At 67.9% G+C, this 55168-nt stretch carries 59 protein-coding genes and 6 pseudogenes (2 of these 65 only partly in view); 36 read left to right on the top strand and 29 right to left on the bottom strand.

Annotation, left to right across the window (positions count from 1 at the left end; genetic code table 11):
• The 5 genes from O5O46_RS21075 to O5O46_RS21055 form a co-directional block, all read right to left on the bottom strand.
• On the bottom strand, positions 1-165 hold the 5' portion of the coding sequence (locus tag O5O46_RS21075; protein ID WP_269857063.1) for a coactosin family protein. The gene continues 231 nt to the left of window position 1, outside the view; only the first 165 of its 396 coding nucleotides appear in the window; its start codon is at positions 163-165; the stop codon falls past the left edge of the window.
• Positions 166-584: 419 nt separating this feature from the next.
• Positions 585-1277, bottom strand: coding sequence for a hypothetical protein (locus O5O46_RS35365; RefSeq protein ID WP_333482415.1), 693 nt, complete (start codon positions 1275-1277; stop codon positions 585-587).
• Entirely contained in the window at positions 1187-1789 is a 603-nt protein-coding gene (locus O5O46_RS21065) for a WbqC family protein (RefSeq protein WP_333482412.1), read from the bottom strand. The genes O5O46_RS35365 and O5O46_RS21065 overlap by 91 nt, the downstream gene beginning before the upstream one ends.
• Entirely contained in the window at positions 1731-2399 is a 669-nt protein-coding gene (locus O5O46_RS21060) for a YdcF family protein (protein WP_269857062.1), read from the bottom strand. The genes O5O46_RS21065 and O5O46_RS21060 overlap by 59 nt, the downstream gene beginning before the upstream one ends.
• Before the next feature lie 14 nt (positions 2400-2413).
• Positions 2414-3508, bottom strand: coding sequence for a helix-turn-helix domain-containing protein (locus O5O46_RS21055; RefSeq protein ID WP_269857061.1), 1095 nt, complete (start codon positions 3506-3508; stop codon positions 2414-2416).
• A gap of 156 nt (positions 3509-3664) precedes the next feature.
• Between O5O46_RS21055 and O5O46_RS21050 the strand changes: the two genes are divergently transcribed.
• The 5 genes from O5O46_RS21050 to O5O46_RS21030 all read left to right on the top strand — a co-directional run bounded on the left by O5O46_RS21050 (position 3665) and on the right by O5O46_RS21030 (position 6465).
• A complete protein-coding gene (locus O5O46_RS21050) occupies positions 3665-4084 on the top strand; it encodes a hypothetical protein (protein WP_269857060.1) in 420 nt (139 codons plus the stop codon).
• Positions 4085-4092: 8 nt separating this feature from the next.
• Complete coding sequence (locus O5O46_RS21045) at positions 4093-4509, top strand: ATP-binding protein (protein ID WP_269857059.1); 417 nt, start codon at positions 4093-4095, stop codon at positions 4507-4509.
• Positions 4503-4979 (top strand): hypothetical protein, encoded by a 477-nt coding sequence (locus O5O46_RS21040; protein WP_269857058.1) that lies wholly within the window; start codon positions 4503-4505, stop codon positions 4977-4979. Before O5O46_RS21045 ends, O5O46_RS21040 begins: the two co-directional genes overlap by 7 nt.
• A gap of 13 nt (positions 4980-4992) precedes the next feature.
• Positions 4993-5553 (top strand): hypothetical protein, encoded by a 561-nt coding sequence (locus O5O46_RS21035; RefSeq protein ID WP_443072586.1) that lies wholly within the window; start codon positions 4993-4995, stop codon positions 5551-5553.
• Between the two features lie 375 nt (positions 5554-5928).
• Complete coding sequence (locus O5O46_RS21030) at positions 5929-6465, top strand: hypothetical protein (protein ID WP_269857057.1); 537 nt, start codon at positions 5929-5931, stop codon at positions 6463-6465.
• A gap of 347 nt (positions 6466-6812) precedes the next feature.
• Here the strand turns inward: O5O46_RS21030 and O5O46_RS21025 are convergent, their stop codons facing one another.
• Positions 6813-7229 (bottom strand): transposase, encoded by a 417-nt coding sequence (locus O5O46_RS21025; protein WP_269857056.1) that lies wholly within the window; start codon positions 7227-7229, stop codon positions 6813-6815.
• Between the two features lie 41 nt (positions 7230-7270).
• Between O5O46_RS21025 and O5O46_RS21020 the strand changes: the two genes are divergently transcribed.
• The 4 genes and pseudogenes from O5O46_RS21020 to O5O46_RS21005 all read left to right on the top strand — a co-directional run.
• Entirely contained in the window at positions 7271-7972 is a 702-nt protein-coding gene (locus O5O46_RS21020) for an SDR family oxidoreductase (RefSeq protein ID WP_269857055.1), read from the top strand.
• Between the two features lie 152 nt (positions 7973-8124).
• Positions 8125-9018, top strand: a pseudogene (locus O5O46_RS21015) (NAD(P)-dependent oxidoreductase).
• Positions 9019-9126: 108 nt separating this feature from the next.
• Positions 9127-9420 (top strand): annotated as a pseudogene (locus O5O46_RS35360) (transposase family protein); the annotation flags it as partial.
• Between the two features lie 305 nt (positions 9421-9725).
• Positions 9726-10265, top strand: a pseudogene (locus O5O46_RS21005) (ISAs1 family transposase); the annotation flags it as partial.
• Between the two features lie 358 nt (positions 10266-10623).
• Here the strand turns inward: O5O46_RS21005 and O5O46_RS21000 are convergent.
• Positions 10624-11160: a phenolic acid decarboxylase gene (locus tag O5O46_RS21000; RefSeq protein ID WP_269857053.1), complete on the bottom strand. Its 537-nt coding sequence runs from the start codon at positions 11158-11160 to the stop codon at positions 10624-10626.
• A gap of 107 nt (positions 11161-11267) precedes the next feature.
• On the opposite strand from O5O46_RS21000, the gene O5O46_RS20995 reads away from it, so the two are divergent.
• Positions 11268-11714 (top strand): MarR family winged helix-turn-helix transcriptional regulator, encoded by a 447-nt coding sequence (locus O5O46_RS20995; protein WP_269857052.1) that lies wholly within the window; start codon positions 11268-11270, stop codon positions 11712-11714.
• Positions 11715-11839: 125 nt separating this feature from the next.
• Here O5O46_RS20995 and O5O46_RS20990 read toward each other — a convergent pair whose 3' ends face one another.
• Positions 11840-12784, bottom strand: coding sequence for a phosphotransferase family protein (locus O5O46_RS20990; protein ID WP_269857120.1), 945 nt, complete (start codon positions 12782-12784; stop codon positions 11840-11842).
• Between the two features lie 80 nt (positions 12785-12864).
• Complete coding sequence (locus O5O46_RS20985; protein WP_269857051.1) at positions 12865-13434, bottom strand: hypothetical protein; 570 nt, start codon at positions 13432-13434, stop codon at positions 12865-12867.
• Between the two features lie 354 nt (positions 13435-13788).
• Between O5O46_RS20985 and O5O46_RS20980 the strand changes: the two genes are divergently transcribed.
• The 4 genes from O5O46_RS20980 (at position 13789) to O5O46_RS20965 (ending at position 18552) form a co-directional block, all read left to right on the top strand.
• Complete coding sequence (locus tag O5O46_RS20980; protein ID WP_269857050.1) at positions 13789-14346, top strand: DUF3291 domain-containing protein; 558 nt, start codon at positions 13789-13791, stop codon at positions 14344-14346.
• A 560-nt stretch (positions 14347-14906) separates the two neighbouring features.
• Entirely contained in the window at positions 14907-16379 is a 1473-nt protein-coding gene (locus O5O46_RS20975) for an FAD-dependent monooxygenase (RefSeq protein WP_269857049.1), read from the top strand.
• Positions 16380-16573: 194 nt separating this feature from the next.
• Positions 16574-17131, top strand: coding sequence for a cysteine hydrolase family protein (locus O5O46_RS20970; protein ID WP_269857048.1), 558 nt, complete (start codon positions 16574-16576; stop codon positions 17129-17131).
• A gap of 503 nt (positions 17132-17634) precedes the next feature.
• Positions 17635-18552 carry a DUF6891 domain-containing protein gene (locus O5O46_RS20965; RefSeq protein ID WP_269857047.1) on the top strand — a complete coding sequence of 306 codons (918 nt, stop codon included), beginning with the start codon at positions 17635-17637 and terminating at the stop codon, positions 18550-18552.
• Between the two features lie 722 nt (positions 18553-19274).
• Here the strand turns inward: O5O46_RS20965 and O5O46_RS20960 are convergent.
• Positions 19275-19442, bottom strand: a complete 168-nt coding sequence (locus O5O46_RS20960) for a hydrophobic protein (protein WP_109448303.1) — start codon at positions 19440-19442, stop codon at positions 19275-19277.
• A gap of 136 nt (positions 19443-19578) precedes the next feature.
• On the opposite strand from O5O46_RS20960, the gene O5O46_RS20955 reads away from it, so the two are divergent.
• Both O5O46_RS20955 and O5O46_RS20950 read left to right on the top strand, forming a co-directional pair.
• Positions 19579-19752, top strand: coding sequence for a CsbD family protein (locus O5O46_RS20955; RefSeq protein ID WP_269857046.1), 174 nt, complete (start codon positions 19579-19581; stop codon positions 19750-19752).
• 443 nt (positions 19753-20195) lie between these two features.
• On the top strand, positions 20196-20528 hold the full coding sequence (locus O5O46_RS20950; RefSeq protein ID WP_269857045.1) for a hypothetical protein: 333 nt from the start codon (positions 20196-20198) through the stop codon (positions 20526-20528).
• 240 nt (positions 20529-20768) lie between these two features.
• Here O5O46_RS20950 and O5O46_RS20945 read toward each other — a convergent pair.
• The 4 genes and pseudogenes from O5O46_RS20945 to O5O46_RS20930 form a co-directional block, all read right to left on the bottom strand.
• Positions 20769-21434, bottom strand: a pseudogene (locus O5O46_RS20945) (DNA polymerase III subunit alpha); the annotation flags it as partial.
• A gap of 160 nt (positions 21435-21594) precedes the next feature.
• Positions 21595-22080: a hypothetical protein gene (locus tag O5O46_RS20940; RefSeq protein WP_269857044.1), complete on the bottom strand. Its 486-nt coding sequence runs from the start codon at positions 22078-22080 to the stop codon at positions 21595-21597.
• A gap of 414 nt (positions 22081-22494) precedes the next feature.
• Positions 22495-23346 carry a class I SAM-dependent methyltransferase gene (locus tag O5O46_RS20935; protein ID WP_333482411.1) on the bottom strand — a complete coding sequence of 284 codons (852 nt, stop codon included), beginning with the start codon at positions 23344-23346 and terminating at the stop codon, positions 22495-22497.
• A 258-nt stretch (positions 23347-23604) separates the two neighbouring features.
• Entirely contained in the window at positions 23605-24687 is a 1083-nt protein-coding gene (locus tag O5O46_RS20930; RefSeq protein ID WP_269857118.1) for a C45 family autoproteolytic acyltransferase/hydolase, read from the bottom strand.
• A 976-nt stretch (positions 24688-25663) separates the two neighbouring features.
• Here O5O46_RS20930 and O5O46_RS20925 point away from each other — a divergent pair.
• Positions 25664-25936, top strand: a complete 273-nt coding sequence (locus O5O46_RS20925; RefSeq protein WP_269857043.1) for a hypothetical protein — start codon at positions 25664-25666, stop codon at positions 25934-25936.
• A 761-nt stretch (positions 25937-26697) separates the two neighbouring features.
• Entirely contained in the window at positions 26698-27381 is a 684-nt protein-coding gene (locus tag O5O46_RS20920) for a DUF1707 SHOCT-like domain-containing protein (protein WP_269857042.1), read from the top strand.
• Between the two features lie 797 nt (positions 27382-28178).
• Here O5O46_RS20920 and O5O46_RS20915 read toward each other — a convergent pair.
• Together O5O46_RS20915 and O5O46_RS20910 are read right to left on the bottom strand one after the other, a co-directional pair.
• On the bottom strand, positions 28179-28880 hold the full coding sequence (locus O5O46_RS20915; RefSeq protein WP_269857041.1) for a class I SAM-dependent methyltransferase: 702 nt from the start codon (positions 28878-28880) through the stop codon (positions 28179-28181).
• A gap of 356 nt (positions 28881-29236) precedes the next feature.
• The gene (locus tag O5O46_RS20910) at positions 29237-29512 is read right to left on the bottom strand and encodes a hypothetical protein (protein ID WP_269857040.1); all 276 of its coding nucleotides are present in this window, start codon (positions 29510-29512) and stop codon (positions 29237-29239) included.
• A 452-nt stretch (positions 29513-29964) separates the two neighbouring features.
• On the opposite strand from O5O46_RS20910, the gene O5O46_RS20905 reads away from it, so the two are divergent.
• Entirely contained in the window at positions 29965-30189 is a 225-nt protein-coding gene (locus tag O5O46_RS20905) for a hypothetical protein (protein ID WP_269857039.1), read from the top strand.
• Between the two features lie 128 nt (positions 30190-30317).
• Here the strand turns inward: O5O46_RS20905 and O5O46_RS20900 are convergent, their stop codons facing one another.
• Together O5O46_RS20900 and O5O46_RS20895 are read right to left on the bottom strand one after the other, a co-directional pair.
• Positions 30318-30713: a hypothetical protein gene (locus tag O5O46_RS20900; RefSeq protein ID WP_269857038.1), complete on the bottom strand. Its 396-nt coding sequence runs from the start codon at positions 30711-30713 to the stop codon at positions 30318-30320.
• A gap of 35 nt (positions 30714-30748) precedes the next feature.
• The gene (locus O5O46_RS20895) at positions 30749-31108 is read right to left on the bottom strand and encodes a hypothetical protein (RefSeq protein ID WP_269857037.1); all 360 of its coding nucleotides are present in this window, start codon (positions 31106-31108) and stop codon (positions 30749-30751) included.
• 411 nt (positions 31109-31519) lie between these two features.
• Here O5O46_RS20895 and O5O46_RS20890 point away from each other — a divergent pair, with 411 nt between their 5' ends.
• Positions 31520-31669: a hypothetical protein gene (locus tag O5O46_RS20890; protein ID WP_269857036.1), complete on the top strand. Its 150-nt coding sequence runs from the start codon at positions 31520-31522 to the stop codon at positions 31667-31669.
• Positions 31670-31845: 176 nt separating this feature from the next.
• Positions 31846-32328 (top strand): hypothetical protein, encoded by a 483-nt coding sequence (locus O5O46_RS20885; RefSeq protein ID WP_269857035.1) that lies wholly within the window; start codon positions 31846-31848, stop codon positions 32326-32328.
• A 133-nt stretch (positions 32329-32461) separates the two neighbouring features.
• On the opposite strand, the gene O5O46_RS20880 is transcribed toward O5O46_RS20885, so the two are convergent.
• The gene (locus tag O5O46_RS20880) at positions 32462-32602 is read right to left on the bottom strand and encodes a hypothetical protein (protein ID WP_269857034.1); all 141 of its coding nucleotides are present in this window, start codon (positions 32600-32602) and stop codon (positions 32462-32464) included.
• A gap of 790 nt (positions 32603-33392) precedes the next feature.
• Here O5O46_RS20880 and O5O46_RS20875 point away from each other — a divergent pair.
• The 3 genes from O5O46_RS20875 (at position 33393) to O5O46_RS20865 (ending at position 36939) form a co-directional block, all read left to right on the top strand.
• A complete protein-coding gene (locus tag O5O46_RS20875; RefSeq protein WP_269857033.1) occupies positions 33393-35093 on the top strand; it encodes a xylosidase in 1701 nt (566 codons plus the stop codon).
• 325 nt (positions 35094-35418) lie between these two features.
• Positions 35419-35892: a carboxymuconolactone decarboxylase family protein gene (locus O5O46_RS20870; RefSeq protein ID WP_269857032.1), complete on the top strand. Its 474-nt coding sequence runs from the start codon at positions 35419-35421 to the stop codon at positions 35890-35892.
• 123 nt (positions 35893-36015) lie between these two features.
• On the top strand, positions 36016-36939 hold the full coding sequence (locus tag O5O46_RS20865) for an RNA polymerase sigma-70 factor (RefSeq protein WP_269857117.1): 924 nt from the start codon (positions 36016-36018) through the stop codon (positions 36937-36939).
• A gap of 550 nt (positions 36940-37489) precedes the next feature.
• Here O5O46_RS20865 and O5O46_RS20860 read toward each other — a convergent pair.
• The 3 genes from O5O46_RS20860 to ku all read right to left on the bottom strand — a co-directional run bounded on the left by O5O46_RS20860 (position 37490) and on the right by ku (position 40013).
• Entirely contained in the window at positions 37490-38341 is an 852-nt protein-coding gene (locus O5O46_RS20860; RefSeq protein WP_269857031.1) for an MBL fold metallo-hydrolase, read from the bottom strand.
• A gap of 305 nt (positions 38342-38646) precedes the next feature.
• Positions 38647-38772: a hypothetical protein gene (locus tag O5O46_RS20855; protein ID WP_269857030.1), complete on the bottom strand. Its 126-nt coding sequence runs from the start codon at positions 38770-38772 to the stop codon at positions 38647-38649.
• 206 nt (positions 38773-38978) lie between these two features.
• A complete protein-coding gene (gene ku, locus O5O46_RS20850) occupies positions 38979-40013 on the bottom strand; it encodes a non-homologous end joining protein Ku (protein ID WP_269857029.1) in 1035 nt (344 codons plus the stop codon).
• A 354-nt stretch (positions 40014-40367) separates the two neighbouring features.
• Between ku and O5O46_RS20845 the strand changes: the two genes are divergently transcribed.
• The 9 genes and pseudogenes from O5O46_RS20845 (at position 40368) to O5O46_RS35355 (ending at position 47611) form a co-directional block, all read left to right on the top strand.
• Positions 40368-40544, top strand: coding sequence for a hypothetical protein (locus tag O5O46_RS20845; protein ID WP_269857028.1), 177 nt, complete (start codon positions 40368-40370; stop codon positions 40542-40544).
• Positions 40545-40616: 72 nt separating this feature from the next.
• Complete coding sequence (locus O5O46_RS20840; RefSeq protein ID WP_269857027.1) at positions 40617-41267, top strand: hypothetical protein; 651 nt, start codon at positions 40617-40619, stop codon at positions 41265-41267.
• Positions 41264-42202: a DUF6895 family protein gene (locus O5O46_RS20835; protein ID WP_269857026.1), complete on the top strand. Its 939-nt coding sequence runs from the start codon at positions 41264-41266 to the stop codon at positions 42200-42202. Before O5O46_RS20840 ends, O5O46_RS20835 begins: the two co-directional genes overlap by 4 nt.
• Positions 42199-43125 carry a DUF6895 family protein gene (locus tag O5O46_RS20830; protein ID WP_269857025.1) on the top strand — a complete coding sequence of 309 codons (927 nt, stop codon included), beginning with the start codon at positions 42199-42201 and terminating at the stop codon, positions 43123-43125. Before O5O46_RS20835 ends, O5O46_RS20830 begins: the two co-directional genes overlap by 4 nt.
• Positions 43122-44222 (top strand): serine hydrolase domain-containing protein, encoded by a 1101-nt coding sequence (locus O5O46_RS20825; RefSeq protein ID WP_269857024.1) that lies wholly within the window; start codon positions 43122-43124, stop codon positions 44220-44222. The genes O5O46_RS20830 and O5O46_RS20825 overlap by 4 nt, the downstream gene beginning before the upstream one ends.
• Before the next feature lie 509 nt (positions 44223-44731).
• On the top strand, positions 44732-45745 hold the full coding sequence (locus O5O46_RS20820) for a hypothetical protein (RefSeq protein WP_269857023.1): 1014 nt from the start codon (positions 44732-44734) through the stop codon (positions 45743-45745).
• Between the two features lie 154 nt (positions 45746-45899).
• A complete protein-coding gene (locus O5O46_RS20815; RefSeq protein WP_269857022.1) occupies positions 45900-46301 on the top strand; it encodes a hypothetical protein in 402 nt (133 codons plus the stop codon).
• Between the two features lie 240 nt (positions 46302-46541).
• Positions 46542-47188: pseudogene (locus tag O5O46_RS20810) on the top strand (SDR family oxidoreductase); the annotation flags it as partial.
• A gap of 141 nt (positions 47189-47329) precedes the next feature.
• Positions 47330-47611, top strand: a complete 282-nt coding sequence (locus O5O46_RS35355) for a GNAT family N-acetyltransferase (RefSeq protein ID WP_333482410.1) — start codon at positions 47330-47332, stop codon at positions 47609-47611.
• A gap of 364 nt (positions 47612-47975) precedes the next feature.
• Here O5O46_RS35355 and O5O46_RS20800 read toward each other — a convergent pair whose 3' ends face one another.
• Together O5O46_RS20800 and O5O46_RS20795 are read right to left on the bottom strand one after the other, a co-directional pair.
• Positions 47976-48182, bottom strand: a complete 207-nt coding sequence (locus O5O46_RS20800; protein WP_269857127.1) for a hypothetical protein — start codon at positions 48180-48182, stop codon at positions 47976-47978.
• A gap of 367 nt (positions 48183-48549) precedes the next feature.
• Positions 48550-48981, bottom strand: coding sequence for a nuclear transport factor 2 family protein (locus O5O46_RS20795; RefSeq protein ID WP_269857021.1), 432 nt, complete (start codon positions 48979-48981; stop codon positions 48550-48552).
• 92 nt (positions 48982-49073) lie between these two features.
• On the opposite strand from O5O46_RS20795, the gene O5O46_RS20790 reads away from it, so the two are divergent.
• Both O5O46_RS20790 and O5O46_RS20785 read left to right on the top strand, forming a co-directional pair.
• Positions 49074-49643, top strand: coding sequence for a PadR family transcriptional regulator (locus O5O46_RS20790; RefSeq protein WP_269857020.1), 570 nt, complete (start codon positions 49074-49076; stop codon positions 49641-49643).
• Positions 49630-50451, top strand: coding sequence for an SGNH/GDSL hydrolase family protein (locus O5O46_RS20785; RefSeq protein ID WP_269857019.1), 822 nt, complete (start codon positions 49630-49632; stop codon positions 50449-50451). The genes O5O46_RS20790 and O5O46_RS20785 overlap by 14 nt, the downstream gene beginning before the upstream one ends.
• Before the next feature lie 68 nt (positions 50452-50519).
• On the opposite strand, the gene O5O46_RS20780 is transcribed toward O5O46_RS20785, so the two are convergent.
• From O5O46_RS20780 to O5O46_RS20770, 3 genes are all read right to left on the bottom strand, one after another.
• Positions 50520-50873 carry a hypothetical protein gene (locus O5O46_RS20780; RefSeq protein WP_269857018.1) on the bottom strand — a complete coding sequence of 118 codons (354 nt, stop codon included), beginning with the start codon at positions 50871-50873 and terminating at the stop codon, positions 50520-50522.
• 314 nt (positions 50874-51187) lie between these two features.
• Complete coding sequence (locus O5O46_RS20775) at positions 51188-51646, bottom strand: NUDIX hydrolase (RefSeq protein WP_269857116.1); 459 nt, start codon at positions 51644-51646, stop codon at positions 51188-51190.
• A gap of 274 nt (positions 51647-51920) precedes the next feature.
• Complete coding sequence (locus O5O46_RS20770) at positions 51921-52985, bottom strand: aldo/keto reductase (protein WP_269857017.1); 1065 nt, start codon at positions 52983-52985, stop codon at positions 51921-51923.
• 117 nt (positions 52986-53102) lie between these two features.
• On the opposite strand from O5O46_RS20770, the gene O5O46_RS20765 reads away from it, so the two are divergent.
• On the top strand, positions 53103-53939 hold the full coding sequence (locus tag O5O46_RS20765) for a helix-turn-helix domain-containing protein (protein WP_269857016.1): 837 nt from the start codon (positions 53103-53105) through the stop codon (positions 53937-53939).
• Between the two features lie 516 nt (positions 53940-54455).
• Here O5O46_RS20765 and O5O46_RS20760 read toward each other — a convergent pair.
• A pseudogene (locus O5O46_RS20760) lies at positions 54456-54793 on the bottom strand (helix-turn-helix domain-containing protein); the annotation flags it as partial.
• A 161-nt stretch (positions 54794-54954) separates the two neighbouring features.
• Positions 54955-55168, bottom strand: partial view of a zinc-binding alcohol dehydrogenase family protein gene (locus O5O46_RS20755; RefSeq protein WP_269857015.1) — the end only. Its footprint extends 821 nt past the window's final position; 214 of the gene's 1035 nt are visible here — the last part of the coding sequence; the start codon falls outside the window, past its right edge; it ends in the stop codon at positions 54955-54957.

Here is a 55168-nt window from a genome sequence, read left to right as displayed (position 1 = left end):
CAGCGGCGCATCGTCAGGGAGCATGTCTAGGAAAGCGCCGTGGTCGGTGCCGGATGTATCGACGACCACCTTGGAGTCGTCGTACTTGAAGGTGACCCACTTGAGATCGGACTGGGGGAGCCTGATCTTCTCGTACGCTTCCTTGACTTCCGGAGCGATTTCCACGGGCTAACTCCTGTTCCGCTGACCTGATGTCCCTGTCGAGTACTGCCTGCCGGCCATCACGACCATCGGCAGCCAGCAAGTGCTACCCCCAGGCGGCCCTCTGCACGCCACTCGAAGGCGTGATGGCCGGAACGTGTGCCGTACGCCAGTGGTCCAAGAGCCACCAGACCTGAGTGAGCGTTTACATGAGTCTTCGCTCGAGTTCTCTACGGGATGCGGTGTGGTGGCGGCTACGTGCAGGATCCCGGTAGGTGTCCTGCTTCCATTGCTGGAGGTCGGAGGTGGGATCGCAAGCAAAACCGGGAACTTCTACCCGTAGGCGCGGGATGCCGCGCTGTACCTGCGCCAGGCAGCCGGGCTGGTACCCCGGCTGTCGCTGCTGCTGGTCCTGGCCGGTGCCGCGATGGAGCTGCTGTACCTCAAGAGCCCCAACGCCGTCCGGTACACCTTGTTGACCGGCGGCTGTCCCTTGGTCGCTGGCGACCTCGGCCGTGGGCTGGCCATCGAGCATGGCCGCACGGCCAACACGTGGGCAAAGTGTCTCTTGGTGCCGCGGGCGACCGGGTCGCCCGCATCGAGGAACTGACCCGCCAGAACCAAGAACTTGCCGCCGAGCGCGACGCGCTCAAGCGGGAGAACGCCGAGTTGGCAGCGAAGCTGGAGGAGACCGAAGAGGACCTGGCCGCCGCCCGCATCAGCCTGCGGGAGATGATCCGCCGGGAAAACACCTGACCGACAGTCATCGTACGCCGAGTCGTACGCGACTGGGTACGTTGACGCGTACTCCCCCCTCCTCGATCGAGGAGGGGGGAGTGTTCGGTGCCGCGCAGACATGCGGGCTGCAACCCGCCCTGGCTGGTGGCAACGGTCCGCAATTGTTCGGCCAGGGCCTTGGGCCCGAGGCACATCAGGGAGTGGACCGCGCTGATCGTGCGCCCGCTCTGCCACAGCCCGTTGGCTGGGGTCCGGAACGGGATCACGGCGATGTCCCGGGCGGTGAACAGGTCGCTCTCCAGGTATTTCATGCCGCCCGTCCCGCATAGGTAGCCCCGGGCGCCGGTGGCATCGGCGAGGTCGGCGAGTCGCCTCGATCGGCCGGGCCGAGCAGGCAGGTGGCTGCTGCGGAGGATCCGGCCAGTCCAGCCGAGAAGTCCAGCGACAGGCGGGTGGACGTCTCGGCGACCTCGGCAGTCTTGTCCGTGGTGGTGAACAGGTCGAGGACCGGCGCGAGTGCGCGACCAATGGCCAGCCAGTGCAGACTGGCCCGGTAGTAGTGCGGCAGCATCTGAGCCAGACGCCGTCGCCACCCGGCTGGGGCGGCGATCACGGCCTCGCAGACGGGCGTCTGGCGGCCTCGGGGCAGGTGGGTGGGGATAGTGAGCCACTGGCGCCGTTGCGGGTCCTCCAAGGCCGCCAGGCGGGTGCGGTGCTGGTAGTCGCGGCGGGCGAACTGGACGTCGTCGAGGACGATCCAGTAGTCCGCTGCGAACAGCTTGGCCAGTGTCGTCAGCCGCGGGAACAGGTTGGGCTGGTGGATCGCACACAGCCCGCCCGGAGGCGGCAGGTCAGGAGCTGATAAGGCGGCTGGTGAAGCCTTCGCGGATGAGAGATTCGTACGCGGCATGCACGTCCTCCGGGACGTCTTGCTCGATGGCGAACCCGAGCTTCGGATACTCGATCACCCGTTGCAGGTCGCCGACGAGTTGGTCGGTGACGAGCTTTTCGTCGCCGATGCTCTTGAGGTAGTCGTCGAACTCCAGCGGCTCCGAGGCACAGATCACCTCGACTTCGGGCCACAGCTTGCAGGCGGTGGCGAAGGAGCGTCGCTCCATATACGGCATGGAGACCAGCAGCACCGAGGCCGGGCTGATTCCGGCTGTTGCCAGCACCTCCCGGGAGAAGGTGATGTTCTGGCCCGTGTTGCGAGCCTTGGGCTCCAGCAGGATCGCCTCATCCGGCACACCGAGCTCCAGCGCGTGCTCGCGGAAGTGCACGGCCTCGCCGCGCGGGAACCGTTCAGGGGCGGTGGGGTTGGGGCCACCAGTGAATACCAGGGTCGGGAAGAGACCGGCGCGATACAGCTGGGCACAGAAGGCGGGCACCCCAAGGTCGTGGCTGCCCAGGCCGATCGCGGCGTCGACCGGCCTCGCGTCGTGGTGCATCTGGTGGTAGTCCCAGATCAGCTTGGCCTGCTGCCGCTGGTCATCGGTGATGGCCCGCTGGTTGTCCGCCACTCGCTTCTCCCTGGTCACCGTCGCCGGGGGCGGGCTGCCCCCTCGGTCATCCTGCGGATGCTCTCGATGCTGCGGAGCTGGTGGCTCAGGCCGACCTTGGCGGCCAGCGTCGCGGCGTCGTTGAGCACCCGCAGCCCATCATCCCGTGTGGCCGGGTCGGACAGCAGGATGTGGCCGTGGGCGGTGTCCAACCGCACGCGCTGCATGGGCGAGTCCATCACGCCGGTGCTGCGGGCGATGTCGATGAAGTGCAGGGCTTGGTCCAACTGGCCGGTCCCGCGGTGGGCCAGGGCGAGTTTTTGGTGGGCGACTGACCAGTCGTCTACTTCACCCAGGTCCTCGAAGTCGCGGGTGGCGGCCAGCATGACGCGGGCGGCATAGTCGTGGTTGCCGTCCTTGCTCAGCGCGGTGCCTACCCACAACCTGGCCCGTGCTCGGTCGCGGCGGGAGAGCCGGTCGTCGACGGCGAGGGTTTCGTAGTGGCGGGCTGCGGTCTCCAACTTGTCGGACATCTCGGCGACCACCGCCAGGGACAGGTCGAGTTGGGCGACGCGGCGGGGGTTGTCGAGCTGGGTGAAGATCGAGTGGGCACCGGCATAGGAGTGCTGGGCCGACATCGGTCCGATCACGGCGCCTTCGTCGCGTCGCAGGTCGCCGAGCAGGACGGTGGAGCGGGCGAACAGATACAGGCCCTTGTCATCCAGTTGCATTGGCTTGAAGCGGGCCAGCCAGCGGTTCAGCAGGTTGTCGGCGAAGGTGAAGTTCTGCCGGGACAGGGCGACGACGACGCGTTCCAGGTCGTCGGTCCACGACTCGTACTCCCAAGCCCTGGGGCCGGTGACCGTTACTCGTCGGCCAGGTGTGGGGCGTCCGGCTTCGGACAGGTTTGTCTCGAACCGCAGATGCACTGCGGCGTCCGCGCGAGCTAGCGCGGTGTCCAAGATGGCTTGGGTGTCGGGCCTCGGCTCGGTGGCGGTGAGGAGCTTTTCCCACTTGGAGACGGTGCGAATGCCGACGCCGAGGTGTTCGGCGAACGCGCGGACGCTCATCCGCAGGGCCAGACGCAGTGCTCGGGCCTCAAGGCCGGTCCAATGGTGCACGGTCGCCACGCGTCGCTCCCTTCTGCGTCGCCATGGAAGCACGGGAACTCAAGCGGGGAGACGGAAGTGCTACGGAAGTGCAACAGCGGTTCACTCTGGGCACGCTGACCAGACGTCAGGCTCGGGTTGTCACTCTTCCCGAGTCTTGTTTGGACGGTTGTACGCATGGAACCGCTCACTGAGCATCGCCAGGTCGCAGGTCCGGTCGTCTATGGCTACCTGCGGCTGGCGCGGGCCTCGGCGACCCGCCAAGCGGCCTTGGCCGCGTCGCTGGCCGAGTACTGCCGCCAGCACGAGCTCCTGCTGTCCGGGGTGTTCACCGAACGCTCCACCTCGCAGGAGGTGGCGTTCATCGGGCTGCTGGATGTCCTGGCACTACCCGACACCTACGGCGTCGTGCTGCCGTCCGCCTCCCACCTCGGCCCCAAGGCGATAGCCGCCGCCCGGGAGAAACAGATCGAGGCGGCTGGAGCACGGCTGCTGCTGATCCGCAGCAGCCGCCAGCACCGATCAGTCGGCCATCGCTTCTCCAGCCCGTCCAGCGCGGCCCGGCCTCGCCGCCGGGCCTTGGACGCGGAGACGTGAGGCCCGGCATGCCCGAGGTGATGCAGAAGTACTTCGAGTCAAAGCGCGAATCCGTAAGCCTAGCCAGGAAGTTCACCACCGCAACCTTGATGGCCTGGGGACTGGACGGGGCCGCAGACGACATCCAGCTGTGTGTCTCCGAGTTGGCCACCAACGCGCTCATTCACGGCACCGAGCCCGGCATCGGCTTCCTGGTCAGGCTGACCGTCGAAGACGACGACTTCGTACTCCTGGAAGTACACGACAGCCGCCGCGACGGCCACCGGCCACAGGTCCGCCACCCGAAGCCGTCGGACGCCTCCGGACGAGGGCTGCTGATCGTCCAGGAACTCGCGGATGGGTGGGGCATCTGCGACCGGCAGCCGTCCGGGAAGATTGTCTGGTTGCGGTTCAAGGCCGTCGCCGTCCGGGAGGCGGCATGCTGACCCGCACTCCGTCGTCGCTCACCGGCCCGAGGCCGGGGCTGCTGGCCTCCCTCGGGGCATGGACCTGGCCCGGGATGGCGCTGGACGGTCAGCATGTCGGGCACGTCCTGCTCGCCCAACCGCCCGGCCGCACCGACCACGATGCCCCCGAGGCGATCGAGGCCCGGATGCGGGTGATCGCCGACTGTCTCGGCGGCCTGGCCAATGCCCGAGACCCCATGCCCGTCCTGCCGGGGCGGCTTCAGGTCGTCGGCGACCGGGTGCTGATGCGCTTCCACGGCAGCCGCTACGGCCTGCGGCTCCCCACCCACCCTCGCTGGACCGCACTGGTCGCCCGATCCGGCGAGGCCGTCGTGATGGTCGGCCTGGACGCACTGCCCCCGTCCGCTGACGCCGCCCGCGTCGACGCCTACCTGGACGCCGAACTTGCCGCGGATCGGCTGCTGTTCGGTCTCGCCCGCACCATCTGAACCCAGCCTTTCCATGCACGAATCCGCACTGACGGATGAGAGGGAACTGCCATGGAATCCTTCGAACGCGCCCGGCTGGACGCCTACTTCGCCAAGCTCACACGGCGGAATCCCGATCCGCAGCCGGGTTGGCCACTCCTTCATGAAGGCCCTGATGGCCGAACATGACGCCGTCCTCGGCGGCGAGCACTCCGGCCACTACTACTTCCGCGACGTCTGGCGAGCCGACACCGGCATGCTCACCGCCCTCCACGTCCTGGCCGCCCTCGGCGAACAGGACCGGCCGCTGTCCGAACTGGTCGCGGGCTACTCCCGCTATGCCGCCTCGGGCGAGATCAACTCCGAAGTCGCCGACGTACCCGCAAAGCTCGACGAAGTCGAGGCCGCGTACGGGCAGTTCGACGGCGTGACCACCGACCGGCTCGACGGACTGACGGTCACCCTCGGCGACGGCCGCTGGTTCAAACTCCGCCCCTCCAACACCGAACCCCTGCTCCGCCTCAATGTCGAGGACCCCACCCAGGAGGCCGTCGACCCCCTACGTGACGAGGTCCTCGCCCTCGTTTGTTCCTGAATCCACCGGTAGCGAGCAGCAAACGCACCCCAGGACGCCGGGCATCTACCCGGCGTCCTGGCCCTCCGGAACCTGATCTCCCCTTCGAGCGGTCTTCTCCGGCGGGGTACTCCGTCACGTACAGGCCAGCGGCGTAGGCGTGGTGACGCCACACGCGTCAGCCGTATTTCGGTTAGCCTGCTGCACCACCTAGCGCCGTGCCCGCCGTCAGCAAACCGTGATCCAGCTACGGTCCGACGGCCAGCGCCTTGGAAGCGCAGAAACCGCTGCGGCCAGACAGCGAGCGCTTCACCGGGATTCGTGAAACCGTCGTCTCATCGGCGGGATACCGTACGGACACGCCGCGTTGCCCACGGTCATCCGAGGAGGAATCCTGTGTCATCGCCCTGCGATCCCCAATACGCTCCCGCCGGCGATGTGGGTGCAGCGCTCATGGTGATTGACTCTCGGCTCAAAACCATCTACGACGGCAGGGCCGAGACCGACCCCGAACAGCAGCAATTGGCAGACCAATTCACCGCGTCATTGAGCCCCAAGCAAGCCAATGACCTGGTGGACGGCGCATGCACGCTCATCTACATGTTCATGCAGTGGCTGCGGATGGCCTACGAGGACCATGACAGGGACGTCATCGAGTACGTGGTGCCCAGCTTCGTGGCCTCGATGCGGATGATGCCCAAGAGCGTCCGTCCCGAGACCATCCCCACCATGGCCGGCCTGGTCGTCGCGGCCGGCACCGGCCTAAGCCCCAACCTGTGGCGCAAGCAGTACGGAGACTGGACTGGGGAGGAGATGAACTCCCTGGAAGCCACGGCCTTGCTACTCGCGGAACACATCAACCGGCTCACTGACGACCGCGACTTCGCCTCCCGCCTGGTCACCGAAGCTCTGTCCAGCTCGAACCAGGACTGACGCGCAGCACCAAAAGTCCGCCTGATCAGGCAGGGATGGCTTCGTTGATTTCTAAGAGCAGCGTTTGTCGACGGTTTCCGGGAGGCAGTTGGTGATCGATCGGCTCGTGAATGTCGAGGAGAGATGACGGCACTGCCGTGGCCGTGAACGCGGGACGCCCAGCCGCCCGTCACAGCGTGTTCGAAAGCCCCGGGGGTGGCCCCGTTCTTTGTTGTCACCGCCCTCTGCACCGGCGAGACATGGCCAACGAAAATCGCGTTCGGTATGGCTGCGGCAGCACCAGGACTGCGTGTGGCAGGTGGGGGGACCCAGGGCTTCGGCGTAGTCGGCGAGCGTCCGATTTGTGATCACGCGAGGCCGAGGAGTTCGAGGGAGCGGCGGGCGTCGCGAGCGTTGCGGCGGAGTCCGGCTGCGATGTTCTTTATGCCGTTCAGCCGGAGGGCGCCAACGGCGAGGTTGCGCCAGGTCGCCATCGCGCGGGGAGCGTTGCCGGTCCGCAGTTGGGAGGCATCCTCGGCGAAGGTGGTGTCGCGGACGTGGTACAGCGCCTCGATCTTCCAGTGGTCTCGGATCAGCTGTGCGAGCTGGGCGGGGTTGGCTTGGTCGGTGGTCAGGCTCGTGACCGCGTAGACGGTCGTGATCGTGGTCCTGCCGGTCTTACGGTCGGTGCGGCGGCGCTTGACCTGGACGGCCTGGCAGGCGCCTGGGAACAGCCGCGATGCCGGGGTCCGCCGAGCCCGGATCGACGACGTGTCGATAGGCATGTTGAACGATGAAGACGCAACGTGAGGTCCAAAATGCCCCCATGGAGATCGAGAGCTCGACGTGCCTCGTCACCGGGGCCAACCGCGGGGTAGGGCGAGTGTACGTACGTTCCCTTTTGGAGCGGAAAGCCCGAAAGGTCTACGCGGCGGCTCGTCGCCCTGAGACGGTCGACATCGCCGGCGCGGTCCCCATTCAATTGGACATCACCTCACCTGATGACGTTACGCGTGTGGCTGCGGAGTGCGATGACGTCACGGTGGTCATCAACAACGCGGGTTTCGTCCGGTCGGCTCAGCCACTTGACCACAACGGCATGGAGGCGGCCAGGGCGGAGATGGAGACCAACTACTTCGGCACGATGTCGATGTGCCGCGCTTTCGCCCCCGTGCTGGCGGTGAACGGTGGCGGAGCACTGGTCAACATGCTTTCCGTCACCAGTTGGTTCGCGTCCCCGATCAATGGGACATACAGCGCCTCCAAGGCCGCTGGGTGGCTGCTCACCCACGCCGTTCGCCGTCAGTTGCGCTCGCAGGGAACGCTTGTGGTCAGCGTCCATTCCACGTGGATCGACACCGACATGTCAGCGAACGTCCCGGCAGGCGAGTACAAGATCAGCCCCGAAGCCGTCGTCGATCAGGTCCTGGAGGCCATCGAGGATGGTACGGAGGAAGTGCTGACGGACGAACCCACCCGCCGGGTCAAGGCGAGCCTCCCGGAGGACATGCGGCTTTACGTCCAGTGACGCTTCCGGTGCCGATCAGGAAGGGTGACGAAGACGGGCATACCCCAACGGGGTGGTCTCTGCGAGAGCACACACCACCGAGCAATGTCACCGCCAGAGACACTCCGCGAGCCTCGACTGGATTTTCCCACCGTTCACCATAGCGTGCACGCATGACTTCCACCACGGCAGACAAGAGCCTGACGGTCGCCGTCCTCGGCACCGGCATCATGGGCTCGGGCATGGCCCGCAACATCGCCGCCGCGGGCCACGAGGTGCGAGTCTGGAACCGTACGATCTCGCGCGCCCAACCCCTGGCGGGTGATGGGATCAGAGTGGAAGCGGACGCCGCCGACGCGGTGCGGGATGCTGACGCAGTGGTCACCATGGTGCTCGACGGCGCCGCCGTCCTGGACGTCATGGGGACCGTGGCCCCCGCTATGCGCGAGGGCGCCGTCTGGGTACAGAGCACCACTGTCGGCCCTGCCGCACAAAGCCAACTGGCCGCGCTGGCACGCGAGCAAGGCCTGATCTTCTTCGATGCGCCCATCTGGGGTACCCGGACGCCCGCCGAGACCGGGCAGCTCACCGTTCTGGCCGCGGGGCCCGCGGCTGCCCGCCCGGTTGCCCAGGCCGTTTTCGACGCCGTGGGCCGCATTACCCTCTGAGCCGGTGAGGACGCCAGCGACGGTCCGGCCAGCAGCCTCAAACTCGTTCTCAACAGCTGGGCAGTGGCGGTCACCAACACTGGTGCGGAGGTCATGGCGCTGGCCAAGGGGCTGAAAGTCGACCTGAACCAATTCTTCGCGGCGATCGATGGCGAACCGTTGGACCTGCCCTACCTGCGGATCCAGGCGGCATCGATCCTCCACGGTGACGCCACCTTGAACTTCAGCGTCGACGTCGCCTTGAAGGACGCCCGCCTCATCGTGGAGGCTGGCGAGCAGGCTGGCGTCCGCATGGACGTCGCCGCCGCCTGCGTCGAGCGCTTCCGCCGCGCGTCCTCGCAGGGGCACGGCGGGGAGGACTACATGACGGCGACGTACTTCGCCAGCTTCGACGCGTAAAGGTCCAACCGCTCAGCCAGATCCCGCACGGACCAGCCAACGAGTCCGGAGCCCAAAAGAAACCGACACCGTCCTACCTTCTTGGTCGGGTTGCAGGGCTTCGGCGTAGTGGGCCGCCGTCTGGTTCGTGATGCTTCGTTGGGCGTCAGGGGTGGAAGCAGAACAGGCACGGACTTCCAAGATCATGGAGTTCTCGACGCCCCGGGACCTGCCTGGAAGACCGTGCCTGTCGACGCATCATCTCCGATTCCGCCTGCCCTTGACCAACTCCGCGAACAGGCCGACGTCGGGCCCGGCGAGGTGCCCGGCCTGCTGGAGCGGCTGGCTCAGGTCACGGACCCGCGTGACCCACGCGGCGTGCGGCACGCGCTGGCCGTCGTGCTCGCCCTGACCGCGTGCGCGGTGCTGGCCGGAGCGACGTCGCTGCTCGTGGTCGGTGAGTGGATCGCGGACGCGCCACCCGAACGTGCTGGAGCGTCTCGGTGTGCGACCCGACCCGGTGCTGCCCAGGCGGTTGGTCCCGGCCGAGGCGACGGTCCGCCGGCTGCTGGGCCGTATCGACGGCGACGCCTTGGACCAGGCCGTTGGCCACTGGCTCGCCGACCGCCGCCCCGCCAGTGGCGGGCTGAGCGGCCTGTCCGTGGACGGCAAGTCCCTACGGCGGTGCAGCGAAGGCCCGGGGGCAGAAGATTCACCTGCTCGCCGCGGTGGAGCACACTACCGGGCTGGTCCTGGCCCAGCTCGACGTCGGCAAGAAGACCGGAGAGACCACCTGCTTCCAGTCGCTGCTGGACACCGTCGCCGACCCCGCCGGGATGGTCGTCACGAGCGACGCGGTGCATACCCAGCGCGAGCACGCCGGATACCTCCTCGGCCGACGGGCCCACTACATCGCGATCGTCAAAGGCAACCAGAAGAAGCTGCGCAAACAGCTCACGTCCCTGCCCTGGAAGGACATTCCGCTCCAGGGCCGGACCCGGGGCACCGGTCACGGCCGCTCCGAGATCCGCCGGGTCAAGGTCGCCACTGTGAACAACCTGCTCTTCCCCGGCGCCTGCCAGGCCGTCCAGGTCAAGCGCCGCCGCACCGACCGTAAGACCGGCAGGACCACGATCACGACCGTCTACGCGGTCACGAGCCTGACCACCGACCAAGCCAACCCCGCCCAGCTCGCACAGCTGATCCGAGACCACTGGAAGACCGAGGCGCTGCACCACGTCCGCGACACCACCTTCGCCGAGGACGCCTCCCAACTGCGGACCGGCAACGCTCCCCGCGCGATGGCGACCTGGCGCAACCTCGCCGTCGGCGCCCTCCGGCTGAACGGCATAAAGAACATCGCAGCCGGACTCCGCCGCAACGCTCGCGACGCCCGCCGCTCCCTCGAACTCCTCGGCCTCGCGTGATCACAAACCGGACGCTCGCCGACTACGCCGAAGCCCTGGGGGGACCAGGTATGGAATTTCACCTCGTGGGGTGGCTGGCCTCTCGCCGGATCTGCCGACGGACGTCGTCAGCACCGCATCGCATCACCATCGCCTACCCAGTTGCTCCAGCACGGTGCGGACATGTGTGACGACGGTATTCCCGCACGGTTCCGGGGCCTCAGTTGGTCCGGTCGGCCCAGCCTTCGGGGAGGTCGCCGGGTGCGATGGCGACGGCGTCCTCGTTGTTCTCTCCGACGAACTCGTCAAGGGTGATCTTCGCGAACTCGGGGACGACGTAGATCGGGTACGTGGGCCCGGCGTCGCGGTAGGCGCGCATCTGGTCGAGGTGGTCGTTCTGGAAGAGCACGGTGCGCTGCGGGTGCTCCTCGACCCAGTGCGGGAAGAAGATCGTGCCGTGCAGCACGCGTTCGCCGGGGAGCACGTTCACCGCGACCGAGGTACCGGTGGGCTCGGTCCAGGAGACCTTGTAGACGCCCGGAGTGAGCATGACCAGGTCGACGTCCTGGTCCCTGACCCACCGGCCGCCGACCATGCCGGTGTGGATGCGGTAGTCGATGGTCTTCGCGTTCTTCACGTACATCTCGTACTGCCAGCCGTTGGCGTAGGTGTAGATGAAGCGGTGGCCGACCATGGCGGAGAGGTCCTGCGGCGGGACTGGGCTGGCGACAGTGGTCTGGTATGCGGGGGTGTTCATGGAGATTGTCCTTGTCTTGCGGTGCGGCCGCGCCGTCTGGCTGGGCGAGAAGTTCATTTTGGCACAAAACTGTTTTGCGGCAAAATGATAGGTGGCAGAATGTCGGCATGGACACCGCTTCCGAGCTCAGCCGACTACTGGGACCCCTGCGCCGAGCCGTGGTCCGCGCGACACGCAGCGCCGAAGGGCTCCCCGACCTGCCCGAAGCCCAGATCGAGCTCCTGCGTGCGCTCGCCAGCGAGGGCCCCCTCAGCCCGCGCGCCACCGCTCAGCGACTGGGCATCGCGCCCTCCACCGTCAGCAACCTGGTCAAGACGATGTCCGCAGCAGGCCTGGTGACCCGCGAGCCCGCCCCTGGCGATCTGCGCGCAGTGGTTCTCGCGCCTTCCATAACCGCTCTCGACCTGCTCGACCGCTACGACCGCACCAGCTCGGCAGCACTCGCCCAGGCCATCGACCAACTGCCCACGGACGACCGCGAGACGCTGACGGCCTCACTTCCGGTACTGGCCCGCCTCATCACCGCCCTGGAGCCGAGCCGACAACAACCCTGACCCCGCAGCACAAAGCCCCTCTACCATCGGGGGCGCCCAGGTACGGGTGTGCGATCGGCTCCGCTCCCGTACGTGGCAGCCGGGCCCGGCGCTCGCCACCGTGCCCGCGCCCCAGGCTGCTCGGTTCAGCCCGGCGCGTCCATCAGGGCAGTGACATAGGCATCCAGCCGCTCCTCCACAACTCGCGTCGTCAGCTCTGTCCTCCCCGCCTCTCGCCATGACTGCGCCACCAACTGCACTTCTTCTGAGCACGCCAGCCCGTCCCGCACTCGCCAGTACAGCCGCTCGCTCGCGGCCGCGGCCAGCATCCCGCCGGCCTCCTCATACGCCTCAGGGAGCCGTAGACCCCACTCCGGGCCGTGCAGCAGCGCGAGATTGGTGGAGCAGTGCGCCACATCGAGATCCGCCGGGCCCCAGGATGTCGCTGCCCAGTCGACGACCCCCGTGATCCGGGCACCTGCCGGCCTTGAGGGCGGCAGGTCGAACAGCACGTTGCCGGGTTGGAAGTCCCGGTGCAGGAATCGCCCTTCATAGGGCGGCGCAGGCTTGCGGATCACGTCGATCGCCGCGGCCCATGCCGCCGCGTCGGCGCCCTTCGGAGTGACGACAGTGTCGGCGGTCGTCAACGTCACATACTCCCGGGGCCGCTGGGCGGGTCGCAATGCGTGGATCGCAACGAGTTGACGAGCCATCAGGGGAACGCGCGTCTCCAGTCCCTCGTCGTCGAGGACCGTCCGGCCCGCCAGATGTGTCATCAGGAGCGACGGATACTCGCAATGTGCGGCGGTCGGATCAACTGCGACCAGTCCAGGAGCCGGCACGCCGGTCCCCGCGAGCAGCGTCAGGGCGCCAGCCTCCCTGCTAAGCCAGTCTTCGGCGTGCTCCACATAGAACGGGTCGACGAAGGTCCGCAGCACCAGGTCACGGGTGCTTCCATCCCGCGTGGCGATGGTCAGCCTCCGCATTTCTGCAGTGATGCCGCCGTGCAACGTGTCGGCTCTGACGATCCGTTCGCCGACCTCCAGGTGCCGGCTCACCCAAGCCAGTGTCAACGGTCGGACAGCCGCCATCTCATCGAGGTGGGTCACCGCGCCCCCTCAAAATCCGGACGGCGGCATGCGCAAAAGCTTTCCTGGGAGCGTACGCGGTCTCACACAGAGCTGAGCCCCCGCAATCGAACACGGCGGTGTCGCCCCGCGACCGCTCCCCAACATCTGCGCCAGAGCCCACTACTGCTCGACAAAACCAACCGGCACTGGCGTGGTGACGGTGAGAGCCATGCCGCAGAGCGCGCGTTGTCAGTGGGGGTGCGGCCGAACGCCATTGCGGCGTGGACGTCGTAGGCGGCGAGGTAGGCCAGGGCACCGCCGCGTCCGTAGTGTGATTGACGCGCGTCGCCCTGGCCTTGCCGGCAGGCGAGGGTGGGGTGGCAGCGGCACAGGGCCTGGATGGAGGTCTTCTCGTCCGCGCTGATCACGAACTCGTCATCGCCCAGCTGTTCGCCCTGCCAGGTGCGGATGTAAGCGTTGACGGTCTTTGAGCCCGGCAGGCCCGCGTGGAAGAACCGGCCAGGCCTGCGGCGCACGGTGTCCAAATGCAGCCCCTTCTCCCGGGCGATGAATCCGTTGGAGCGTCCATGCGCGGCGTGCAGCACCGCTTGTACACGCACCCGCAGCCGATGCTCGGTCTTGTGGCCGTAGGCCATCTTCTTCAACCGCACGCGTTCGGCGGCACTCGGGGCTATCGGACAGTGGGCGCGGACGGGCATGGCGGGCGAACCGATCGGCCGAAGGGGATCACTGGTACCCCGCGGCCTGCCCCGCCCGTCACCGCCCCAGCCCCCGTAATGACCGTTGCAAGAGGCCACTTGGACAGGGAAAACGCAACTTCGACATGGCCCGCAAAGGCAGCTACCTTCACCTGGTCTTCGGCGATCGCCCACGGTCGCACAGGAGTTCCTTCAGGGTGAGCTACCCGCGACGGGATGAGTTGGTCATGCCCCACAAATCCTCGCCCCCATGCGTAAGCCACCGAACCGGGTCCACAGCAGGCACCCCCAACCAGGGAGAGACGTATGCCCCATCTTGCTCTGTACACATTCGGCGTCCTGAAGTCGTCTCTCGCCGATTCCGCGCCTCTCACGCGCGAATTCCACGACAGCGGCGAGGCCATCTACCGGAAGATCAGCCAGCACCCCGGATACCTCGCACATGCTGAAGCGGCAGACGGCGACCGGGGCACCCACTTCGACTTGGACTGGGGTGCATGGGGAGAGTTCGCCGTACCGACCTGGTACGGCAAGGGTCGTACGGTGGAGACCACCGCCCTGGCCGCGACCCTCTCACTCTGGGCCGACCTGCGCCCCGCCTTCGACGCCGTCTACACCGGTCTGCACCGCGAGGCGCTGAACAGGCGGTACGACTGGTTCGAGAGGGCAGGACACCCGAGTTACGTGTTCTGGTGGGTCTCCGACGGCGTGATACCCACCTGGCAGGACGGCGTTTCCAGGCTGGAACACCTCCACGACCACGGCGCCACGCCGCACGCCTTCACCTTCCACCACTCGTTCGCCCCGGACGGAACTCCGACCAGGACCAAAGACATCGGGCCGAAGAGCGACCAGGCTCGCTGACAAGGGAGCCTGAACGACTGGGGTCGCTGTCAAACACCCGACTGAATGACGGCGAACAGACGCGTCCGCGCTACGGCGGATCCGCCAGTACCTGGGGCTCCGCCTCTACCTCGCGGCTTCGCCGGCACCCCCGAACACCCTCGACTCGGCTGCTGCCTCTACCTCACCGACCCCAGCATCTGACCCCGCATCACACACAACACAGGCTCCACAGCCAACCCCCGAAGGATTACAGGGCCGACCACTAAGCGGCTTTGATGAAGTTCGCTGCTGATCCTTGGGCGCCTTTAACGAGGGGCGAACGAAGAAACTTGTAGCTGAGCGTGGTGTTCGCCGGGTCGATTTCATCGAGGGTTCTCAGGCCTCGGGCGTGCGATGGAGACATGGGCTGGGCGCACGGCGGGCTACATCGCTGCTGGCCATACGGGTGGTTCTCCTGTTGCGCCCAGCCAGGGTGAGCGATCAGCCCAGGGCGTTTCACCCAAGACTGTCACGGAGGGGACCGGGCGCCTGTCGAGTGGCTCGGCGAACTGCCAGACCAACGAAGGACGCCGAACGTCATGGCCTCTTCTTCCACGGCCGCACTGGCCACGCAGACCGATGTCCTGATCGTTGGTGCCGGGCCCGCCGGGCTCACACTCGCCGCCAGCCTTACCCAGCTCGGCGTGGACCACGTACTCATCGAACGTACCGATGCGGTCCAGCCCGGCGCCAAGGCCGCCTTCGTTCAACCCCGCGCTCTGGAGTACCTCGACCGCGTTGGCATTGCCGATCGTCTGGTCGCCGCAGGAGTTCGAGGCCGTCACTTCAGTGTCAACGACGGCCCGCGCACTCTGCTTCGCGCGTCCTACGACAACCTGGACTCCCCGTTCCCGATGATGCTGCTGGTCTCCCAGCAGACGACTGAGGAACATCTCAATCGCCGCCTGACCGAGCTGGGCAGCATGGTCCACCGCCGCCACAAGCTCATCACCTTCAGCCCCGACTTTCCCGGCGTGACCGCTGCCGTCGCCGCGCCCGACGGATCGGTGCGTGCCGTGTACGCCCGCTACTTGGTCGGAGCCGACGGCGTTCACAGCAGGGTGCGCTCCACGGCAGGGATCGACTTCCCCGGCACGGCACGAGAGCAGTTGTTCGCATTGGCGGACGTCCGCCTCGAGCCGGGTGCAGCTTCCGCGCTGCTTGAGGACACCACGTTCTTCTTCTCTTCCGAGGGAATGCTGCTGACGTCACCGCTGGCCGGGGGCCAGCACCGGGTGGTTGCGTCCGTTCCTCCCGGTTCGAAGGCGCCCACTGCGGAAGAGACCGAGACGCTACTGGCCACTCGCGGCCTGCGGGAAGGCGGTCCGAGGGTCGTCGAGGTCATCACAGCATCCACGTACCACGTGCAGGAACGCGTGGCCGAGAAGCTCTCGGACGGCCCAGTCTTCCTCCTGGGAGACGCTGCGCACACCCACAGCCCAGCCGGAGGCCAGGGCATGAACACCGGCATCCAGGACGCCGGCAACCTGGCCTGGAAGCTCCATGCCGTGCTCACCGGGCTGGCCCCTGAGAGTCTCCTGGACACCTACCACGCCGAGCGCCATCCCGTCGCTGTAAGCCTGGTCGCCTTCACCAGCCAGATGACCGGACTCGCCACCCTGCGCGATCCGGAACTGTGCCGACTGCGCAACGACATCACCGCCGCAGCCGCCAAGGCACCCGGCATCACCGACTGGCTGGCCAGGCGGTTGTCCCAGCTCGACATCAGCTACGCGCCTGAACCGGCCGACGGTACCTATCACATCGGGCAACGCGTCTCCCCTACGCTCGTCCCGGCCACAGGTCTCGACTGGACCCTGGCCCTGCCCGCCTCCTCCACCGGACCGGCCGAGACCGGCCGAATCGGTCCTTTGAGCGTCCAGTTCGTCGACGGGCTGGACACGCCCCTCCTCATCCGTCCGGACGGCTACCTGGCCGCCCACGGGGTCTCGACCGATCCGCAGGACGTGCTTGCCAACCTCGCCTCCTACCTGCCCGGCAGGCCGACGTGATGAGTCGGGCCTCGATGGCGGCCACCACCTCACTGCCCGCCGCCGTCCGTGCTCGTGTTTCCACACTCATCCGGTGCTGAGCGGGCTTGGTCAGGGCATGTTCGCCGCACGGCGTGCACCTCGGCGGCGCGGGGCCGCTATCAGAAGGCCGGTCAAGAAACCGGACCGGCCGACGCGATGAGAGGACGGAAAGAATGGCGCAGAACGCCCTCCTCGTGATGGACGTCCAGCGGGGCATCGTGGAGCGCATCGGCGCGGATGCCGGATATCTGGCACGCCTGCGCGGTGCGATCGACGCGGCTCGCGCCGCGGACATGCTGGTGATCTACGTGATCGTCCGATTCCGCCCCGGGCACCCTGAGGCCAGCGCGCGCAACAAGATGCTCCGTGGGCTCGGCGGCAGTGTCGGGTTCACCGACGAGGACTCGGGCGCCGAGATCCATCCGGACATCGCTCCCCGGTCCGTCGATCTCGTCGTGACCAGGACGCGTGTCAGCGCCTTCGTGGGCAGCGACCTCGGCCTGCTCCTGCGTGCCCGCGAGATCGACGGGCTGGTCCTCACCGGTATCGCCACCAGCGGAGCCGTGCTGTCCACCCTGCGTCAAGCCGCCGACCTGGACTTCCGCCTCACCGTACTGGCAGACGGCTGCATCGACGCCGACGCCGAGGTGCACCAGGTGCTCACCGAGAAGGTCTTCCCCGTGCAGGCCGACGTCGTCACCGTCGACGACTGGATCACGTCGATCAGGTGACCTGTGCCCGGTGAAACGCGGCACGGCGTGAGCATCACGCTCAGCTACACGTCACTTCGTTCGTCGCTCATCAACGGCGCCCCTCCTTGGATGCGGTCTTCTGGCGGGTCAGTGCCTGGTCCACGGTGGTGCCGATTGCTTCGATGCTGGTGGGGGCGGTGGGATAGCCCTCGTACTTGGCTGTGCCGTGGAAGTGGACGTCGCGCTCCGCTCGACGACGTCGATGCCACCGAAGGCCTCCGACTCACCATGCCAGGGCTGGCGCTGTGGGGTTCCGCGGGCCTGCCGGCCCGCCTGCCGACACTGGAGCCGGGCGCGCGTACGCGAATGACGTCACCGGTGCCGAGATCCCCGAATGCGGCCACTTCATCCCGGAGGAGCGCCCGGAGGCACTCCTGGCACATCTGCGCGGCTTCCTGGCCGCCGGGACGAACCGGTGACCCCACCACCGTGAGCACTGACGTGCCAGGACTGCCCTTTTCAGGGCGTGTCAGAGTTTGCGCGTGCTCGAGATCGTGGTGAAGACGGAGAACTGGGAGCGGCACGTCCGTGTGTCCGCCGAGGAGTTGGCAGGGCTGGTCCGGCGGATCGGCGGTGACGGTGACCGGTTCCTCGTAGTCCAGCGGATACCCGACGTGCCTGACGTCTTCGCCCAGGTCTGGCACACGGCCGGTGGTGACTACACGCTGGAGCACCGCGACGGTGCTGCTGCCCGGCACTTCCAGGCGACGGTCGACGGGCCCGAGGTCGTGATTGCGGCGATTACCGGCTGGACCCGCCAGGAGGCCGGTTGGGACGCTGGTCTGGCTTGGTCGCTGGTGGACATGGGCCCCACCCGCGAGGTGCCGCAGCTCGACCTCGACGGCGAGGATCTCGAGGAGTTGGAGAAGCGCGTCCGAGAGGTGCTGGTCGGCGGCTATGTCTCCCGCGCCGAACTGGCCGAGTTCGCTGAGGAGTACCTGGTCACCGAGGGACGTCGGCCGGTCTCGCGAGAGCAGGCTGAGGCGTTGGCCGACCGGATGTGGCTGGAGCGAGTCGCGGAGCAGGCCAAGTGGAGGGGCGAGACCGACCCTGAGCGGCTCGCTCGCGCGTTCACTGCCCTGCAGGAGGCCGGTATCACCGCCCGCGAGAACTTTACCTGCTGCCGCAGCTGTGGACAGTCTGAGATCGGCGGCGAAGGTGGGCCCGACGCCCGCGGCTTCGTCTACTTCCACGCCCAGTGCACGGACTCCGCCGCAGCCGGCCACGGACTGATGCTCTTTTATGGCGGCTTCGACGGCTCCTCCGAGACCACCGCAGCCATCGGCCACGAGGTCGTGGCCGCCCTCGAAGCAGCCGGCCTCCACGCCGAGTGGGACCATGACCCCGACCGGGCCATCAAGCTCACCCCCCTGGACTGGCGCCGCCGCCTGGTCGGATAGGGACCGACGTCGAAGATCACACCCACATGATGAGTGAGGCGAGAGTGACGGCCGCCTGGTAGTGCCTCCGAGTACCGCTCTGCACGATCTCGCGGCTCCTGCAAGATCTCTGGCCACGCCGTCGAAGCCGTCCTCATCGAGCGATTCGAGGCTGACACCTTCGTCACGGAGACCTACCGTGTTCGCATCCGCTCCGGAGCGACGCAGGAGTCCGCCGCCCAATCCTCGGGTATGGCGGAGCACATCATCGTTTTTACCGGCATGGCACGCGTCGGTGGGCCCACCGACCCTGTCCTGGTCTGGCCCTGGCATGCACGGCGGTTGGGCCGCAAAGCAGCGGGCGCGGCGGAAGCAAGCGCACTGCGAGGTCGCCGAGTTAACCGCGTAAGGGGGTGACGCCGCCGCAGATCGTGTAGCGATTACGAGGCTCCCGGAAGTTCGCGTATGGCTGGCGTGCCTTATGGCGGGGGCGGCGTGCAGGCGCTGCGGTTCAAGGGTCGTCGGGGCCGCCGTCGGGTAAGAATGGCGAGGCGGGCACAAGGAGGCGGCGGGTCCCTCGCAGGGGAGAGCCTTACCCACCCCGCCATCAATTGCCGCATACCCCGCGACGCGGCTGCAACGCACGGAAGCGGAGGGGTCGCCCAAACTTGCCAAAGAGGCCGGGTGGACACCATCTTTGCGAGGGTGTCCACCCGGCCTGTCACAGGTGGGCTGGTGTCAGGTCACCATCGGTACCAGCGAGACCGGCCAGCACCTTCGCCTGTTCGAACCAGGAACCCGAGCAGCCAGATGACCAGGACCGCGACCGCGACCCACCAAAGGACCTTCAACGCGAAGCCGGCGCCGAAGAGAATCAGGGCGAGCAGGAGAACCAAAAGCAAGGGACCCATTGTCATGCACCTCCACCACGCCAACTGCCCCTACCTTGGGCGATCATTCCTGGCGTACGAGAGGTTTGTTTAGCCCGATGGGCGGTGAGGCGGTGTGGTGTCACACGCTGGACCGAACGGCAAGGAGGCGCGGGATATGAGTGCCGAGCAGAAGGCCAAGGCTAAGGCCGAGCAGGCCGCGGGCGCGGTCAAGAAGGCCATGGGCAAGGCTGTCGGCAACGAGACGATGGCCGCCAAGGGCGAGGCCGAGAAGATCAAGGGCGAAGCCCGCGCCGCGAAGGAAAAGGGCAAGGACACTGTGCGCCCGTAACGAGACTCTCCCTGAGGCAGGGAGACACAAGCGAGGGGCGGGGACCGGTGGCCTAGTTGTCCCCGCCCTTCGCGATGCCGTGCTTTTGGACGCCGCCGACGCCCACAAGCACGGCAAGCGGCGCCCCACCGCCCTCCTTTGTGGTCGCCGAATCGCCCGCTCAGGGCAAAGGGCTGCAGCTGGTACCGTCCCGGCGAGGCGATCGGAGCCGGGGCATGGTTAGTTCAATCAGCCAGATTGTGGTTGCTGTTCTGGGTATTGGCGGCACGCTCGCTTCCGCCCTGCTCACACAGCGCAGCGCCAACCGCGCCAGGGATCGCGAGCTGGAGCACGCAAGACGTCTCCAAGCAGACGAACGCGAGTACGCCACCCGCTAGGCCCAGCTTGAGGCGCGGCGTACCTGCTACGCAGCCCTCAACGCCGGTACGCGTGACTTCATCAACGTGATCACGAACGTCCTCCACGCCCTGGAAAGGGACGAGGTGACCGAGGAGCTGAGGTCAGAGCTGGATCGGGCGCGCCGGGATCACCGCCTGCGGCACGCTGAGGCCCAGATGATGCTGCCCGATACGGTGATGGCGGCGGCCAGCACGGCGAACCGCTACCTCGGCGATCTTTACGGCCTGCTGATCCGGCTCGACAGTGGCACGGCTGAGCAGGGAGAGAACGTGGAAGCCGCCCGGGCGAGGATGAACGGGCTTTGGGACTCCCTGTGGAGAATGCGCCACGTGATGCGTGTCGACCTCGGGATCACAGCACCCGATGAGGATGTGTAGGGCGAGTCGGTCGACGCCGTTTTCATGCGTACGCGTACCTTCCAGTTCACCAATCAATATGCTGTCCAAGCAGGCCAATGAAGACAGCCAACGGGCCGAGTCCGGTCGACGACTCGAGGGCGGCCCGCCGGACACGCCCTAGAATGTCGATGAAGGTCTTGAGATTACGCCCGCCTTGCGTCCGTATGCCTCGACCGGCCTTTGACGGCGAACCAGGGTGAAGCGGGCTATCCAAGTAATGCCGTGGCGGGCGGCGATGAAGTGGGCGGGCATGCCGCCTTTGACCGGGCCGGGGCGGAAGAGGCTGATGTCGGCGATGACGTCTTGCATGTGGCGAGGTTGCAGCCGTCCGATGAAGTCCTGGCGGCCGGGCGACTCGATCTGGAAGCACCCCGGCACGTGGCGGCGGATGAGGTCGAAGGTATCGGGGTCGGCGACGTCGAGGTGATCGGGGCTGTCGAGGTCGAGTTGGCGGCCGGTGGTACGGCGGATCTTGGTGATGGCGGGGGCCATGGCGGAATGCATGCGCACTCCGAGCACGTCGAGCTTGAGCAGGCCGAGTTCCTCCACGTCGTCCTTGTCTGCCTGCACCATCGGGTAGTCGCCCGGTGTGGGCTGGGCCGGGAGCCGGTCGAGCAGAGTGGCGTCAGACAGGATCACGCCGCACGGGTGCATGACGTACCCGCGCGGCAGCGCATCCAGGCCTGCCGCCAGCTCCCACCACGGCCCGAACCCCCCTGCGTCGGCGGCGAGTTGCCGCAACTCGGGCAACTCGACGAGAGCGCCAGGGATGTCCAGGGCGCGCAGGTGCGGGAACGCTTTGGCGATCCGATCAACTGGCTGCGGCGCAATCCCCGGGCACGGTGACGCACGTCGAGGAGCACGAGCAGACCCGGATTCTGGGATCACTCGCCGTCGCGGGAAGCCCAGAGATCCGCTGAAAGGGCAGCCACCCGCCGACCAGGACATGGGCTTATGACCCGCGAAGATCATTTCGCAAGGACTCCTAAGTGCGCACGCCTCGCGCCATCCCCTGCCGCGCCAGTCCCCTTCGTGGTCGATCGGATCAGGCGGAGGTTCCCACGGTAAGGGTGCCGTGCCCCTGGGCGGGGCGGTAGGTTCCGTCTCCGAGCAGGTCGGCGTAGTAGCCACCGCCAGCAAGGCTGTGCACGGTCGACAGGCCGACGTCCAAGTAGGCATTGCGGCTCGCAGTGCCCTGGCTGTTGGTGAAGGCGGTACCCAGCAACTTGCCATCACCTAGGTAGAACTTGACCTCCTTGCCCGCGAGGGGCTGGCCGGTTTCGGCATCGGTGACCTCGGCGTTCAGGTTCTCCACCTGGAGGGTCACGACGTTCAGCGTGGCCCGATCGGCTTGGACCCTGGCCAACTTGAGCGCGACGGGAACCCTGTCACCGCCTCCACTCCCGCTTCCGGCAGCAGTCCGGGTGCTGGCCGCAGGCCCGGCGGCCGAGGCCACGCCCCCGCCGAGCTGACCCGCCAGTGCCGTGAGCAGCGTGACCAGCACTGCTCCCTTGCCAAGAAAACTCTTCACTCAGGCCAACCTTCCGATTCACGGTGGATACCGGGCTCACCGGCCCGGTGCGCTGAAGAAGCGTTGCGGATCGGGAGAGTTGAGACAAGACGATCAGTGTTATCACCTGCCAGAATTCATCACGGTGAGTGATATCGACTTCTGGCAGTGGACGCGGTTGGCACTCGGACGGCCAAGCGTCGCATCAGCGCGTCTCTGACCTCCGGCTGGGACCACTCGTCAGCCGTGATGAGCACGACGCACATGCAGCCCCGCTTCAAGTGGCGGGCCTGCGTTGGATAGTGCGGCACAGCGCGTTCTGAACTTTAGTGGTCGTAGGCGGTCAGTGCGCGCATGACTGGCTGGCCGCGCATGAACCTGGGTCCACTCATCAGGCCCCCTTGGGGTCGATCTTTTAGGGAACCGGAAGGCGCTCTACCGGCGGATCGCCGAGATCAGTCCGCCGGGCCGCTCCTCGCGCTGCGGCGGGGTGCTGATCGGGCGGCCGTAGGCGGCAGCGCACTCGCGCAGGGTGTGGCTGTCGGCCTCCCAGCCGTGCCCGGCCAGCCAACCCACCGGGTCGTCGGGCATCTCCGAGACCCACATGGACGCCGCCGATCCCGGCGCGGCGTTCGCGCCGAAGCGCTCGATCACGCCGCGCGAACCCAATGTCAGCCCCATCCGACTGCCTGGCGCCGACTGCGCGCTGATCCGGGCCAGCAGTAGCTCCACCGCGTCCTCGGGCAGATAAATCAGTAGTCCTTCGGCGATCCACGCGGTCGGCACGGCCGGGTTGTGCCCTGCGGCGGCCAGCGCGCCTGGCCAGTCCTCACGCAGATCCACCGCGACGGTGATCCGCTCGCAGCGTGCGACGGCCCGCTCCTGGCGCAGCACCGAAGCCTTGAAGTCCAGTGGCGCGGCGGTGTCGACCTCGAACAGCCGGGTGCCCTCGGGCCAGCTCATCCGGAACGCCCTGCTGTCCATGCCGGCGCCGAGCAGTACGACCTGCCGGATCCCGGACGCGGAGGCCTGCTGCAACAGGTCGTCGAGGAACTTCGTCCTGATGACGATGGAGAACGACACGGCCAGCCGGCGGCGTCGCGCGGCCTCGTCATCGGGCAGCGGCGGCGAGGAGGGCCACAGGCCGCCAGCGGCGGCGAAAGCCTGTGCCAGTGGGTCGCGGAACAGCGCGTTCTCCCGCTCGGTCTCCAGCGCCCGAACCCTGGCCACCCCCACCGCCGTGGCCCACACTCCCGACGGCTGCACCCGCTCCTGCTCATCAGTCACCGCGCCAGCCTAGATGATCAATTCCGAGGGGCCTGATGAGGGGATCGCGGCCAGCCAGTCATGCGCGCACCGACCGCCTACGACCACTACAACCCCCATGAGGCGAAGATCAACAGTCACCCTGTACGCGACCACACGAAGTGGACCAGAGCCCGAGAACGGACAGCAGATGTTCACCACTTCGGGAGCACCCACGTCGGGGTCTGTTCGATTCACGAGGTCGGGTAGCACCACGTAGTGACGGTAGAGCAAGCGTGGTCAGGAGATAGCGGGCACGCCGTGGGTGAAGCTGGTGAGGGAGCAGGTGACGGTCTGTCCGGTGCTGCTGCGGATGGTGATCGTATCGCTGTTCATGTCGGCGATGGCGGTGCAAAGGGTCATCAGTGGGTCCGGGCCTGCGGCGACGCGGTACACACCGTGTGGCAGGGGCGCTGAGGTCAGGGCCTGGAGGAACCAGGTCCTCGACGGCTCGGTCGGCCCCGGCGTGAGGCCGGACAAGGCCCGGCCACGAGCGACACTCTCGGCGTACCGGTCTCGGAGCTCGGTGGCTTCCGGGCCGGCAGGCGGCAGGTCAGGTGGCTCCGGGATGTGGCGCAGATGGTTGGTATGCCAGTGCAGCGGATTGTCGGGGGTAGCTTCGACGATCGCGATCTGTCCGGCCACGGCTTCCACCACCGTGGCTCGGCCACTGGCGCGCTCTGCGATGGTGTAGGTGAACCCTCCGGCACTGGGGTGCGTCTGCAGATGCGCCACTGCCTCATCCAACCCTGCGGCCTGCTGTAGTGCGCGGGCGACGAAGTGCCGCCCTGCACCCCCTGGGTACGGATGGACGGCGGGAATGTGGTTGATTCCCCAGGCCAAGCCCTGGCCGGTGACAACAAACGCATTGACCGGCAGAGTTCCCGGGTACCACAGGGCTGTGACGGCGGCCTCGCCCTCGACCAGCAAGGTCAGCAGCATCAGACGGCCGTCCAGAAGGGGATCTGCGTCCTCGTTGTGCGCCACAACCGTTGTCTCACGCCGCCACGCAAGGTCGCTGCATCCCATCCTGGCCGCTGTGCCGAAGTCACCGCGCAGACTGGTCAGCAGTAGGTCTTCGACCGGGACGCCCGCGCCCTCGGCAAGAGCCGCCAGTTCGGCAAGCTGGGTGCCGTAATCGCGCTCGGTGGCCGCCAGCACGGGTCCGAAGCACGCCTTGCCCTCCACCGTGTCCGCCCATCGGCGCAAGACGTCGAGGTCCACCGCGGACTCGGCCAGCATGGCCTGGACATCCGTGCGTACCCACTGCCCCAAGGACCGGAACACCTCATGGCGTGCGCCCTCCACCACGAGCCATCGCATTCCTGCCCATCGCCCTTCACGTACCGCTGTCGTCACTCCTCCCTGATCGGACGCATCCCCGCGCCACTGCAGGGTTGTCAAGCCAGTGGTGTAACCCGGTTGTCGGGTTCTACTGACCTTTGTTGAGCGGGTTGATGAAGTCCACTCACGCCGCGCGGGCCTTGCACCAACTCAGCCGCGAGCACCCCGACGAACTCGCCGCCCTGCGCGACGTGGGCGCCGAACTCCGCCAGGCCTACGCCGAACTGTCCCGAGACCGTATGCGAGAAGTCTTCGAACAGCGCCGCAAAATCGTCTCCACGCTGACCCGCCAAGCCAAGGCCCTCGCGGGAAACGCGGGATCCGCTTGGGCGACGCCGCCGAACGCGAAATCACCGAGTCTCTCGAAGCAGCCCTGGCCGACCTCGATGCGGCGTCCCAACTCACCAGCGGGCAACTCACCACCGCTCTCCACCCGCCGCCCTCTTTTCCCTTCACACCCGGTGCGCCCAAGGCACCAGCACGGCGCCCACCATCACGTGCACCGCGGCCCAAAGCCGAGACCATTGAAGCCACCAAAGGGCTGGTGTGACAGGCTCTCGGGTTCTCATGCCGGTCGAGGGCAGGAGTCTGCGGAGTAGATCGGCCGTCAGCGTGGCTTCGTCCACGAGAGCGGGTAGACGTGCCAACCACCATCCGGCCCTCACGGTGCCGTGGACATCCCAGCATAATGATCAGTGCGGATGCTGCCGCGTAGCAGCAGAGCTATAACGGGGGAGTTGCCATGCAGAACACGAACGGCGGGGCTGCCCTCGTCATAGCCGTGGTAGTCGTTGACCTGGTGGTGCGACAGCACTGCGCACCCGTCCTGTACGGCGTAACGCCTCGCTGATCGCTCCTATGGTCCTCGGTGTCCTTGGCGCCGCCGGGATCGCCTTCGGTATCTCCTCAGTCGTCAAGTACCACCCCGCTGACCACGCTGCCCATCGTCCTGCTGGTGGCAAGCCTGGCCGTCGCGGCATCGTTCGGCATGGCCAGGGCCCGGACCGTACAGATCTGGCGTGGGCCCCAGAGCGAGGTGCTGCGCAAGGGGACGGTGGCGACGACCGGACTGTGGCACGCCTCGGTTGGTGTGCACATCGGGCTGGCGCTGTGGATTGACCACGCGGCCGGGGCCGGACTGCTGGGAACCGCGTCGCTTTACTCGTACCTGGCGCTCAGCCTGGGGACGCAAAACCTCCTGGTGCGTAGGCGCGCCGCCGCGCTGTGACCTCCCAGCCAGAGCCCACTCCGGCCGTAGCTCCAGAGCGGTATGACACCTGCGAATACCGGAGCGATCGTAGTTTCCGCTCTGGTCGGGGGCCTGATCAGTTGGCGATTTCGACGTTGGGCACTGTCCCGAGACAAACGGGCGCCTTGATCGCCGGTAATTAGGGAATGCGGCTAACAGATCGGGGGCTGTGAGCGTCTTGGAACGTCCACGGCCTCCGAGACAGACCCATTGAGGCTGCTGTCCGCGCTCCGCGGGTGAGACGATGATGACCTGGCCTACGGGACGGCGGTACCGCTTCGGTGGACGCATCAGGAACGTCTCGGGACGTTTCCGTCGCTGCGAAGACAATGGGACTGCGGCCTTGCGGACAGCAGGACAGCGGCACAGTGCGGAGGAGCGGCGGGGCGGAGGTAGCTGCGCATGTACCGGATGACTTTCGGGGAAGTAATCGGGGCTCCGAGCACGATCTGCTGCACAGTCAGCCCAAGGACCGAGGCGAGCGTGGCCACCGCGGCACCTCCTCAACCGCCACTATCACCACACTCCATGCGACAATGATGTGAACTCGCCCAGGGGTTGCGGTTGTTGCCGCGACCAGGCCTCGGCATGATGGATACCGCATGCCGTGGAGTCGACGCTGCCCGTGGCCTCTTCGTGATGAGACCCTGCAGGGATCTGTATCGCGATATAGCGTTAGTCTTCTACTCGTGCCGCTGCCTGTGTCGCGCGGAGACCTTCGACAGGACCGGGACGGAAGTATGTCGGGAGAGATTTCGCCCACCGGGAAGCACTCTGGCCCAGGCTCGTCGCCCGAGCTGCGAGCCTCTCATGCGGACCGGGACCGGGTGGTGGACGTGCTGCGAATCGCGGCGGGGGACGGCCTGCTGACCGCGGACGAGCTGGACGAGCGCCTGGAAGCTGCCCTGTCGGCGCGGACTCTGAGCGAACTGGCCGTGCTCACCGCCGACTTGCCGACCGTGCCGACCGCCGCGGACAGTACTGCGGTAGAGGTCAAGGACGTCGTCCGGATCGAGCAGGTGTTCAGCGGAGCGGTCGAGCGGACGGGCCGCTGGGTGCTGCCGCGGCGGCTGGAGCTCGCGGTGAGCTGGTGTGATGTGACGCTCGACCTCACCGAGGCCGTGATCACGCAGGACCCCCTGCGGATCGACGTGGCCATGGTGGGGAAGAGCCTGACGCTGGTCACGAAGCCGGGCGTTGAGGTCGATGTCGACGGCCTGACCCTGGTCCACTGCAAGCTCAGACACCGCCGCATGCCGACGCCCGCAGACGTACCAACCACATTGCGTGTGGAACTGGTCGGCCAGAAGGCCCACGGCAAGGTGGTGGTGCGGCCCCCGCGTCGGACGTTCAGGCAGTGGCTGCTGCGCAGACCCGCGCGCCTTCTTCAGGCGCCTGACTCCATCGGCCACGAACGCCAGTGACCCAAGCCACTCAATCTTGCTGAGAAACGCTCAACCTTCCCTACTTCCCCGGGTTCGTGCCGGTCCCAGCCGCCGAGGTGGCGCTCGCCTACCTGCGGGCCATCCCCAACCCCATCACGGGCCGTATCCTCAAGCTGCACCGGACCGACAGCTGAAGGCGTGCAACGGGGGACCCGCCCGAACCACCTGTGACCGAGCGCCGTAGATGACCAGTTGGGCGTTCAGAGCCGGGTGCCTGAATTCTGCCCTTGCCAGGCGTTGCCTGCGTGGACTCCAGGATGGAAAGACCGGCAAGCGGCGCGTCTCCGTCACGTCCGCTGTGGATCTGGCCGCAGCAAAGCCCTCTGGGCTGTCGGCGGTCATCAGCAGCGGCACCGTGACTCTCCCGAGTGCCGTGACGGCGGTCCTTACTAGCTCCACGCATCGGCTCGCAAGGCTCTGGCTGATTTAGGCGGCCGTATGGGCACCACGTCTTCGGTGGCAGTCGGCACCAGGGTTAGACCGTTCGTGACGTGGATGTACTCGACCGTGCTTCGCGGTTTTCGGTGAGAATGGGCGCCGTTTCGGTGAGATTGGGAGCCACTGATCGCCTGACCCTCCAGCCGGGCGGAGTGTTCGGTGATGCCGCCGGTGGGGTGTCGATAGCTTGTGGCTGCTGACCCCTGGCTGCCTTCCTGACAAGACGCGGGCAGGGGCCCGCCCCCGGTCAGCCACGCACAGGGGGTTAGTTCCGCGGCACATTGTTGTGCCCGGGGCCGGGGTCGACTTGTTCCGGCACGTGCTGTCCTCGGTTGGGGTCAAAACGCGCGGAAGTTCTCGAAAGAAGGCTCGAACGAGGGGTCAGGCAAGCGATAGGCCTTGCACCGGGCCCGTTGTTTGCCGTGAGGTCCGACGCCGATCGTCTCGTCGGAGAAGGCGTCGGGTATCACCGTCCATCCCAGGTTCCGCTCGTAGTACTGCGCGGCCGTGTGCACAGACGGCCACCAGTCGTCGTCGATGACGATCAGGCCACCGGGTCGGACGATCTTGCGCAAGAAGTAGAGATCCACGAAGACTTCGTGGAACCGGTGACTGCCATCCACGAATGCCGCGTCGGCGACGAAGCCTTCGGTGAGGAGCTGCGGGAGCGCGATCGACGAAGGAGTGAGCATGAGCGTGGCGATAGAGTCCAGCCCCGCAGAGCACAGCAGATCCCAGCCGGCGTTGGAGTACTCGCGTTCTTGAAACGGGTCGATGATGACGTGCCGGGGGAGCGGACGGTTGACGATTGCCAGTGCCTCACCGATGGCGAGCGCAGAGCTGGCGTAGGCGAGACCGACCTCGACAACCTTCTCGGCCCCCTCGGAGACCATCAGATCGCGCAGCTGGTCGCAGTGCTGCTCGGGCACCGTGACGGTCTCGAAGTCTCCCTCTTGGTCTCGCGTCCGCGGCGGCCCCTCCTGCGTAAGTCGGCGGCGCACCTCGCGGACCCGCGTCGCACGTTCATCCGTGTTCGTCATGCTGGCCACCCACCCCCGGTAAGGCAGTACCTCACCCTCACCATAGGAGGGGGAGACGAACCTGTGGGCCCCATCGGGCGCTGTAGGTGTGGTTCAGGCCGTGGGGCTGCGAGGGCTGTTCGATGCGGGGCGGGGTGGCTGTTTCGAGGCCGGAAAAGCGGTTTCCTGGGTGGCCTCGAAGCGGTAGGACTCGGTGCCGGTCTGGATCAGCGTGCACCGGAAGTGATCCGGTCGGCGATGGCCGCGCAAAGACGTGGGGCGCCGAAGGCCTTGCCACGAGTGCCTCGGCCAGGGCATCAGCAGGCAGGCGGGCCCAGTGCGCCAGGTCCGCCAGCCCCACGCTGGCCTGTGGGCCGCTACTGCGTTCTCCGCAGGGCCTGGTCGATCAGCGTGGCGGCATGGCCGAGGTTGCCCAGCAACGGCCGCGCGGCATCGGCGGTCTTGCTGTACGGGGCGCCGCGCAGCTGGGGCAGCTGCTCTTCGGTGTCGTTGATCCAGCTGGGGATCAGCGCACGCCGTTCGGCCGACGCCACCGAGCGCCACGTGGTGTCCGAACCGGGCGAGTTGCGCTCCTTGGCCAGGACGCGCAGAGGGTGGCCATGGTCGCGGGCTGGTGCTCCTGCCGGACCCACCACGGGTTGTTGACGTACCCGGGTGGTCCGCTAGCGCCGCGGCGCACACGGATGACGCTGTCCATCCAGGCAAGCAACGGCCCGCTGTAGACGGTTGAGGTCAGCGGACCCAGCCACGGCCGTCCCCCCCGCTCACCCAGCCTCCGGTCAAACGCCCCGTTCTGCTCGGTGCGGGCGGGGCGTCGCTGATGGAGCACGGGGGGACCACGATGAGGAACGGCAGGCCGCCGACGTGCGCATGCGCACCGCGCCTGGGGCGTTTGGTGAGGTGCACCAGGTTCGTTCGGGGCGGTGCGCGTGGTGAGTTGGTGCGCATTCCGGGCGGCGTTGCGTACCGGATCACCACGATGAGCAAGCTCTCCGTGGTCCGGTCTGCGGTTGCCACGGCACCCCCTACCGAAATCACTACCGTCACCCGGCGACGTCTGTCCGCGTGGCCGAGGCCGGGCCACGTGCCGCTTCACCTGCCGAGCCCGGCCAGGCTGCTACGAACATGGGTCGACCAGGTCCTCGCCGATGTCGCCAAGCGCCTGCCGGGCTCCACCCCCGGCGCACCGTTCAAGTTCACAGTCGAGAAGACCGGCGTCGCCAAGAGGGGCGCCGAACGCCTCTACCGCATCGGCGACTTCAAGCGCTGTGCCCGCAACCGGCCCCGACGCCGCCGCCAGCGCCACTGAGCAGTCCCGACGCGACGGGCCATCCTGCGGCCCTGGTGGCGGCACATCGCCGCGGTCGCCGATGAATCGAGACGGGGTGCACTGCTCGGCTCGGCAGCGCACCCCGTCTCAGTTGCTCCGATCCCGCGTCAGGGCCCGGATGGGGCGTCTTCGATGTCCGAGATGAGTTTGGTGCTCAGGTCGCTCTGCACGGCCAGTTGGGTGTGTCCGGCGTCTGGGCCGGTGCCCCAGGTGAGGGTGACGGTGGTGAACAGGTGCCCGGCACCGGAGTCGTGGTAGCGCACTTCCCAGTGGGTGGGCACGTCCTGGGCGCGCAGGACGCCGTCGGCGTGGTTGGCCTCCTCCCAGGCGGCCAGACGCTGGCGGAAATCTTCCGTGAGGTAGTGGGCGCGAAGTTGGTCGGACAGATCGTCGGTGCCGTCGGAGACGGCGTCGATGTAGGCGCCGTAGAAGTCGGCCACCCGGTCGACTGCGGAGTCCGGGCTCCCGCCGCGGATCACTTCGCTCGCCTGATTGTCCGGCATGAATTCCCCCCTGAAACAGTGCTGTTGTGGTGCGCCTATGCCTGGGATTCGAGCAGCCAGCTGAAGGGAGAGTTGTCGTTGGTGTCGGTCGCTGTCTTCTTCACCCGCCCGATGCTCAGCTTGGTGGTGCCTGCGGCGACCTCGAAGCCGACCCTTGGTCTGACTGCGAGGACGTCGTAGTTGGTGGTGGTCCAGCTGGTGCCGTTGTGAACGGCGACTTTGATGCGGACGTCCGCGTGGTCCGCGCCGAGGGAGAACCAGATCCTCTTCCAGCCGAAACCGCTGTGGTTGGGCGGCGGGACGGGGATGGCCATGGCGTCCTTGTAGTGGATGCGCTCGCTGGTTTCGTCCATGGTGAAGCCGTGCGGGACTGAACCGGTCTGGAACGATGGCATGCAGTTGCTCCTCTCACCAGCGGTGATTACAGCAAGATGCTCTACGAATACGATGCGCTATCGGCTGGCCGTATACTCCCAAGTCTCCTATAACTAGCCATAGTTGGCGTGAAATGCTTGTACTGGGCATAAAAGGATCAACGCGTCGCTTCCGACGGGCCACACGAATGCCATCCGGGCACACGCGGGGGAGATCAACTGACACATCGGGGGGCAATGCTCGACCGTCGATGGTGCGCCAAGTTTTCCAGCGTCACCGACGCATTCGGATCTCGGACCACACGTCCCGCAAATTGCGGACGCGAGCTGGCCGCAATGCCTCCTAGCGGGGCCTAGCCCTGCCGCTGCCTCGCGCGGACGTCGTCGTCGGGTTCGGGCAGCACTTAGTGATCACAGGTCCGGGAAATATCGATGCGAACCGACACCGGTGCGGGCGGCGTGGGCGCCGAAGGGGGCGGCGGTCAGCACTGGTTCCAATGCTCCGGTGCGCAGGTGGGCGACGAGGGGGACCGCGGTGCGGCCCGGGATCGCGCTGGTCAGGTAGGCGACTGGCAGGGCTAGGAGGGCCGTCTTAGCCAGAGACCGCGGACCAGTGCGTAAGATGCGCGGCTGACGGATCATTGGGAGGGGACCGCATGGGAACACGTATACGCGCCGTCGCAGTTGCAGCCGCCGCGGCACTGGGGTTGGTGTCAATCGGCGCAGGCACAGCGTCTGCGGACCCGTCCGACACGCACGTGTCCGCGCCTCAGCAGATCGGGACGTTGGAGCAGTGGGCGAGCGGCATCCCGAAGTCCCTGCACCGGGGTGCCACAATCCGCCTCACCATGTCCTACACGCAGAAGTCCCGGGACGTCTTGGCGCCGACCGGCTTTGCGCTGTCCTTGTGGAACTTCGCCGCTCCGGGCTTCAAGCAGATGCAGGGCATCTCCGCCAAGTGGTGGGATCCGGTTCACCACCGCTGGGAGAAGGCCAGCCACTACGAGTCGAACGGACTGATCGGTCTCAACCTTCCCGGCTACTCGCCCACGGTGAAGGTCGCCTCAGGCAAGGTCGGCCACGTCTACCTGCAAGTCACCTTCAGCAAGACCGCTTACACGGGCACGTGGCACTTCGAGCCGATGGTGAGCGGATACTGGCTGCTCACCTCGAAGGGCACCTACGACAACAACTACCTCGGCGACAGCAGGAGCCAGTACACCTCCACCCTGCGCCCATGAGCTGATGCATTGACTGCCTATCGGCAGTGTTCGTAGCGTCCCCGCCGCGCTCGCCGGCGGCGGGGAACGCCACGCTTGCGGCCGGCCGCGCCGAAGACCGGCGCGCTGTTGTTGCCTTACCCAGTCGGTGCCGTCAGGTGAGGTCCAAGGTGACGCGCAGGGCGGCGGAGATGCGGTCCATGGTCCCCGCGTCGACGGTGCCGAGGAACTCGTCGGCCATCAGGCGCTTGTCGGTCAGATCGGTGAGGTCGGTGGCGACGGCGGCTCCGCGCACGGGGTGGGCTATGGGGATGGTGACGACGGTATCCGGGGCCCCTTGAATCTAGTCGATCATCATGCACACCGCGGTGCCGGGCAGGGCGTCCAGGGCAGCGTCCGACTCAACGATGACCGCGGCCCGGGCCTTGGTAGCCAGCTGGACGCCAGACCTGGCCTCGGGCGAGGGCGAGGGTCACGCGACGTCCTCACCAAAGATGTCGGCGAGCTCCTCGGCGTCGGCGTCGCGCGCGGCCCGCGCGCGCCAGGCCCGCACCGCAGGTGCCGCGTCGCGCAACTGCTGGGCCCCGCAGCGCGTCGATGTAGGCCGAGAGGTTGCCGCCGGGGACGGCCGCGCGGGCGTGGGCGGGAAATCGTCCGGCAGGTGTATGCCGCTATGGCGCACGCCTGCCGTACACGCCATTGGGAAGGGGTCGGCACCCCGTCGCGCGGGGCACGAGGGGTGCACCATCGACTTTCGCGCCCGGTGACGGCCCGCTTCGTGTACTCGATCGACAAGTGATGCCGCATCAAAGGCGAAAAGCCGGGCGACGGGGCCTGTGTCCTCTTGGCTCTTGGTGCCTGGCTTCGCCGTCGGAGGCGAGATCGTGAACACCGCGGGAACCGTCGGCTGACGGTTGTGACGACGAGGTCGGGGCGTCGGGGGAACGGCGCCTCATGAACCGTAAGCGACTTGACGGCCGGTCACTCCCACCACTTAACTCACGCCCTGAAATTACTTCCTCTTCGCTTCCATTCGCCCCGCCCGGGCTCACGCCCGGCGCGGCCGCCCCCCACGGAGGCCCGTCATGCCGAAGTCCCACCGCACACCGACCTGGACGCGCCGCAGAGTGCTCGGCGCGACGGCCGGTGGTACCGCGGCCGCCGCCCTTGGCGCGTTCGGAATAGCGCGGGCCGCCTCGGCGGCCACCGCGAGCGCCACCGCCAGCGGCCCCGGCGACGTGGTCGGCAAGATCACCGTGGGCTACCAGGGTTGGTTCGCCTGCAAGGGCGACGCCGCGCCGATCAACGCCTGGTGGCACTGGGCCCCCAACAGCGCCCAGACCCCTTCTCCCTCCAACAACGGCATCAAGGCCTGGCCCGACGTCCGCGACTACGCGCAGACGTACCCGACGGCGTTCAGGCACCTCGGTAACGGCCGCACGGCGTCCCTGTTCTCCTCGTACGACCAGCAGACCGTGGACACCCACTTCCTGTGGATGCAGCAGTACGGCATCGACACCGCCGCGCTCCAGCGCTTCAACCCCACCGGCAGCGAGGGCCCGACGCGGGACGCCATGGCCCGGAAGGTGCGCAGCGCCGCCGAGGCGTACGGCCGGAAGTTCTACATCATGTACGACGTCAGCGGCTGGACCGCCATGCAGTCGGAGATCAAGACCGACTGGACGAACAAGATGTCCGCGCACACGCGGAGTTCGGCGTACGCGCACCAGAACGGCAAACCAGTCGTGTGCATCTGGGGCTTCGGATTCAACGACAGCAACCACCCGTTCAGCGCGAGCGCCTGCCTGGACGTCGTCAACTGGTTCAAGAGCCACGGCTGTTACGTGGTCGGGGGCGTGCCGACCTGGTGGCGCACCGGCAACAGCGACTCGCGCTCCGGCTTCGCCGACGTCTATCACGCCTTCAACATGCTCTCGCCGTGGATGGTGGGCCGGATCGGCACCGTCTCGGACGCGGACAACTTCTACAACCAGGCCACCGTTCCCGACCTCCAGGACTGCGCCGCCCACGGCATCGACTACCAGCCGTGCATGCTGCCCGGCGACGTCTCCGCCCGCCAGCGCGCCCACGGCGACTTCATGTGGCGGCAGTTCTACAACATGGTCCGAGCCGGAGTGCAGGGCATCTACATCTCCATGTACGACGAGTACAACGAGGGGAACCAGATCGCCAAGACCGCCGAGTCGAAGGACTGGGTACCCACGGACTCGGGACTGCTCGCCCTCGACGAGGACGGCACGGCCTGCTCCGCGGACTACTACCTGCGCCTGACCGGCGACGGCGGCCGCATGCTCAAGGGCGACCTTGCCGTGACCCCCACTCGTCCCACCCAGCCGACTGCCGCCGGCATCTCCGCCGGCACCTCGGACACCGCCACGGTCACCCTACGCGCGCGGGGCAACAGTAAGTTCGTCACGGCGGCAAGCGCCGGAGCCCAGCCGCTGATCGCCAACCGCGACGCGGCCGGCCTGTGGGAGCGGTTCGACCAACTCGACCTGGGCAACGGCACCATCGCCCTGCGCTCCCGCGCCAACGGCCGCATCGTCAGTGCGGACAACGCGGGCGCCTCAGCGCTGATCTCCAACCGCACCTCCATCGGCGCCTGGGAGACCTTCCATCTGGTGCACAACTCCAACGGCACGGTCAGCCTGCTCGCCTCCGCGAACGGAAAGTACGTGACAGCGGAGAACGGCGGCGCGGGCCCCCTCATCGCGAACCGCACGTCGATAGGCACATGGGAGCAGTTCGACCTGGCAACGGTCTAGCTAGTGCGACACGTCGGGGCCACCGCCCCACCATTCGATCAGCTCTCGGCTGTGCAGGGTTTCTCGTCCTGGTTGAGGCCAGCGCGGCGCAGGAACTCCTCGACATCGCGCAGTGATTTCGCGACAGGACGGTCATGAAAGCGCCGCACCTGGCAGGCGCGCTGAGACGACAGCGTCCGGGGCAGCCGGTAGTCATGTTTGAGTGGCGTCCGCCGTGAAAAGGCCCGGTCGCCCTAGTGATACAGGTCACATTTCAGCCATGTCACAGGGCGGCGGGCTGCCTCGTCTCGGGTGTGTATCCACTCACGAGCACGGAGGACACACCATGGACGCGCGACTGGACTTCATGGCCGAGCCGAGCACCAGCAAGGCCCTCAAGTACCTGATGTCGGCGGGCAAGGCGCTCAGGGACACGACGCTGCCGATCACCACGCAGGAGCTTGTGTCGGTGCGGGTGAGCCAGATCAACGGCTGTGCTGCCTGCCTCGACATGCACACCAAGGAGGCCCTCGCCGTCGGCGAGGATCCGGTGCGGCTGGGTCTGGTGGCGGCGTGGCCGGAAGCCACGGTCTTCACCGACGCCGAGCGGGCTGCGCTGGAGCTGGCAGAGGAGGGAACCCGGCTCGCGGACGCGGCCCACGGCGTCAGCGACGAGGTGTGGGCGAACGCCGCCAAGCACTACGACCAGCAGCAGCTTGCCGCCTTGGTGCTGCTGGTCGGCTTCATGAACCTGGCGACCCGGATGAACATCATCACCCGGCAGCCCGGGGGCGACTACCAGCCCGGGAAGTGGCACTGAAGCACGGAGGCGCGGAATCACCGAAGCAACTGCGAAGTCGCGGACATCCGTAGTCGACCGGCCGGCGGGACGTACGCTGACCGGTCGTCGGGCCGAATGATCACCATACAGAAGGGGCAGGTTGTGGGCAGGGTCGAGGAGTTCGCAGAACTGCGACCGCTGTTGTTCTCGATCGCCTACCGGATCCTGGGCAGCGTCAGTGAGGCCGAGGACGCGGTTCAGGAGACCTGGCTGCGCTTCGAGGCCGACCCGACGCAGCCCAGGTCGACCAAGTCCTTCCTGTCGGCCGTGGTCACCCGGATCTCGATCGACGTGCTGCGCTCGGCGCGCGTCCGGCGGGAGGAGTACGTCGGGCCGTGGTTCCCGGAGCCGCTGCTCGCCGATCCCTACGAGGACCCGGCGCGCTCAGCCGAGCTGGCCGACTCGGTGTCGACGGCGGCCCTGCTGCTGCTGGAGCGACTCAGTCCGCTGGAGCGCGCGGTCTTCGTGCTGCGCGAGGTGTTCGACTTCGGCTTCCCCGAGGTCGCCTCGGCGGTCGGGCGATCGGAGGACGCGTGCCGCCAACTCGCGGTGCGGGCCCGCCGGCACATGAGCGCGGGCCGGCCGCGCTTCGAAGCCGACCGCAAGGAGCGCGAGGAGCTCGCGGGCAGGTTCTTCGACGCGCTGCGCGAGGGCGACGTCGACGGCCTGCAGCAGCTGCTCGCCGCCGACGTCTCCATGGTTGGCGACGCCGGCGGCAAGGCCCCGCAGCTGGCCAGGGCCATCATCGGCGCCGAGAAGGTGGCCCGGCTGCTGGCCGCTGTCTTCCCGGCGATGGCCCGCATCGGCATCACCACCGAGCCCCACGCCATCAACGGTCGGCCTGGTGCGATCTTCCGCGACCGCGACGGCAAGGTCCTGCACACCCTGGGGCTCGACGTGCTCGACCGGCAGATCCAGACGATCCGCCTGGTCGTCAACCCCGACAAGCTGGGCCATGTCGGCCCCGTCGCGGACGCCTGGGTGGTCTCCCGCGAGCTGAAGGAGTCACGTCGGCTCGCGGAATGACCGCGGACCGGGCCGGAGCTCAGGTGTGGTCGAACCAGGCGAACGCGGTCCCGGCGGGGCGTCAGCCCGCGGTCGCCACCACTCCGCAGGGCGGCCGGGTCGACCTCGGATGTCGCAGGTGGCGCTGCAGGGACGAGGCGCGCGACGCGGTCGCGGACGCCATGCAGCACGACACAGTGCCAGCCGGGGCCTGCGCACGTCACTGGACCGAGTGGCGTGTGTCGGGATCGCTCTGGACAGTCAGGTGATGCTGATTTCCAGGAGGTTGAGGAGTCGTGGTCGCACGCCCCGGGTGATGTGGAGTTCCGGGGCGTGCAGTTGCCGGGTGTGGTGAGCAGGTCGAGTCTCTTCCGCCCCTTCGCCATCACCGCCGACGAAGGCGTGCAAACCCCCGTCTGGCTCGCCACCACCTCGCCGGCCCCGCAGCCCAGCGGCGGCTTCTTCAGCCGGTCCCAGCCGGACACCCCTTCCCACTCGCCCACGACGACGCCCTCGCCCGCATCGTCTACGACAAGACAGCCGCCCTCCTCGGCGAGCCTGAGGGCCTGGATCAGCGCGGGTCTTCGTCGTCCAGGGCGAAGCGCAGGTAGCGCTCCGCGGAGCGGCGTACAGTCGCCGATCCGCCGTCGGTGACCACGCGCCCCCAAAACGCCCCGTAGATGCGCGCGAACTCGAAGGGCTCGACCAGCGCGAGCGCATTGCGGATGGTGCGCGGCCGTTCCGGGATGAAGTTGGGGATGCTGTACATGAAGCTGACCCACCGGCGGTCCGCCACCACCATGAAGATGTCACCGCTGAACAGCGCACCGCGCCCGTCCGGGTCGTCGGCCCAGTGCAGCACGGTGCCGCCAGCGAAGTGCGTCCCCGCGTTGATCAGCGTCAGGCCAGGCGCGATCTGATGGGTGTCGCCCGACCAGTGCTCGACTTCCGGATCCGGCCGGGGGACCCACGCGCGGTCCGCGGCGTGCACGTACACCGGAGCGTCGAAGGCGCGGCCCCACTCGGTCATCACGCCGTAGAAGTGTGGATGGCTGACGGCGACCGCGCTGACCCCGCCCAACTGCTCGACCTCGGCGGCAAGGTCGTCGTCGAGGTAGCCCAGGCAGTCCCACAGCACGTTGCCGGCCGGGGAGCGGACCAGCAGCGCGCGCTGGCCGATCCCCACCGAGGGCTCGGCGCCGATCCCGACCACCCCCGGTCCCTCCTCCTGCAACCGGCCACGGTGGCCGTCGCCGTGCAGCTCGGCAAGGCTGGTCCACTGCTGGCCGTCCCAGCCGACGTACTGGCGCTCGTCCAGGCAGACCGGGCAGTCCTCGCGCGGCGCCGCGTACTGCAGCCCGCAGACACGGCAGATCGGCAGTTCCAGTCCCTCAACCGGCGAAGGTCGCTTCGAAGGCGGCATGGAAAACCTTCCAGTCGGCGGATGTCGATGGCTTGTCGTTCCGGAGCATAGGAAGCGCCGGGTCCCGGGCACCTCGGTCCCAAGTCGTGCCTGCGCTCGGTCTTTGATCCTGGACCCAGGCTCCCGCGACCGGTGGAGTTGCGGCGGTACCCGATCCGTCGGCGGTCCTGTTGAGAGTTTCCCTCGGTCGTGCCCGCGTCCGCGTCGCCGGACCTTGACGCGGCGGCTGACGCGGACGGTCGATGCTCAGGTCATGAACCAGCGTCGTAGGGCTGTCCGCAGGTCGGCCAGCGACTGCTCCTCGGTCATCGATCAGCCGTCGGCCGGGCGTTCCCGGCCAGTTCGGCGAGCCGGGCCTTCTCCGTTCGGGTGACAAACTCCAGCTCTGGCGCAAAGCGGCCGACCGCCGGGTGGGGGTCGGTGATGCCCATGTCATAGCGAACGTCGCTGCCCGCGATGAGGTCGGCTACTGGAGCATTCTTCGAAGACAGTCATGACGCCTGCGCCCACACTGTGTTCCACTCCGGCCTGCTGCTGGTCCGATGCACCGTTGAACGGCGCGGGACACGCCGAACCGTCGTCGGCGAGATGGCCTGGGACCTCGACGCCGTCGCGCCGGTCCGCGACTGTGGTTCACTCACGACGCCCGGCGGCGGTGCCGCCGGGCGGTGGTCAGCGCGTTGATGAGCTCGTCGCGGCTCATCGTGGATCGACCGGGGATGCCGGCCGCTGTGGCGTGGGAGTACAGCTCGGCCTTGGTCAGCTGTTCCAGCTCTGCCCTGCGGCCAGAGCGGCGCTTGGCCGCGACCTCGTCGGACGGTCGCGCGGCGGCTGGTTTGCGGTCATCGGTCGCGCGTTCTTCGGCCCGTCGCACGCTGGCCTGCAGGGCAGCGGTGAGGTCGGCGACTTCGGGGGTCGTCGGCGTCGGTGGCGCTTCTGCCTTGGCCTGTAGCGTTCCGCCGCTGTGCTTGGCCTCGACCAGTTCGCGGACGCGGTCGGCGTAGTGATCGCGATACTGCTCCGGGTTCCACTCGTGGCTCATCGCTTCAACCAGGTGCACCGCTCCTTCCAACTCCTCGGTCGTCAGCGGCGCCTCGGGGAGGGGGAGCGTGGGGATCTGCCGGTAGGGGTCGCGTACTTCGTCGGCCCAGTGCATGGTGTGCATGACCAGGACGTCGTCTTTGGCCTTGACCGCGACGAGGTACTCCTTGTTGTGCATCACGACGGTGGCGATCCCGGCTTTGCCTGACTGTGCCATCGCTTCGCGGAGCAGCACGTAGACGCGTGCGTACTCCTCGCCGCGGGGGGCCAGGTAGTAGGTGGAGTCGAAGTAGATCGGGTTCACTTGGTCCAAATCCACGAACCCGGTGATCGTCAGGCTTTTCGACCGGCCCGGGGCAATGTCGTCCAGTTCCTCTGGCTCCACGACCACGTAGTCCACGCCGGTGTCGTACCCCTTGACGATCTCCGAGAGGGGCACTTCTTCCCCGGTGCGCTCATTGACCCGCTTGTTGCGCACCCGGTCACCGGTGCCGCGCTGCAACTGGTGGAAGCGCATCGTGTGGCTCTCGACCGCGGTGAGGGCCTGGACGGGCAAGGTGACCAGACCGAATGACAAGACGCCGCCCCACACCACTGCCACGACGACCACCTCCTTGCTGATCACGACCATCGCACCGCCCCTTTGTTGTGATCGCATCTTCGGGGCGGGGTGAGGCAGACCGCTGGCGGCGTCGTCACCGCGCTCGCGCACCGTGCGACGGCGTCGGCCACCCAGTGAAGGCGCGACCCGCAGGCCGGTACCTGGTCACCCGGCGGGCAGGCTGCAAGGCGCTGCCGCTCGTCGGTGCCCTTGACGTAGTAGGTGTCGAAGGTCGCTACGCCGCATGCCTTGTCCCTCGCATCAGGTAGGAGCCGGCCCGGGGCGATGTCACCTGTTCGGCGGTGCTGATGTGCGGCACGCAGCAACATGGACTCTTCTGGGAAGCGGCAGCGAACGTTCTCCTCCCATGAAGGGGATGATCCTATGAACGCAACCGACACGCAGATCGTCGAGGCTGAACTGGCGGGCCAGGTCGAGGCCCTGCTGGACGCGGCGGAGCCGGAGGCCAGCTTCCGTAACTCGGTCGAATGCGCGGCGTTGGGCCTGCTTTTGGGAGCGGCTCTCCTGTCCCCGCCCACGCCGAAGCCGAAGAAGGGCTGACGGTCGGGAATGGCCGCGCAGCAGACCGACGCTGGTGCCCGCCTTGCGGATGTTGTCCAGCATTACGCGAGGGTGGTCGCCTCTGCCCTGAGCGGCGGAGGCGACCACTTCGATCTGTCCGGTTCGGTGATGACGGCCCCACGGGACCCGGTTGCGGTGGCCGCTGTACGGGTGTTGGGGGCGGATGTACTGGCTCCCTGCTTGCTGGCCGGCCAGTCGCCGTGTCCGGCCGACCTCGCCTTGGCCGGCGAGTCGGCCCGGGCGTTTCCGCCCGGCCCTTCCGCCACCCCGGTGGTCGCTTGGAGCCATTGGGCCCTGCACCGCGCGCTTGAGCGGGCCGCCGCTGGTGGGCCGCTGGCCCCGGCGGTGGCCGGTATCGGTGAGCCTGACGCCGGGTGGGTTTCGGCGCTGCCTTGGCAGGAACTCTGCCACCGGGCCGCGCAACTGGCGGCATTGGCCGATCCCGGCGCGCCCTGCGGGCTGTCCACGGCATTCGCCGCCCGGCCGGTCGATCTGGCGCGGGGCTTCGTGCGGGCCGTGCGTCGGCAGGACTGGCTGCAGGCGGCCGGTACCGGAAGGTGGCTGGCCGGGATGTCGGGCGTCCCGGACTCACTAGGGCTGGACGCCGGCCTCGCCTGGGTCGCACACAGGTCCGAAGGCGACGCTCGTGTCGCGCTCCATCTGGCTGCCGCCCGCCTGGCGGGCCGGGCGGGCCGGACGTGACAGCGCACCCGGGCCTGCTCCACCAAGTGGGTTCCCGCTCGCTCAGCTGGCTCTATCAGCACCTTCAGTTCTTCCGCCTGCCGACCGATGTGGTCGGGGCCGCCGACCACCACACCACGTTGAAGCCGCTGGGCGAACTGGCGCGGATCGCTCTGTCGGTCCGGCGGGCCAGCCCACCGGGGAGCCCGTCCTATGACTTCGCGAGCGGGCTGCTGGACTTCGCCTGGCGCGAGTGCCGTGAGGGGCAGGTGCTGTTCGATGTGCTGCGGGCGCACCCGATGGTCACCCATCCGCTGGAGATTTACGCGGTGTTCGCCCAAGGCGGTTTGCGCCACCCGGAGTTCGAGGCCCTTGCGCGCACGCTGTCGGCGACCCGCGCCTGGACTGCCTTGGAACTGGAGCCCACCCGGGTACTCGCGGTGCATGAGGCGCAACGTGTGCTGGGCATCGCGCCGCGCCCGGACGTCGTCGAGTCGGCGATGGGCCGCACCTGGCTGGGCGGCAGGCCCGAGCCATGGGCCTTCGAGGTCCGCAGCGGCTACGCGCTGACCCACTACGTCTTCCACGTCACCGGGTGGGGCGAGGCTCCGGGCCGACTGCCCGGCGACGTGAGTGCCTATCTTGACCGGTGGTTGCCCGCCTGGCTGGACTGCTGCCTGGAAGAAGAGCAGTGGGACCTTGCGGGCGAACTGCTCGCGGTCGCGGCGAGCCTGCCCCAGGCCCCGACACTGGAGGAAGCCTGGCAGGCACTGGCCCTGGCGCAAGAGCCGTCAGGTGCGTTGCCCGAAGTGGGGGACGCCTCCGCCATGGCCGGGGACTACTTCCGGTTGCGATACCACTCCACCCTCGTGGCGGCCTTCGCCGCCTCACTCGCCGTCGCCCGGCTCGCCACCCACACCACGGCGGTACCAGCGAACAGCGGGAGCACCGTATGACCGACACCGCTCTCATGCACGAGGTAGGCGTCAAGGCCCTCGACTGGCTGTACGACAACCGTGAGGGCTTCCGCCCGCACCGCGGGCCGCGCACCTCCGCCCACGAGGCGAAAGAACGCCTCAAGCCCATCGGGGAGCTGGCCATCATCGGAAAGGTCATCTTCCGTGAGGGAGTAGCCGGCTCCCGGCAGGCCCAACGCACCCGCCAGCTTCTGGACTTCGCCTGGCGGGACCTACTCGACGGCGGGCAGGTCCTGGCCCGCATGCAGACCGAGGAACCGCTCTCAGCGGTCCCGATGGAGACCTACGCACCGTTCAAGGAGCTCGGCCACCGCTGCCCGGCTCTGGAGAGCACCCTGGCCATCACCACCGCGCTGCGCAGCTGGCCCGTGGACGCGCACACGGTGCGCCACCTCGGCATCCGGCGGACGCAGACCCGCGCCGGGGCGACACCACCCGAGGACGCCGACCTGGCCCACGCCCTGGACGCCACCTGGCTCAGCCGTACACCGGAACCGTGGACGGTCGGAAAGCACACCGGCTACGACATCACGCACACCGTCTACCACCTGACCGACTGGGGCGAGCAGCCCCACCGTCTTCCACCGCATATCGCCGACTACCTGGCGGTTTGGCTGCCGGTCTGGACGGACGACTGGGCCGACATCGGCAACTGGGACCTTCTCGGCGAACTCCTCGCCGTCGACGCGTGCCTGCCCGCACCGGAACTGAACGAGAACGTGTGGCGGCGGTTCGCAGACGCCCAACAATCCGACGGACTCGTACCAGACCACGCAGGCGCCGAACTCGGCGACGACCGCTGGGAAACGTTCGACCTCCACTACCACCCCACCTTGGTCGCCGCGTTCGCCGCTGTCCTGGCCACCTCCCGCGCCATGGCGGCACTCACCCCAGCGTCATGACCCAGCTCGCCACAACCCGACTGCCCCCACCCGGCGACCAGGCCCTCCGCAACCGACTGCGCACCGCGGTCGAGGCCCTGAACGCCCCACAGGTGGTGTTCGCGTTCTCCCACGACGGAGTCCGCACCGTGTGCGCCGGAGGCAACGACCGAAGCCCTGACACAGTCAACCCAGGCTCGCCCGGCACGTCGGACGGGCAACCGGGCGCCGGGCCCCAGTACCAAGCCGGTTCCGTCTCCAAAACGTTCAGCGGGCTGCTTCTCGCTGTCCTCGTGCAGCAGGGCCGGGTGAGTTACCACGACCGGGTACACACCCTGCTGGACCTACCCGCGGCACCGCAGCGGCCGGAACGGGACCAGATCACCCTGTTGCACTTGGTCACCCACACGTCCGGGCTTCCCAGGCTGCCGCACGATTTCTACTCTCACGCGCTCACTCGTTGGAACGTCAATCCCTACGCCGGCTACAGCCAGCAGCGACTCGTCAACGCCTTCGCCCGCAGCACACCCGCCACCACTCCCGGCAGTCGGTGGAAGTACTCCAACTTCGCCGTCGCGCTCCTGGCCTGCGCACTGCAACGGGCCACCGCCACGCCCTTCGCCGACCTGCTCGAGCGCCACGTCCTCGCCCCACTCGGCCTGCACCAGACCAGCCTCGGGCCCCACCCCGACCTGCCCCAGGCCACCGGGCACCGACGAAGCGGCGCCCCCCTCCCACCCTGGGACATCGGCGGGTGGGCAGCGGCAGGCGGCATCCACTCCACCACCGACGATCTGCTCACCTACCTCGAGGCCCACCTGCGCCCCGGCAACACACCGAGCAGCCGCGCCCTGCACGCCGTTCAGAAACCCCTGCTTGCCCGAGGGAGGCCAGGACGGCGGGAGTTCCACACCCTCACCTGGTTCCAGCACAACACCGACGACGGCCCCGTCCTGTTTCACAGCGGCGCCACCACCGGACAGCAGATGTTCCTCGGCTACTGCCCCACCACCCGCACCGCCCTCGTCGCCCTGGCCACCCGACGCCACACCGCCCGCTCCCCACTCGTTCCCGCCGCCTACGACCTGCTCACCACAGCACCTACGCCTGACGCCTAACGCTCGACGAGCTTGCACCTTTGTCGACCGTCCGCAGGGCGCCGGGCTGTTGAGGGGAGCCTGGTACGCCGCACCGTCGCCCAGGCCAAAGAGGTGAGACACCGCACGCGACGGCCCCTGCCTGCTCGCTCGGAGCGGCGGACGGATCGCGGACGATCGTCGTTCCGGCAAAGTGGCCGAACAGGACCAAGTTCGCCCGTTGTTCGCGTGAACGGCACCCTTCTTTGTTGAACTATTGACCGACGGCTGACAACTCGCTACGTTCTCAGCCGCACACCACTCCACGTGGTGGCACACCATCAGCAACCATCAACATCGTCCGGCCATCCCCCCACCCCAAGGCACGGATTCCACAGTCATCCCCGCTCGCGCCACACGTCGCCACATGCAATGTCATGTGCACAACATGCCGGCGTGTTTCGCGCCCTCGACGGATGACCGTGGGGGCCGCCCGTCACCGACGGACGGACCCGATCGCCCCCTGTTGGCAACCCTCACAGAAGGACACCATGTTGCTGAGCACACCCCGCACCAGAGACATGCTGTCGCGCCGCGCCGGCCTCGCCACCATCGCGGCCGCCTCGCTGGCGGCATCCGCCCTGCTCTTCGCCGCGCCCGCCGGCGCGTCCGCAAAGGCCGCTCATCCCATGGCCCCGCATTCCCGCGCCGTGGCAAAGGCCTCGGCGTCCGGGGGCAACCTCGCGTACGGCGGTGGGTCCGTCGTCACCAATCCCACGATCTACATCGTCTATTGGGGAAACCAGTGGGGCACCGGCTCCACGGTGACCAACGACCCATCAGGTGAAGCCAAGCTGCAGCTGTCGTTCTTCCAGCACACCTACGGCAGCGGTGACGCCTGGTCCAACAGCCAGACCCAGTACTGCGAGGGCGTCGCCGTCGGAACCACCCAGTGCAACGGTGCGGGCACAGCCGTCGGACATCCGGCGTCCAACCCCGTCGCGGGCACCTGGCTGGACAGCTCAATCCAGGCACCGTCCAAGCCCAGTTCGTCGCAGATCGCCGCCGAAGCGGTCAAGGCGGCTTCCCACTTCGGCGTATCGGGCGACAACGTCGAGATCATCGTCGACGCACCACACGGCGTCGTCCCGCAGGGCTTCAAGACGAGTTACTGCGCCTGGCACGACCACACCACCGCGTCGAACGGCGCCGACCTGCCGTACACCAACATGCCGTACGTCCCCGACGCGGGCAGTGGGTGCGGTGCCAACTTCGTGTCCACCGGCAGCAGCGGGGTCAACGGGGCGACCGAGGGTGTGACCATCGTCGGCGGTCACGAGTACGCCGAGACCCTCACCGACCCGGCGCCCAGCAGCGGTTGGGTTGATTCGACCGGGTCCGAGACCGGCGACAAGTGCGCCTGGGTCTCCAGTGGGCAGGGTGCGTCGTCCATCGTCGCGTTGAACGGCGCCAACTTCGCAGTCCAGTCGCTGTGGAGCAACAACTTCAGCGGCGGCGCGGGCGGTTGTGTGACCCACTACGTCAGCTCGGGCAACCAGGGCTGAGCCCCGTTCCGTACCACAGGTGAAGTGCCGTCGCTGTCCCTCGCTTGAGCAGGGGCAGCGACGGCCATACGGGATATGTCCCGCGGCGACAGTCAAGGATGGTGATGGTGTGCGGCGAACGAAGTCGGAACGAAGGCAGTGCGGGAAGCTGCGTATGCCGTGCGCGTTGGGTGGACTGGCGGCGCTGACCGCGTTGCTGTCCGGATGCGGTCATGAGGCCGTTGCCCAAAGTCCCGTGGCCTGTCGCACGCTGCCGCCCGCCCAACTGCCGCACTCCGCGGGCACGCTCACCGAGACCGACTCCGGGACGTACTGCCTTCGCGTCGGTGGGCAGCTCGATGTCTTCCTCACCGCCAACGGCACCCAGATGTCGGCACGGTGGAGTCCCGTCACCAGCTCCGCCCCGCAGCTCCTCGCCCCGGCCAACAGCGGCGTGCTCACCCCGCCCGTCGGCGTGACGCCCGGTGTCTTCGTGGCAACCGCACCCGGAACGGTCCAGCTCAGCAGTCGCACGTCCGACGGCAAGCGCTGGCAGGCGACCGTACGGATCGGGTAGCTAAGCGAGTTGGGGGGCGTAGGACACCAGGCCGCGAGACAGCACCACCGGGCCTGACAATGCCCCATGCTGTCCCGCGCTCATACGGAGCGCGAGACAAGCCCCGGTCGCCGAGGACGGCGGAACGCAGTACGGCCGGAGCCGCACCCGCACGGCGACGTCATTCCGCCGCCCACTCCAGCCCACGTCGGCCAGTGGCCGATCCGCGATGAGCACGAACCGCAGCTACCGTGTCGGTTCGTGACGGTTCTCATCATCGGGGGTAGTGGTTTCCTGGGCGCGGAACTGATCCGGCAGGCCACCGCGGCGGGGCACAAGACGCCCGCGACGTTCGCCTCCCGGCCCGGCAGGGCCTCGGGTGTCGCCTGGCATCCGCTCGACGTCCGGGACCCTGTGCGTGTCGCCAGGGTGATTGCCGAGGTGCACCGTCGGTCGTGGTCAACGCGTCGAGCGGCCAGTCCGACTGGGCGGTCACCGCCGACGGCGCGGTCCGCGTGGCGCTGGCCGCCGTTGAGCAGGGCTGCCGCCTGCTGCACGTCTCCAGCGACGCAGTCTTCTCCGGTGCGCGCGTCCGCTACGACGAGAGCTGCCTGCCCGATCCGCTCACCCCGTACGGCGCCGCGAAGGCCGCCGCCGAGACGGCGGTGCGGCTCCTGGTGCCGGGCGGCGCCGTGGCCCGCACCTCGCTGATCATCGGCGGAGACGGCCAATCCGAGCATGAGCGCATGGTGCACGCCTTGGCGCATGGCACCCGCGACGGGCTCTTGTTCACCGACGCCATCCGCTGCCCGGTGCATGTCGAAGACCTGGCCGCCGCTTTGTGGGAGATCGCGCTGTCCGACGCGGCTGGTGTGTTCCACCTCGCGGGGCCGGACGCCCTGAGCCGTGATATCTGCCTACAGCTGGGCACGTGTCTTCGTTGAGACCGCAGTGGCCAACCATCCCTGGGTCAAACGGCCGACCATCGGTGAGCACCGGCCGCTCACCAGCGGGCTTCCCACCATCTCAGCTGACAGCGGCCTGGGCGCGTGCGCGGCACGCTGATCGGCCTGTCGCAGCATGAGGGTCGGACGATAGGAGGCGGGGATGGGGCTCTCTTGGTGCTCGACGGCGGGCAGTTGAAGCAGCTCTACCCCGATCCATCATGGCGCGGGCGGGGGCTGGGCGATCGGTTGATGTCACTGGCCAAGCAGCGGCAGTCAGATGGGCTGGCGCTGTGGACGTTCCAGGTCAACGAAACGGCGCAACGGTTCTATCAACGGCACCGCTCGGCACGAAGGATCGCGCCACGGACAACACACGGAGCCTGACATCACCAGGCGATGCCCCGGAGCGTGGCACAGCGGCCACAGGCCGGCGCCGGTTCTCCCCCCGTACCGGCACGGGCCTGTCACATGCCAGGCTCAGTGCCGATCGGCGATGGCGGCGGCACCGTGAACTCCCGGCCGTGCTTGGGCGTTGGGCCGCCCTACGGGCACTTCGCGCGGATGCGCCCAAAGGCGTCTCCGTGGGCTGAGGCTGTCCCCAAGGCCGCCAACGCGAGCGGTCGGATGCGGACGAACCATTTCGTCCCGTGACGACCTGCGCCGGATAGCACCTCGAGTACCACGCCTACGGCCCGCCGCCCGGGATTCGGTTCCGGGCGGCGGGCGGCCGTGAGCCGGAGCAGAGCGGTCAGACCACGCCGGCGACGGTGACGACAGTGCCCTCGACGGTGGTGAAGGCGATGTCGGTGACGCCCTGTTGGCAGTGGCAGGTGTCGTGGGCGCGGTGATCGCCGGAAGGGGTGGCGGCCTGTGCAGGGCCGGCGAGTGTAATGCCGGATAGCGCGACGACGGCGCCGACGACGGCGGTGGTAGCGATACGGCGGAAGTTCTTCAACGGGGCGCTCCTGGTGGGAAGTTGGAGGCGTGTCGCCCGGAGGCTACCCTGCTCGGGGCGAAGCGCACGGGTATGCACTCCTGTGGGTGAGGGCGCACGGGGGCCCGGCGGGGCGCGTCCGCCGCCCTTGACCTCAACTAGTGGGGCCCGGCACATGACTTCGGAGCAGACGATGACGCGGCGGCCGTGGAGTTCGGCCAGGTCGGTGGGGTGGCCCTCGTAGGGGCGCGCATGGACGCTCTCCTTCGGCCGCACTGCTGTGGTGTTGGCGCTCTCTGGAATTCCGTAGGGGCGTTCACCTTCCCCACTTGCTTGCGTGCGGACGATCGGCAGGGACGGCTGCTCTCGGGAGCCCGGGGTGCCCTCCTTACTGATTGGCGGACTGCGGGAGCAGACCGTCAGCGATCAGCCCGGCGAGGACCGCCTCGCCCAGGGCGTGGACGGCGGACTGCGGCCGGACCATGACCGTGAACTCCTTGATCCGACCGTCCTCGTCGTAGTGCAGCAGATCAATGCCGTGGATCTGCTTGCCGTTGACGGCGGCCCGGAAGAGCAGGACCGCCGAGGGGGAGGCGATGCCGTCGGCGCTTGTCTCCCCGGTGCCGGCGTAGTGGCCGATGTAGCGGAAGTTCTCGAAGGTGCGCAGCAAGACCCCGAAGAGGCCCAGCACCATGGGCCTGCCCTCGAACGGGGTGAACTTCACGGGGCTGTAGAAGCGGATGTCGTCGGTGAACAGGTCCTCCAGGGCTGTGAGGTCGCGGCTGTCGACGGCGGCGCGGAAGCGTTCCGCTGTAGTCATGGCTTCCCCTTCCATACTCATCGATATGAGTAATCAGATACATGAGTAGCATGAGGTGTGTCCATGGACAGACGCAAGAAGGAGGTGACCCGATGGCATTGCGGCACGCTGTTCTCGCGGCGCTGCTCGATGAAGAGCTGAGCGGATACCAACTGGTCAAGGCGTTCGATCTCGGTGTGGCGAACTTCTGGCACGCTCAGCCGCAGCAGGTGTACGCCGAGCTGACCCGGCTGGAGAAGGACGGACTGATCACCGGCCGGGAAGTGGTCCAGGACACCCGGCCCAACAAGCGCCTTTTCCAGGTCACCGACGCCGGTCTGGCCGAACTGGACCACTTCGCAGTCGCCGCCGCCAAGCCCTCCTTCATCCGCGACGACCTGCTCGTCAAGGTCCAGGCCGCCGACCACATCGACACCCGGACGCTGGTCGAACAGCTCACCGAACGCGCAGCTTTCGCCCGGGCCAAGGCCGACCTGTTCGACAAGCTCCTGCGCACCATGCGGGGCGACCGCACCGAAGAGGAGTTCCTGCGCCACGGCGAGCGCATCGGCCCGTACCTCACATGCCTGCGCGGCCTCGCCTTCGAGCAAGGCAACCACGACTGGTGCGAACGCACGGCCACCATCTTGCGCGAGAGAGAAGGCGGCCATGCCCAGCAGTGACGCGCACTACCTGCGCTATGTCGCCCTGGGCGACAGCCAGACTGAGGGCCTCGGCGACGGCGACGACACCATGGGGCTGCGCGGATTCGCCGACCGGCTCGCCGAACACCTCGCTCAGCACAACCCTGGTATGCAGTACGCCAATCTGGGCGTACGGGGCCGCCTCGTCCGCCACGTCCACACCGAGCAGCTCGCCCCCGCGCTCGTCCTGCGCCCCGACCTAGCCACCGTGGTCGCCGGGGTCAACGACCTGCTGCGGCCGCAGTTCGACGCCGACGAAGTCGCGGGCCATCTGGAGGCGATGTTCGTCGCCCTCACCGCTCAGGGAGCCCGCGTCGCCACCCTCACCTTCCCTGACCTCACGCGCATCACTCCGCTCGCCCGGCCGCTCAGTTCCCGTGTCACCGCCCTCAACGAGCGCATCCGCCGCGCGGCCCGTCGCCACGGCGTCGCCGTCGCCGAGACCAGCCACCACCCCGTGGTCACCGACCCCCGCCTGTGGAGCCCGGACCGGCTCCACGCCAGCCCCCTCGGCCACCAGCGGATCGCTGACGCCATCGCCCACACCCTGGCCCTGCCCGGCAGCGACGACGCCTGGACACACCCTCTGCCCCCTCTCGCAACTCCCTCGCCCGCCGGATGGAAGGCCGCCGCCGCCGAACTGCGCTGGGCCGCCGCCTTCCTCGGCCCCTGGCTCAGCAGGCGCCTGCGCGGCAGGTCAACCGGCGACGGCCGCACCGCCAAGCGCCCACAACTTCTCCCCGTACAGGTGCCCAGCAGCACCCGCCACGGTGAGGAACACAGGTAAGCAGGTCTGCAGACAGCACGAGCAGCTAGTGGGGAAATTCAAAGAGCGCCATCAGTGGCGCGGCCGGATCAGTCGACGGCGCCGCCCAGCGTGGTCAGCAGCCCGTGTTCACAACGCTCCTGGTCCGTCGACCTGATCCACGAGTCGGCGATGAGCGCGAGTGCGCACGTCATCGCCTGCGGCTCGCTGTCGGGGACCGGCCCGGTCTGATCCCGGCAAGCAACCGGGCCGTGCTCATCGAATACGGTCTTCACGACCTCGCGCACCATCGGCAGGTCGGCTGGCTCCACCATCTCGGTCTTGGCCCACTGGCCGACCTTGTCCATCAGCGTCTTGGTGAACCGCTCGGCCAACTGTGTGCCGTCGGGACTGCCAGCGCCGATCCGTTGCAGCGCACTGCCGATCAGGAATACCGTCCCCATACGAGTTCGTCCGTGCGTAGAAGACCCTGGCTGTCGCGATGCGCTCGGCTAGGTCGGGCCACGCCCTCTGGACGTCTCCTGAGCGCAGCATGCATGCCTGGTCCCACGCCGCTTTTGCTGCGCCGATCTTGACCCGAGCCCCGCTCGTCGTCATGACGGCCGAGCGTAGCCGCGTGTACCGCCCCGGCGGGCGGCGACTGCGCGATCAGACCCGAAAGGGACCATGGGCGCAACGTGCCTACTGGACCGGCCTCGGGACTGGTGAGCCCGCATGTCGAAGTGTCGCGTATTCAGCGGACGGAGCCGGCTCCTGATTACTGACTGTCGCCAGTTCCGGTGGTCCAACGTGGATCGATGTGGCCCAGCCATGCGTCTTGATCGTCGGCCAGTGGTTCCTTCAGGGGGAGGGGGAGGAATCGGCAGGTGAAGGTGAGGCCAGCGTCGTCACCGTCGCCGTTGACGTAGTGGTCCCACGCATCGGGGGTTTCTGCTGACGCCTCGAGGAAGAAGAAGGTGGTTCGTCGGGCCTGCCCTGTGTCGGGATGGGGCTTGTCCTCCACGGCGATCTGCCGGACCATCGCGGCTGTCAGTAAACCGGACTCCTCGGCGACCTCTCGTAGGACCGCTTCTTCCGGGTCTTCGCCTGATTTGACTCCTCCGGCAGGGACTTGGGTGCCGGCCTCGGGCATACCGACGTGGTCGAACACCAGGACTTCGGGGACGGCGCGATGCCGGATTACGTATGCGGCGACACGGATTCTGGGTCGGGTCATTCCGGCATTGTCAGTCATCTGTGCCTTTCATGGTCGCCAGGGGCGTATCGGCTCCAGGCGCCGCCGGCTTCGGTGACCAGGCGGGTGGTGGTCTTTTGAGCACAGGCGCCTCCAGCAGGGCCACTCACTCGCCAACTTCGAAGATAAGAAATGCGGCGAATCCATGGCTACGGTTCGACGGAGTCCGACGGCGGAAGCGTTCCGGACGTGGCTCGCCCGGGCGGTGAACCGACCGCGGCTCCAGGCCCCGGTTTCCGCCGCTGACGGCTGGCCGTCAGCGGCGGGTCTCGATCCGCAGGCCGCCCGTGGTCACCTGGCGGATGTGGTCGCTCGCCAGCAGGTCGTGCGGTTGGCCGAGTTCGATCGCGCTGGCCGCGTCCAGGCGGGCCAGCTGGGCGGCTGTGAACTCGACCTCCAAGGCGCCCAGGTTCTCCTCCAGTTGGGTGGGGGTGCGGGCCCCGATCAGCGTGGTCGCCACGCCCGGGTTGCGCAGGGTCCAGGCCAGCGCGATCTGGGCCGGGGTGCGGCCCAGATCGGCGGCGACGTCCCGGGCGACTTCGGCCACGGCCAGGTTGCGTTCGGTGAGCGTGCCCAGGGCGAGGTTGAGGCCCTTGCGGGTGCCGTCGCCGGTGCCGTCGCCCGTCGCGGTCACGTCGTTGCGGCCGTACTTGCCGCTGAGCACCCCGCCGCCCAGCGGCGAGTACGGGACCACGCCCAGGCCCAGTTCCTGGGCCATCGGGATCAGGTCGCGCTCCGCGGTGCGTTCGATCAGGCTGTACTCGAGCTGCAGCGCGACCAGTGGCGCCCAGCCGCGCAGGTCGGCGATCGCCTGCATCCGGGACACCTGCCAGGCCGGGGTGTTGGAGATCGCCACGTACAGCACCTTGCCCTGCAGGACCAGGTCGTCCAGGCCGCGCAGGACCTCCTCGACCGGCGTCCGGAAGTCCCACACGTGCAGGTACAGCAGGTCTATGTAGTCGGTGGCCAGCCGCCGCAGGCTCCCCTCCACCGAGCCGAACAGGGCCTTGCGGTGACCGCCCCCGGAGTTGGGGTCGCCGGGGCGGCGCAGCGTCGAGTACTTGGTCGCCAGCACCAGGCGTTCGCGCTCCTGGCGGGCGAACTCGCCCAGCAGGCGCTCGGAGCTGCCGTCGGTGTAGGTGTCGGCGGTGTCCAGGAGGTTGCCGCCGAGCCCGACGTAGTGGTCGAACAGCTTGCGGGCCTCGGCCCGTTCGGCGCCCCAGCCCCACTCGGTGCCGAAGGTCGCCGTACCCAGGGCCAGCGGTGAGACCCGCAGTCCCGAGCGGCCCAGCAGCCGGTAGGCGTCGAGGGTCAGTGCCATCAGGTCCTCCTGTGCTCGAAGTCCGTTGCCGACACCGAGTCTGTGACGGCGGCGGCCCGGGGGTAAGGGACGGCACTTCCTGGGAAGACCGATCCCACCCTGGCGGTTGGACCGGTCATGACGACCCGAACCATGGACACCGCCCAGGAGTTGGCCGCCTTCCTGCGCAGCAGGCGCGAAGGCCTCGACCCCGACCGGCTGGGCCTGCCGTCGCACCGCCGGCCCCGGCGGACGCCGGGGCTGCGCCGAGAGGAGGTCGCCGAACTGGCCGGGGTCAGCACCGACTACGTGGTCCGGTTGGAGCAGGGCCGCGGGCTGCGGCCCTCGGCAGAGGTGCTGGCGGCGCTGGCCCGGGCCCTGTGCCTGGATCCGAGCGAACGCGACTACCTGTTCGACCTGGCCGGACACCGCCGCCCCCGCACCACCGGTGGGCCGGCCGCCGGTGCGGCGCCGTCGCTGGGCCGCCTGGTCGCTGACCTCTCGCCGCTGCCGGCCATGCTGCTGGACCACCGCTACGACATCCTCGCCTGGAACCCCGAAATGGCCCGGCTGCTACCGGATTTCGAGGCGGTGCCGTCGTCACGGCGCAACGCGATGTGGCTGTGCCTGCTGCACCCGGCGATGCGCGACTTCTACGCCGACCGGGAGCAGGTGCTGCGGGACGGGATCGCCCACCTGCGCGCGGCATGGGCCGCGCACCCGGAGGACCGGGAACTGACCGGCCTCATCGCCGAATTCGCAGCGCAGGACGCGGACTTCGCCCGCTTGTGGTCGAAGCGGCAGGTCGGTGTCAACGGACGCGGCCGAAAGTTGCTGCGGCATCCGGTCGCCGGTGCGATCACCGTCGACTTCGAAGTCCTGCTGCCGCTCCAGGACCCGCAACTGCGCCTGCTGGTCTACCGCGCCGCGGACGAGGAGAGCCGCGCGTCCTTGGACCGGCTGTGCGCGCAGTGACTGGGCCAAGAGGACTGACAACCCCGATGGGTTGCAAGAAGCGTGACCAGTTGGTGCCAACAAGCGTGTCCCACGGACCAGAAACCACAGCTCACCGACCTTCACTGGTTCCAACCAACGTGTCCAGGCTCGCTGGCTGAGTCACTGTGCAGCTCAGGCGACTGGCGGACCGCCGTAGCCGGTGGCACCCACCATGCTTCGCGCGATGCTGGTGACAGGTAGCGCGCCGAACTGGTGACGACCACCGTGCTTCAACGCCGAAGTTGCAGGTCGGCAGGCGCCCCCGGTGACAACTGTCGTGCTTCGGTTCATACCCGTTGAGGCGAGGCATGATGGTTGTCACAAAGGCAGACTTGTTGTCACCAAGGTCCTCTGCGCGTGGTGGTGGCTGCGTAGGACGTTGGTGTGCCTCCCGCTGGGGAGCAAGCAGCAAGCAGCAAGCAGCAAGCCGGGGGCAGCCCATGCTCAGTTGACGGCTCCGGTACGGGCGTGGCGGCCCGGGGTGATGCCCACGACTCACTTGAAGTGCCGGGCGAGATGGGACTGGTCTTGGAAGCCGGCTGCGGTCGCCACCTCGCCTGGAGGCTGTCCGTCAAGTAGCAGACGGCGGGATAGGTCGACGCGGCGGGACATCATGTACTGGTGCGGGGCGATCCCGAAGGCGCCGCTGAAGGCACGTACGAGATGCGCGGGTGGGCGTGGGCCAGGCGCGCGGCCTCTTCCAGGGCGGTACCCTCACGCAGTTGCTCGTCGAGAAGGTCACGCAGGCTCTGGGCGACGCTGCGGTCGGGCCCGGCACTGCCGAAGACCAGCCTGGGGCGCAGGTGCTCGCGCAGCCGCTCGCTCGCCGTCGCGGACCAGCGGCGGGGCGGCGAAGGACAGAATTCCATCGCCGCGGCGCACACTTATCAGGCTGGCGGCGCATTCCTGCAAGGCGTCGTGGCCGAGCGGAGGGCGTCTGACCGCCCGGCGGCCGACAAGCCGCCGGGCGCTGGTGCCCGAGTCGCAGCTTTTGTCACAAGCCAGTGAGGGTGGTCTTGCCGATGGCCGTCCCGGATTCCTGGATGCGGTGGGCCTCGCGGAGGTTGTCGGCGTTTACGGGGCCGAGGTCCTGGGTGGCGGTGGTGGTGAGGACGCCTATGCCCACGAGATGGGCGACCTGGGTGAGGATGTGATGCTGCATTGCCTGGTCCGGGGTCTGGAACATGGAGCGGGTGTACATGAACTCC

The sequence above is a fragment of the Streptomyces sp. RPT161 genome, from assembly GCF_027533845.1.
GTDB classification, from domain to species: Bacteria; Actinomycetota; Actinomycetes; order Streptomycetales; family Streptomycetaceae; genus Streptantibioticus_A; species Streptantibioticus_A silvisoli_A.
Note: the sequence above shows the minus strand (reverse complement) of the source record. Positions and strands in the feature narration are given on the sequence as shown.

Bases quoted from the DNA above. Each gene is read 5' to 3' on its own strand.
- O5O46_RS21065 (WP_333482412.1), bottom strand. From the start codon at position 1,789: ATGCCGCGTACGAATCTCTCATCCGCGAAGGCTTCACCAGCCGCCTTA.
- O5O46_RS21050 (WP_269857060.1), top strand. From the start codon at position 3,665: ATGGAACCGCTCACTGAGCATCGCCAGGTCGCAGGTCCGGTCGTCTAT.
- O5O46_RS21045 (WP_269857059.1), top strand. From the start codon at position 4,093: ATGCCCGAGGTGATGCAGAAGTACTTCGAGTCAAAGCGCGAATCCGTA.
- O5O46_RS21040 (WP_269857058.1), top strand. From the start codon at position 4,503: ATGCTGACCCGCACTCCGTCGTCGCTCACCGGCCCGAGGCCGGGGCTG.
- O5O46_RS21035 (WP_443072586.1), top strand. From the start codon at position 4,993: ATGCACGAATCCGCACTGACGGATGAGAGGGAACTGCCATGGAATCCT.
- O5O46_RS21025 (WP_269857056.1), bottom strand. From the start codon at position 7,229: ATGCCTATCGACACGTCGTCGATCCGGGCTCGGCGGACCCCGGCATCG.
- O5O46_RS21020 (WP_269857055.1), top strand. From the start codon at position 7,271: ATGGAGATCGAGAGCTCGACGTGCCTCGTCACCGGGGCCAACCGCGGG.
- O5O46_RS21000 (WP_269857053.1), bottom strand. From the start codon at position 11,160: ATGAACACCCCCGCATACCAGACCACTGTCGCCAGCCCAGTCCCGCCG.
- O5O46_RS20995 (WP_269857052.1), top strand. From the start codon at position 11,268: ATGGACACCGCTTCCGAGCTCAGCCGACTACTGGGACCCCTGCGCCGA.
- O5O46_RS20990 (WP_269857120.1), bottom strand. From the start codon at position 12,784: ATGGCGGCTGTCCGACCGTTGACACTGGCTTGGGTGAGCCGGCACCTG.
- O5O46_RS20980 (WP_269857050.1), top strand. From the start codon at position 13,789: ATGCCCCATCTTGCTCTGTACACATTCGGCGTCCTGAAGTCGTCTCTC.
- O5O46_RS20975 (WP_269857049.1), top strand. From the start codon at position 14,907: ATGGCCTCTTCTTCCACGGCCGCACTGGCCACGCAGACCGATGTCCTG.
- O5O46_RS20970 (WP_269857048.1), top strand. From the start codon at position 16,574: ATGGCGCAGAACGCCCTCCTCGTGATGGACGTCCAGCGGGGCATCGTG.
- O5O46_RS20960 (WP_109448303.1), bottom strand. From the start codon at position 19,442: ATGGGTCCCTTGCTTTTGGTTCTCCTGCTCGCCCTGATTCTCTTCGGC.
- O5O46_RS20955 (WP_269857046.1), top strand. From the start codon at position 19,579: ATGAGTGCCGAGCAGAAGGCCAAGGCTAAGGCCGAGCAGGCCGCGGGC.
- O5O46_RS20930 (WP_269857118.1), bottom strand. From the start codon at position 24,687: ATGCGATGGCTCGTGGTGGAGGGCGCACGCCATGAGGTGTTCCGGTCC.
- O5O46_RS20920 (WP_269857042.1), top strand. From the start codon at position 26,698: ATGTCGGGAGAGATTTCGCCCACCGGGAAGCACTCTGGCCCAGGCTCG.
- O5O46_RS20915 (WP_269857041.1), bottom strand. From the start codon at position 28,880: ATGACGAACACGGATGAACGTGCGACGCGGGTCCGCGAGGTGCGCCGC.
- O5O46_RS20900 (WP_269857038.1), bottom strand. From the start codon at position 30,713: ATGCCGGACAATCAGGCGAGCGAAGTGATCCGCGGCGGGAGCCCGGAC.
- O5O46_RS20895 (WP_269857037.1), bottom strand. From the start codon at position 31,108: ATGCCATCGTTCCAGACCGGTTCAGTCCCGCACGGCTTCACCATGGAC.
- O5O46_RS20890 (WP_269857036.1), top strand. From the start codon at position 31,520: ATGCGAACCGACACCGGTGCGGGCGGCGTGGGCGCCGAAGGGGGCGGC.
- O5O46_RS20875 (WP_269857033.1), top strand. From the start codon at position 33,393: ATGCCGAAGTCCCACCGCACACCGACCTGGACGCGCCGCAGAGTGCTC.
- O5O46_RS20870 (WP_269857032.1), top strand. From the start codon at position 35,419: ATGGACGCGCGACTGGACTTCATGGCCGAGCCGAGCACCAGCAAGGCC.
- O5O46_RS20860 (WP_269857031.1), bottom strand. From the start codon at position 38,341: ATGCCGCCTTCGAAGCGACCTTCGCCGGTTGAGGGACTGGAACTGCCG.
- O5O46_RS20855 (WP_269857030.1), bottom strand. From the start codon at position 38,772: ATGGGCATCACCGACCCCCACCCGGCGGTCGGCCGCTTTGCGCCAGAG.
- ku (WP_269857029.1), bottom strand. From the start codon at position 40,013: ATGGTCGTGATCAGCAAGGAGGTGGTCGTCGTGGCAGTGGTGTGGGGC.
- O5O46_RS20845 (WP_269857028.1), top strand. From the start codon at position 40,368: ATGAACGCAACCGACACGCAGATCGTCGAGGCTGAACTGGCGGGCCAG.
- O5O46_RS20830 (WP_269857025.1), top strand. From the start codon at position 42,199: ATGACCGACACCGCTCTCATGCACGAGGTAGGCGTCAAGGCCCTCGAC.
- O5O46_RS20825 (WP_269857024.1), top strand. From the start codon at position 43,122: ATGACCCAGCTCGCCACAACCCGACTGCCCCCACCCGGCGACCAGGCC.
- O5O46_RS20820 (WP_269857023.1), top strand. From the start codon at position 44,732: ATGTTGCTGAGCACACCCCGCACCAGAGACATGCTGTCGCGCCGCGCC.
- O5O46_RS20815 (WP_269857022.1), top strand. From the start codon at position 45,900: ATGCCGTGCGCGTTGGGTGGACTGGCGGCGCTGACCGCGTTGCTGTCC.
- O5O46_RS20795 (WP_269857021.1), bottom strand. From the start codon at position 48,981: ATGACTACAGCGGAACGCTTCCGCGCCGCCGTCGACAGCCGCGACCTC.
- O5O46_RS20790 (WP_269857020.1), top strand. From the start codon at position 49,074: ATGGCATTGCGGCACGCTGTTCTCGCGGCGCTGCTCGATGAAGAGCTG.
- O5O46_RS20785 (WP_269857019.1), top strand. From the start codon at position 49,630: ATGCCCAGCAGTGACGCGCACTACCTGCGCTATGTCGCCCTGGGCGAC.
- O5O46_RS20780 (WP_269857018.1), bottom strand. From the start codon at position 50,873: ATGGGGACGGTATTCCTGATCGGCAGTGCGCTGCAACGGATCGGCGCT.
- O5O46_RS20775 (WP_269857116.1), bottom strand. From the start codon at position 51,646: ATGACCCGACCCAGAATCCGTGTCGCCGCATACGTAATCCGGCATCGC.
- O5O46_RS20770 (WP_269857017.1), bottom strand. From the start codon at position 52,985: ATGGCACTGACCCTCGACGCCTACCGGCTGCTGGGCCGCTCGGGACTG.
- O5O46_RS20765 (WP_269857016.1), top strand. From the start codon at position 53,103: ATGACGACCCGAACCATGGACACCGCCCAGGAGTTGGCCGCCTTCCTG.